The organism is Corynebacterium atrinae (assembly GCF_030408455.1).
In the GTDB taxonomy this organism is placed as follows: Bacteria; Actinomycetota; Actinomycetes; order Mycobacteriales; family Mycobacteriaceae; genus Corynebacterium; species Corynebacterium atrinae.
Genome location: NZ_CP046977.1, coordinates 1884165 through 1940963, shown reverse-complemented (window position 1 = coordinate 1940963; position 56799 = coordinate 1884165). Strand labels below are relative to the sequence as shown.

General features: G+C 62.6%; 55 protein-coding genes and 2 tRNA genes (2 of these 57 running past the window's edge). 34 read left to right on the top strand and 23 right to left on the bottom strand.

Going from position 1 to position 56799, the window contains the following annotated elements:
• The 5 genes in view from CATRI_RS09475 to CATRI_RS09455 are tightly spaced (at most 37 nt apart) and all read right to left on the bottom strand, a layout consistent with a single transcriptional unit that may run on beyond the window.
• Positions 1-1290, bottom strand: partial view of an ATP-binding cassette domain-containing protein gene (locus tag CATRI_RS09475; RefSeq protein ID WP_290216970.1) — the 5' portion only. 144 nt of this gene lie to the left of the window's left edge; only the first 1290 of its 1434 coding nucleotides appear in the window; the start codon lies at positions 1288-1290; its stop codon lies beyond the left edge, outside the window.
• Positions 1287-2102: an ABC transporter permease gene (locus tag CATRI_RS09470; RefSeq protein WP_290216968.1), complete on the bottom strand. Its 816-nt coding sequence runs from the start codon at positions 2100-2102 to the stop codon at positions 1287-1289. Before CATRI_RS09470 ends, CATRI_RS09475 begins: the two co-directional genes overlap by 4 nt.
• Positions 2099-3037, bottom strand: a complete 939-nt coding sequence (locus CATRI_RS09465) for an ABC transporter permease (RefSeq protein ID WP_290216966.1) — start codon at positions 3035-3037, stop codon at positions 2099-2101. The genes CATRI_RS09470 and CATRI_RS09465 overlap by 4 nt, the downstream gene beginning before the upstream one ends.
• Entirely contained in the window at positions 3034-4539 is a 1506-nt protein-coding gene (locus CATRI_RS09460; RefSeq protein WP_290216964.1) for an ABC transporter substrate-binding protein, read from the bottom strand. The genes CATRI_RS09465 and CATRI_RS09460 overlap by 4 nt, the downstream gene beginning before the upstream one ends.
• Positions 4540-4576: 37 nt before the next feature.
• Positions 4577-5344, bottom strand: coding sequence for a GntR family transcriptional regulator (locus tag CATRI_RS09455; protein WP_290216961.1), 768 nt, complete (start codon positions 5342-5344; stop codon positions 4577-4579).
• Positions 5345-5700: 356 nt separating this feature from the next.
• Between CATRI_RS09455 and CATRI_RS09450 the strand changes: the two genes are divergently transcribed.
• Complete coding sequence (locus CATRI_RS09450; RefSeq protein ID WP_290216960.1) at positions 5701-6192, top strand: hypothetical protein; 492 nt, start codon at positions 5701-5703, stop codon at positions 6190-6192.
• Positions 6193-6198: 6 nt separating this feature from the next.
• Here CATRI_RS09450 and CATRI_RS09445 read toward each other — a convergent pair whose 3' ends face one another.
• From CATRI_RS09445 to CATRI_RS09420, 6 genes are all read right to left on the bottom strand, one after another.
• Positions 6199-7227: an LLM class flavin-dependent oxidoreductase gene (locus tag CATRI_RS09445; RefSeq protein WP_290216957.1), complete on the bottom strand. Its 1029-nt coding sequence runs from the start codon at positions 7225-7227 to the stop codon at positions 6199-6201.
• A gap of 64 nt (positions 7228-7291) precedes the next feature.
• Positions 7292-8629 (bottom strand): branched-chain amino acid transport system II carrier protein, encoded by a 1338-nt coding sequence (gene brnQ, locus CATRI_RS09440; protein WP_290216954.1) that lies wholly within the window; start codon positions 8627-8629, stop codon positions 7292-7294.
• A 97-nt stretch (positions 8630-8726) separates the two neighbouring features.
• A complete protein-coding gene (locus tag CATRI_RS09435; protein ID WP_435384159.1) occupies positions 8727-9911 on the bottom strand; it encodes a phosphotransferase in 1185 nt (394 codons plus the stop codon).
• A complete protein-coding gene (gene treS, locus CATRI_RS09430) occupies positions 9911-11773 on the bottom strand; it encodes a maltose alpha-D-glucosyltransferase (protein WP_290216952.1) in 1863 nt (620 codons plus the stop codon). Before treS ends, CATRI_RS09435 begins: the two co-directional genes overlap by 1 nt.
• Before the next feature lie 76 nt (positions 11774-11849).
• Positions 11850-13007 carry a MalY/PatB family protein gene (locus tag CATRI_RS09425; protein WP_290216949.1) on the bottom strand — a complete coding sequence of 386 codons (1158 nt, stop codon included), beginning with the start codon at positions 13005-13007 and terminating at the stop codon, positions 11850-11852.
• 20 nt (positions 13008-13027) lie between these two features.
• The gene (locus CATRI_RS09420) at positions 13028-14917 is read right to left on the bottom strand and encodes an ABC transporter ATP-binding protein (RefSeq protein ID WP_290216947.1); all 1890 of its coding nucleotides are present in this window, start codon (positions 14915-14917) and stop codon (positions 13028-13030) included.
• Between the two features lie 144 nt (positions 14918-15061).
• Between CATRI_RS09420 and CATRI_RS09415 the strand changes: the two genes are divergently transcribed.
• The 4 genes from CATRI_RS09415 to idi all read left to right on the top strand — a co-directional run bounded on the left by CATRI_RS09415 (position 15062) and on the right by idi (position 18518).
• On the top strand, positions 15062-15577 hold the full coding sequence (locus CATRI_RS09415; protein WP_290216945.1) for a hypothetical protein: 516 nt from the start codon (positions 15062-15064) through the stop codon (positions 15575-15577).
• Positions 15578-15694: 117 nt separating this feature from the next.
• Positions 15695-16306: a DUF3558 domain-containing protein gene (locus tag CATRI_RS09410; protein WP_290216943.1), complete on the top strand. Its 612-nt coding sequence runs from the start codon at positions 15695-15697 to the stop codon at positions 16304-16306.
• A 55-nt stretch (positions 16307-16361) separates the two neighbouring features.
• Positions 16362-17951, top strand: a complete 1590-nt coding sequence (locus CATRI_RS09405) for a hypothetical protein (RefSeq protein WP_290216941.1) — start codon at positions 16362-16364, stop codon at positions 17949-17951.
• Positions 17952-17966: 15 nt separating this feature from the next.
• Positions 17967-18518 carry an isopentenyl-diphosphate Delta-isomerase gene (gene idi, locus CATRI_RS09400; RefSeq protein ID WP_290216939.1) on the top strand — a complete coding sequence of 184 codons (552 nt, stop codon included), beginning with the start codon at positions 17967-17969 and terminating at the stop codon, positions 18516-18518.
• Positions 18519-18525: 7 nt separating this feature from the next.
• Here the strand turns inward: idi and CATRI_RS09395 are convergent, their stop codons facing one another.
• Positions 18526-19788: a carboxylesterase family protein gene (locus tag CATRI_RS09395; RefSeq protein ID WP_290216937.1), complete on the bottom strand. Its 1263-nt coding sequence runs from the start codon at positions 19786-19788 to the stop codon at positions 18526-18528.
• Positions 19789-19830: 42 nt separating this feature from the next.
• Here CATRI_RS09395 and CATRI_RS09390 point away from each other — a divergent pair, with 42 nt between their 5' ends.
• From CATRI_RS09390 to CATRI_RS09380, 3 genes are read left to right on the top strand one after another with little or no spacing between them, the layout of a single operon-like run.
• The gene (locus CATRI_RS09390; protein WP_290216936.1) at positions 19831-21837 is read left to right on the top strand and encodes a M3 family metallopeptidase; all 2007 of its coding nucleotides are present in this window, start codon (positions 19831-19833) and stop codon (positions 21835-21837) included.
• 9 nt (positions 21838-21846) lie between these two features.
• Entirely contained in the window at positions 21847-22038 is a 192-nt protein-coding gene (locus CATRI_RS09385; RefSeq protein WP_290216934.1) for a hypothetical protein, read from the top strand.
• Positions 22039-22049: 11 nt separating this feature from the next.
• The gene (locus CATRI_RS09380; protein ID WP_290216932.1) at positions 22050-22190 is read left to right on the top strand and encodes a hypothetical protein; all 141 of its coding nucleotides are present in this window, start codon (positions 22050-22052) and stop codon (positions 22188-22190) included.
• Here CATRI_RS09380 and malQ read toward each other — a convergent pair.
• Positions 22187-24331 carry a 4-alpha-glucanotransferase gene (malQ, locus tag CATRI_RS09375; RefSeq protein WP_290216929.1) on the bottom strand — a complete coding sequence of 715 codons (2145 nt, stop codon included), beginning with the start codon at positions 24329-24331 and terminating at the stop codon, positions 22187-22189. The two genes, CATRI_RS09380 and malQ, sit on opposite strands and share 4 nt — an antisense overlap.
• 319 nt (positions 24332-24650) lie before the next feature.
• Here malQ and CATRI_RS09370 point away from each other — a divergent pair, with 319 nt between their 5' ends.
• Together CATRI_RS09370 and CATRI_RS09365 are read left to right on the top strand one after the other, a co-directional pair.
• On the top strand, positions 24651-26417 hold the full coding sequence (locus tag CATRI_RS09370) for an AMP-dependent synthetase/ligase (protein WP_435384203.1): 1767 nt from the start codon (positions 24651-24653) through the stop codon (positions 26415-26417).
• Positions 26418-26424: 7 nt separating this feature from the next.
• Positions 26425-27738 (top strand): hypothetical protein, encoded by a 1314-nt coding sequence (locus tag CATRI_RS09365; RefSeq protein ID WP_290216925.1) that lies wholly within the window; start codon positions 26425-26427, stop codon positions 27736-27738.
• Here the strand turns inward: CATRI_RS09365 and CATRI_RS09360 are convergent.
• From CATRI_RS09360 to CATRI_RS09350, 3 genes are read right to left on the bottom strand one after another with little or no spacing between them, the layout of a single operon-like run.
• Positions 27724-28374: a hypothetical protein gene (locus CATRI_RS09360; RefSeq protein ID WP_290216923.1), complete on the bottom strand. Its 651-nt coding sequence runs from the start codon at positions 28372-28374 to the stop codon at positions 27724-27726. The two genes, CATRI_RS09365 and CATRI_RS09360, sit on opposite strands and share 15 nt — an antisense overlap.
• 2 nt (positions 28375-28376) lie before the next feature.
• Positions 28377-28841 carry a hypothetical protein gene (locus tag CATRI_RS09355; RefSeq protein ID WP_290216922.1) on the bottom strand — a complete coding sequence of 155 codons (465 nt, stop codon included), beginning with the start codon at positions 28839-28841 and terminating at the stop codon, positions 28377-28379.
• Entirely contained in the window at positions 28838-29344 is a 507-nt protein-coding gene (locus CATRI_RS09350; RefSeq protein WP_290216920.1) for a hypothetical protein, read from the bottom strand. The genes CATRI_RS09355 and CATRI_RS09350 overlap by 4 nt, the downstream gene beginning before the upstream one ends.
• Before the next feature lie 116 nt (positions 29345-29460).
• Here CATRI_RS09350 and CATRI_RS09345 point away from each other — a divergent pair, with 116 nt between their 5' ends.
• The 13 genes from CATRI_RS09345 (at position 29461) to CATRI_RS09285 (ending at position 41742) form a co-directional block, all read left to right on the top strand.
• Positions 29461-30138: a hypothetical protein gene (locus tag CATRI_RS09345; protein ID WP_290216918.1), complete on the top strand. Its 678-nt coding sequence runs from the start codon at positions 29461-29463 to the stop codon at positions 30136-30138.
• Positions 30138-31253: a radical SAM family heme chaperone HemW gene (hemW, locus tag CATRI_RS09340; protein ID WP_290216916.1), complete on the top strand. Its 1116-nt coding sequence runs from the start codon at positions 30138-30140 to the stop codon at positions 31251-31253. Before CATRI_RS09345 ends, hemW begins: the two co-directional genes overlap by 1 nt.
• A gap of 168 nt (positions 31254-31421) precedes the next feature.
• Positions 31422-32432, top strand: coding sequence for a heat-inducible transcriptional repressor HrcA (hrcA, locus tag CATRI_RS09335; protein WP_290216913.1), 1011 nt, complete (start codon positions 31422-31424; stop codon positions 32430-32432).
• Positions 32433-32482: 50 nt separating this feature from the next.
• Positions 32483-33607 carry a molecular chaperone DnaJ gene (gene dnaJ / locus CATRI_RS09330; protein WP_290216912.1) on the top strand — a complete coding sequence of 375 codons (1125 nt, stop codon included), beginning with the start codon at positions 32483-32485 and terminating at the stop codon, positions 33605-33607.
• Positions 33604-34314: a 16S rRNA (uracil(1498)-N(3))-methyltransferase gene (locus tag CATRI_RS09325; RefSeq protein WP_290216910.1), complete on the top strand. Its 711-nt coding sequence runs from the start codon at positions 33604-33606 to the stop codon at positions 34312-34314. Before dnaJ ends, CATRI_RS09325 begins: the two co-directional genes overlap by 4 nt.
• A gap of 10 nt (positions 34315-34324) precedes the next feature.
• Entirely contained in the window at positions 34325-35290 is a 966-nt protein-coding gene (locus CATRI_RS09320; RefSeq protein ID WP_290216908.1) for a PhoH family protein, read from the top strand.
• Positions 35290-35913 carry an rRNA maturation RNase YbeY gene (gene ybeY / locus CATRI_RS09315; protein WP_290216905.1) on the top strand — a complete coding sequence of 208 codons (624 nt, stop codon included), beginning with the start codon at positions 35290-35292 and terminating at the stop codon, positions 35911-35913. The genes CATRI_RS09320 and ybeY overlap by 1 nt, the downstream gene beginning before the upstream one ends.
• Entirely contained in the window at positions 35914-37251 is a 1338-nt protein-coding gene (locus CATRI_RS09310) for a hemolysin family protein (protein WP_290216904.1), read from the top strand.
• A gap of 31 nt (positions 37252-37282) precedes the next feature.
• Entirely contained in the window at positions 37283-38134 is an 852-nt protein-coding gene (gene pdxY / locus CATRI_RS09305) for a pyridoxal kinase PdxY (RefSeq protein WP_290216902.1), read from the top strand.
• A gap of 33 nt (positions 38135-38167) precedes the next feature.
• Positions 38168-39088 (top strand): GTPase Era, encoded by a 921-nt coding sequence (gene era, locus CATRI_RS09300; RefSeq protein ID WP_290221085.1) that lies wholly within the window; start codon positions 38168-38170, stop codon positions 39086-39088.
• Positions 39089-39114: 26 nt separating this feature from the next.
• Positions 39115-39852 (top strand): DNA repair protein RecO, encoded by a 738-nt coding sequence (recO, locus tag CATRI_RS09295; protein ID WP_290216900.1) that lies wholly within the window; start codon positions 39115-39117, stop codon positions 39850-39852.
• Between the two features lie 37 nt (positions 39853-39889).
• On the top strand, positions 39890-40618 hold the full coding sequence (locus tag CATRI_RS09290) for an isoprenyl transferase (RefSeq protein ID WP_435384202.1): 729 nt from the start codon (positions 39890-39892) through the stop codon (positions 40616-40618).
• Positions 40619-40635: 17 nt separating this feature from the next.
• Entirely contained in the window at positions 40636-41742 is a 1107-nt protein-coding gene (locus CATRI_RS09285) for a VIT1/CCC1 transporter family protein (RefSeq protein ID WP_290216895.1), read from the top strand.
• Here the strand turns inward: CATRI_RS09285 and CATRI_RS09280 are convergent.
• Together CATRI_RS09280 and CATRI_RS09275 are read right to left on the bottom strand one after the other, a co-directional pair.
• Positions 41739-42167, bottom strand: a complete 429-nt coding sequence (locus CATRI_RS09280; RefSeq protein WP_290216893.1) for a Fur family transcriptional regulator — start codon at positions 42165-42167, stop codon at positions 41739-41741. The two genes, CATRI_RS09285 and CATRI_RS09280, sit on opposite strands and share 4 nt — an antisense overlap.
• Positions 42168-42240: 73 nt before the next feature.
• On the bottom strand, positions 42241-42708 hold the full coding sequence (locus CATRI_RS09275; protein ID WP_290216892.1) for an ArsR/SmtB family transcription factor: 468 nt from the start codon (positions 42706-42708) through the stop codon (positions 42241-42243).
• Positions 42709-42985: 277 nt separating this feature from the next.
• On the opposite strand from CATRI_RS09275, the gene CATRI_RS09270 reads away from it, so the two are divergent.
• From CATRI_RS09270 to CATRI_RS09260, 3 genes are read left to right on the top strand one after another with little or no spacing between them, the layout of a single operon-like run.
• Entirely contained in the window at positions 42986-44365 is a 1380-nt protein-coding gene (locus tag CATRI_RS09270) for a glycine--tRNA ligase (RefSeq protein ID WP_290216890.1), read from the top strand.
• A 2-nt stretch (positions 44366-44367) separates the two neighbouring features.
• Positions 44368-44874, top strand: a complete 507-nt coding sequence (locus CATRI_RS09265; RefSeq protein ID WP_290216888.1) for a hypothetical protein — start codon at positions 44368-44370, stop codon at positions 44872-44874.
• Between the two features lie 9 nt (positions 44875-44883).
• Entirely contained in the window at positions 44884-45357 is a 474-nt protein-coding gene (locus CATRI_RS09260) for a hypothetical protein (protein ID WP_290216886.1), read from the top strand.
• Positions 45358-45388: 31 nt separating this feature from the next.
• Here CATRI_RS09260 and CATRI_RS09255 read toward each other — a convergent pair whose 3' ends face one another.
• Positions 45389-47446: a TPM domain-containing protein gene (locus CATRI_RS09255; RefSeq protein ID WP_290216884.1), complete on the bottom strand. Its 2058-nt coding sequence runs from the start codon at positions 47444-47446 to the stop codon at positions 45389-45391.
• Between the two features lie 69 nt (positions 47447-47515).
• Here CATRI_RS09255 and CATRI_RS09250 point away from each other — a divergent pair, with 69 nt between their 5' ends.
• From CATRI_RS09250 to CATRI_RS09240, 3 genes are all read left to right on the top strand, one after another.
• Complete coding sequence (locus CATRI_RS09250; RefSeq protein ID WP_435384201.1) at positions 47516-48157, top strand: YdcF family protein; 642 nt, start codon at positions 47516-47518, stop codon at positions 48155-48157.
• A 45-nt stretch (positions 48158-48202) separates the two neighbouring features.
• Positions 48203-49483: a deoxyguanosinetriphosphate triphosphohydrolase gene (locus tag CATRI_RS09245; RefSeq protein ID WP_290216881.1), complete on the top strand. Its 1281-nt coding sequence runs from the start codon at positions 48203-48205 to the stop codon at positions 49481-49483.
• 259 nt (positions 49484-49742) lie between these two features.
• Positions 49743-51407: a hypothetical protein gene (locus CATRI_RS09240; RefSeq protein WP_290216878.1), complete on the top strand. Its 1665-nt coding sequence runs from the start codon at positions 49743-49745 to the stop codon at positions 51405-51407.
• Positions 51408-51430: 23 nt separating this feature from the next.
• Here the strand turns inward: CATRI_RS09240 and CATRI_RS09235 are convergent, their stop codons facing one another.
• A complete protein-coding gene (locus tag CATRI_RS09235; RefSeq protein WP_290216876.1) occupies positions 51431-51856 on the bottom strand; it encodes a guanyl-specific ribonuclease in 426 nt (141 codons plus the stop codon).
• Positions 51857-51908: 52 nt separating this feature from the next.
• Here CATRI_RS09235 and dnaG point away from each other — a divergent pair, with 52 nt between their 5' ends.
• Complete coding sequence (dnaG, locus tag CATRI_RS09230) at positions 51909-53822, top strand: DNA primase (protein WP_290216874.1); 1914 nt, start codon at positions 51909-51911, stop codon at positions 53820-53822.
• On the opposite strand, the gene CATRI_RS09225 is transcribed toward dnaG, so the two are convergent.
• On the bottom strand, positions 53819-54061 hold the full coding sequence (locus CATRI_RS09225; RefSeq protein ID WP_290216871.1) for a hypothetical protein: 243 nt from the start codon (positions 54059-54061) through the stop codon (positions 53819-53821). The genes dnaG and CATRI_RS09225 overlap by 4 nt on opposite strands.
• A gap of 162 nt (positions 54062-54223) precedes the next feature.
• On the opposite strand from CATRI_RS09225, the gene CATRI_RS09220 reads away from it, so the two are divergent.
• Together CATRI_RS09220 and CATRI_RS09215 are read left to right on the top strand one after the other, a co-directional pair.
• Positions 54224-54391: a hypothetical protein gene (locus tag CATRI_RS09220; RefSeq protein WP_290216870.1), complete on the top strand. Its 168-nt coding sequence runs from the start codon at positions 54224-54226 to the stop codon at positions 54389-54391.
• 142 nt (positions 54392-54533) lie between these two features.
• On the top strand, positions 54534-55346 hold the full coding sequence (locus CATRI_RS09215) for a YwiC-like family protein (RefSeq protein ID WP_290216868.1): 813 nt from the start codon (positions 54534-54536) through the stop codon (positions 55344-55346).
• Positions 55347-55395: 49 nt separating this feature from the next.
• Here the strand turns inward: CATRI_RS09215 and CATRI_RS09210 are convergent.
• Positions 55396-55468: transfer RNA gene (locus tag CATRI_RS09210), tRNA-Asn, on the bottom strand.
• A 169-nt stretch (positions 55469-55637) separates the two neighbouring features.
• Between CATRI_RS09210 and CATRI_RS09205 the strand changes: the two genes are divergently transcribed.
• Positions 55638-55711, top strand: a tRNA-Ile gene (locus tag CATRI_RS09205).
• A 51-nt stretch (positions 55712-55762) separates the two neighbouring features.
• Here the strand turns inward: CATRI_RS09205 and CATRI_RS09200 are convergent.
• Positions 55763-56218: a nuclear transport factor 2 family protein gene (locus tag CATRI_RS09200; RefSeq protein WP_290216866.1), complete on the bottom strand. Its 456-nt coding sequence runs from the start codon at positions 56216-56218 to the stop codon at positions 55763-55765.
• A gap of 229 nt (positions 56219-56447) precedes the next feature.
• Between CATRI_RS09200 and CATRI_RS09195 the strand changes: the two genes are divergently transcribed.
• On the top strand, positions 56448-56799 hold the start of the coding sequence (locus CATRI_RS09195) for a GNAT family N-acetyltransferase (RefSeq protein ID WP_290216864.1). Its footprint extends 440 nt past the window's final position; 352 of the gene's 792 nt are visible here — the first part of the coding sequence; its start codon is at positions 56448-56450; its stop codon lies beyond the right edge, outside the window.

Genomic DNA, 56799 nt, shown 5'->3' with positions numbered 1-56799 from the left:
CGATAGATCGTGGGAAATAAAGACGAGCGTGAGTCCGTATTCCTCGACCAGCCGGTCGAGCAGGGCGAGGACCTGGGCTCGGACGGAGACGTCGAGGGCGGAGACGGGCTCGTCGGCAAGCAATACTTCGGGCTTACCCGCGACAGCGCGGGCGATGGAGATGCGTTGGCGCTGCCCGCCGGAGAACTCGTGGGGGTAGCGGGTCGCGGCGTCGCCAGTCAGGCCGACTTCCTCGAGGACGGCGGTTACCCGTTCTGCGGACCGAAGCCGCATCCCCTCCGCTACCGAAGAGCCGATCTTCAGGCGCGGGTTGAGGGAACTGTGGGGGTCTTGGAAGACGACTTGGACATCGGCGTCAATGGTGACGGTGCCGCTGTCGGGGGTGTCCAGGCCGGCGAACTGGCGGAGGAGGGTGGTCTTTCCGGAGCCGGAACCACCGACGATGCCGAGGCGTTCGCCGCGGCGGACGACGAGGGAGACGTCGTCAAGCGCAAGGGTGCCGCTGTAAGACCTGGTCACACTCTGCAAGGACAACACCGGAGCCCCGACAGGGCGGGGAACGGCCGGCTGGCCGGGGAGAGAGGCGGCGACGAGCTTCTGTGTGTAGGGGTGCTCGGGACGACGGAGGATGTCGTCGGTGGTACCGGATTCGACGATGGTTCCTTGGGACATGACCAGCACTCGGCGGCACATGCGGTTGATCACGCCGAGGTCGTGGGTGATGAAGAGGAGGGCGACGCCTTTCTTCTCCACGAGCTCGTCCAGGAGGTCGAGAATCTGGTCTTGGACCGTGACGTCGAGAGCGGTGGTGGGCTCGTCGCAGATGAGTAACTCGGGGTCGTTGGCCAGTGCCATGGCGATGAGGACGCGTTGGCGCTGCCCGCCGGAGAGCTCGTGGGGGTAGGCGTTCATGCGGGAGGGGTCGAGGGCGACATCCTTAAACAACTGCGTGACATCTGACCGGCCAGCGGCCTCCGCAACTTGCTTACCCACCGTCATCAACGGGTCCAGGGCGGTCATGGGCTCTTGGAACACCATGGAGACCACGGAGCCTCGAAGGCGGCGCATCCGGCGATCATCGAGGCCAATGACCTCGGTGCCGGCGACGCGCACGGAACCAGTCGCGGATAGGGAAGAGGGGAGCAGCCCCATGATGGACAGGGCCGTCATGGACTTACCGGAGCCGGATTCGCCGATGATTCCTAGGCGCTCACCCGGCGCGATCTGGAAGTTGATATCGGTGAGGATGCTCTCGCCGACGTTTAAACCTGAGACTGCGAGAACACTCATCGTCGGCTCCTTCGCGGGTTGAGGGCATCGCTGAGTCCGTCCCCCAGCAGATTGAATCCCAGCACAGTCACGGCGATGGCCAGGCCCGGCCACAACGCCAACTGGGGGGCGGTGCCCAGGGAGGCTTGGGCGGCTTGGAGCATGCGCCCCCAGGATGGATCGGGGGGTGCGGTGCCGAGCCCGAGGAAGGACAACGCCGCCTCGGCTAACACGGCGAGCGCGAACGCGACGGAGGCCTGCACGACGATGAACCCGGCGATGTTCGGAAGCACGTGCCGGATGGCGATGACTAGCCCGGGCACCCGGGAAACGCGGGCGGAGGCGACGTAATCCTGGGTCATCACTTGGAGTGTCCCGGCGCGGGCGACGCGGGCGAACCCGGGGATGCCGGCGATGCCGATGGCCACCATCGCGGTGGTGGTCGAAGCTCCAAACACGGCTCCGGTGATAATAGCCAGCAATAGAGCCGGAAACGCCAGCATGATGTCGACACCGCGCATGATGAGGGCTTCGGTCCAGCCGCGTTTCATTCCCGCCCACATTCCCCACGGCACGCCGACGAGCGCGGAGATTCCCACAGCGACAAGCCCAACGAAGAGCGTGATTTGCGCCCCGGCCATGATGCGGGAGAACACGTCGCGGCCGTAGCGGTCGGTGCCCATCAGATGCTCGGCAGAGGAGGCGAGGAGACGGTCGGAGGGGACGGCATGGACAGGGTTATAAGGCGTCCACACCAGTGACACCAGAGCCAGAAGCACGACGGATACCACGATGATGAGCCCGATCCAGCCGGATACCGGAAGCCTTTTCATGAGGTCCTCCTGATCCGCGGATCGATGATCCGGTACGTCACATCAATAACAAGGTTGACGCTAAGCGTAAACACCACAAGGAGCATGACGATCGTCTGCACCACCGTCAGATCGCGCCGCGCGACCGAGTCCAACAGCATCGACCCAAGCCCGGGCACGAGAAATACCCGTTCAATCACCACAGCTCCGACCACCAGCGACGTCAGCTGCAGCCCCGTCACGGTGAGCACGGGTAGGGCGGCGTTGCGTAGTCCATGGCGCCACAGCGCCTCGCTTATCGACGCCCCCGTCGCCCGCGCCGTCCGCATAAAGTCACGGTCCATCACCTCGAGGATGGAGGAGCGCACGTAGCGGGTGAGGATCGAGGCCTGCACCGCCGTCAGCGCAATAACCGGGAGGATGAGGCGCTGGACGAAGCCGGAGAAATCAGCATTCGGGGGTACCCAGCCATTGGCGGGTACCCATCCCAAGTGCACCGAAAAGACCGTGACCAGCAGGATTCCGGCCAAGAATGAGGGGACCGCGATTCCCACCTGCGAGGCCCCGGTGACAAGGAGACCGTCGGCGCGGTCAGCGCGCCGGGCCGCCCACATCCCGAGGGGAACGGCGATGAGCAGGGAGAGCACCATGGCCACTCCACAGAGGATGAGCGAGACCTGCGCCCGGTCGATGATGAGCGCCGTGATGTCCTGGCGCGAGGAAAGCGATATTCCGAAATCGCCGGTGATAAGCCCGCCGACCCAGGAGAAATACTGGTGCCACAGGGGCTGGTCCGTGCCCAATTGAGCTGCGAGGGCGGCCACGGCCTCGTCGGTTGCGGTCACTCCCAGAGCGACGCGCGCGGGGTCCCCGGGGATGGCTCGCAGGAGCAGGAAGATGATGACGGAGGCCAGCACCAGCGAAACGAGGAAGCGGAGGAGGACTTTGAGGATCATCTCTTCTCCAACCGAGCTAGGGACAAGGCGTCGGTCACGATGGTGGGGGATACCCCGCTCACCTGCGGGGAGGTGACCACGATGTTGGGCTGATTGAAGACGGTGACCGCCCCGGCTTCCGACATAATGACGTCGACGGCCTTCTCCATCGCGGGGGTGGGGTCTTCGGCGGAGTCGGCTTCGAGGAGTAGCTCCCGTACCTCGGCATTGTCGTAGCCCAGGTAGTACTGCGGGTTGCCGAACAGTGCGGGGATGTCGCGGGCTTCGACGTGGCCCATGATGGACATGTCATAGTCGTGGGCGGTCATAACCTCGGAGATCCAGACGGCTGGAAACTCCACACTTTTCAGATGTACCCGGAAGCCCACGTCACTGAGTTGGGAATACAGCAGCTCGGAGATGTTTTGTGCATAGGGGAGCGAGGGGACGGCGATGGTGATGTCGGGGTGGGGGATGGCGGCGTCGATAAGCAATTGCCGCGCTTGCGCGGGATCGAAGGGGAAGTAGTCTTTTCCGCTGAACCAGGGATCGGTTGGCGGGACGGGCGCGCCGCCGGTATCGGTGGCTAGCCCTTCCCAGACCACCTCGTTGATCGCGTGCCGGTCGATCGCGAGCGCCACCGCCCGACGGATCCGCGGATCGTCGAAGGGAGCGCGCTTGTTGTTCATCGAGACGATGACCTCGCCGTTGGTGGTTCCGACGTCGACGGAAAACTCAGTCGGCAGCGTATCCAAAAGCTCGGGCGATTGCATCGACCAGACCACGTCAATATCGCCGGAGCGTAGGGCGTTGACGGCGGAGGTGGCGTCGGAAAAATAGCGGATCGCGGCGTCTTGTTGTGCCGGGTCGCCCCAGTAGTCGTCCCGGGCGCGTAGGGAGATGGACTCGCCCACGGCGAAGCGGTCGAGCTCAAAAGGGCCGGTCCCGATGGGGTTCGATGCTAGCGTCTCCACGCCCTCGGGGCTCATCATCGCTCCCGTCAGCGTGCCCATCGACCACAACCAGCGCTGAGAGGGCCGGGTGAGGCTGACGCGGAGGGTGTACTCGTCGAGGGGCTCGGCGCTGTTGACCACGTCCATTTGTGATTTCAGGCCATTGGTCCACGAGTTCTTGACGTAGTTAATGCTGAAGGCGGCCGTATCAGCGGTGAAGGGGGTGCCGTCGGAAAATTCCACGCCCTCGCGCAGGTGAAAAGTGTAGGAGGTGCGGTCTTCGGAGACCTCCCAGCTCTGGGCGAGCAGAGGAACGATCGTCCCGTCTGCGTCGATGCGCACCAGGCCTTCGTACACGTTGGACATGAGCGCTTGCGGGATAGCCGCGCCACCGGTCCTGGTGAAGTCGAGTGAGGCCGGGGTGCCAGTGGTGCCGACCACCAGGCTGTCGGTGCCCGCGATGCGTCCCACCTGGGTGGCGGTGTGTCCGGCGGAGCAGGCGCTCAGACACGCGGCCATGACCGCCACCAATGCCACCAACAAGGTGGGGGATCTCCGTCGTGAGAACATGTGCCCAAGGCTAGTGGGCGCTGGTCACATGAAACAATTAGGACTCGCGCGAAAACCACGCCGGGGTTGGCGTGCCGCGGACGTTGTTGACGTGGAGAACAAGGCCCTCGCCGATGACCCGGTACTCGGCATACTCCAAAGTTCGGCCCTGCTTGCTGGCGGCCAGCAGTTCGACCTGCATGATCGGCGACCCTTCGGGAATGCCCAGCAGCTCGGAATCCTCACCGTTGGATAAGGCGGCGGACATGGAGCGGTTGGCGCTTTCAAAGCCAACACCCAGGCGAGAGAGCTCGCGGTGAACGGAGCAGTTGTCGGTGTCGAAATCTAGGAGGGGGCGGCCGACGTCGAGGGGAAAGTTGAGGCGTTCGATGGCTAGCGGCTCGTCGTTGAGCAGGCGCAGACGTTTAATGGTGACGATCTGAGAGCCCACTTCGACATTAAGTTGGCAGGCGGTATGTGCGTCGGCGGAGGTGCGCCCGACCCACAGCGTCCGCTGGGAGATATCGGGTTCCATGTCCTCGGCCCATGCGGTCATGGAGAGCAGGGATTCAAAAGAATTAGAAGGCGCAGAAGTCAAGACAGTGCTGCGGCGGCCGCGGCCGGTGGAGATCAGCCCCTCGGCGCGCAGTAGGGCCATCGCCTGTCGGACCGGCCCGCGCGAAGAATCATATTGTTCGCATAACTCGGCTTCGGAGGGGAGCTCGTCTCCAGGGCTAAGGGTACCGTCCTCAATGGATTGTCGCAGATGGTTAGTGATGAGTTCGTAGCGCTGGGTCGACTTTGGAGACTTCTTGGATGAGCCCATGCGGTACCTCCTTTAAGCGAGTGCCGAGCAGGTTTCCCTGATTAATTTTATTAGGCTATTACACCGGTAAATATATGGTGACACCTAAGTGATTGTAAGGATTTTCTTAGACGGATTGTAGAGCATGGCGACACGAAAAGACATCCTGCGACACGCAAGTGTGAGGACATGTTTATCAAGAGGTTATGACCGGCACCTAAGTGGTACTGCCAATCTGGCAGTAGATTACATCCTCCCTGCCACAAAACCATTTAACTAAGACGTGTGACCTAGTGCGTGTCTAGGTGAGCTGAGGGTAGGCGGAGCATGTACTAAGATCACTGCCTATTAAAACGATTGCGCTTCGCCCCACCGCCGTGTCTCTGGCCTCCAGCAAGTTCTTCGTCATCTTCGTGGTGTTCGTCCTCGTCATGACGCCAATCTTCCTGGGCCTGTACTTTTCCGCGCGCAGTCACAGCGATAGCACACTGACGTGGCTCTATCTGCTGGCCTCCGCCGCGCCCGCAGCAGGCATGTTGATCGCCTTGCTCATGCTCGTCATCACACTCTGGAGGCGTACTCGTCCGGTGCTGCTTATCGACGCCGCCCAGGTCACCATCGTGCGCACCGGGGTCAGCTTCCCCCTCGACGAGCTGGCGCATGTTCAGCTCTATTCCCGTCCGAGGGAAGGGACCTTCCTCGTCTTGCTGCCTCAGCATGTCGGCGAACGAGTGCAACACGACCCTACGGCCGTAGCTCCCTACACCGTTCGGTTCCCTGACAAAGCTAGTCCCCGCCCCTTCGAACTCGTCGACATGCTGCGAGCCCGAGTGCCGGGCCTGAACGTGGACAAGCTGGGCAGCATCTGAGAATTCCTAATTCTGTTGCCCCGGGGCGCCAGCGACGTGGGCGGGATCCAGCTCCCACGCCTCAGCGAGGATCTCTAGACCGCGCGTGGCCTCAGCGTTCGACGTATTCTGCAATGAGATCATCAGCTCGTCGGCTTGAGCCAGCTCGGCGAAGGACTCCAAGTACGAGCGCACCTGCGCTGAATCCCCCACCGCGTTGTAGTGGAGCATCCCGGTAACCTGCTGACCCTGGTGGGAGGCAACGAGGGCATCGAGCTGAGTGTCGGACAACTGCCGCCCCTTGGCGATCTGTGCGCGCACACGGTTGCGATACACGCCCTGCAGCTGCCGCTCCGCCTCGTCTGTCGTTTCGGCGGCAGTGACGTTCACCGCGGCGATGACATAGGGCTCGCTGAGTTCCTCCGAAGGCTGGAAGTGCTCTCGGTAGTAGGCCACGGCCTGCGTGAGGTGTTGCGGCGCAAAATGCGATGCAAAGGAATAGGGCAGGCCGAAGTTGGCAGCCAACGACGCGCCGAACATCGACGAGCCCAGGATGTAGAGCGGGACAAACGTATTGGCACCCGGGGTAGCGGCAACGCCGGGAATGCGGGATTCGCCGCGCAGATAACCACTGAGTTCCAGGACGTCCTGGGGGAAGTTCTCCGCAGCCTTCGGATCGCGGCGAAGCGCCCGGCCCAGTGTGGTCATGTCGGTACCGGGGGCGCGGCCCAAACCGAGATCAATGCGGTTAGGGTAGAGCTCGGCCAGGGTGCCAAACTGTTCCGCGATGACATACGGGGAGTGGTTGGGCAACATCACTCCACCCGCGCCGAGGCGGATCTTTTCCGTCTTGGCGCCGATGTGGGAAATGAGTACGGCCGGTGCCGCCGAAGCGATCTGCGGCATGTTGTGATGCTCTGAGTACCAGATGCGGGAGTAGCCCAATTGCTCGGCTCGCTGCGCCAAATCCACGGAACGGGCCATGGACGACGCTGCGGTCTCGCCCTCATAGATGAGGCAAAAGTCAATGAGTGAGAGGGGTAGGGGGGTTGACATGGGGAACCTTCCTTTTAACGCTGCGTTCCTACCTCCCTGCAACGTCGGGGAAGGTGCCGATATTTCAGGCTGCGGCGACCGCGCGGCGTCGGTGGCGCTGGACTGCATCGACGCCCACGCCAACGACGAAGGCGAGGAGGGTGGGCAGCACCCAACCGAGGGCGACGTCGTGAAGCGGCGTCCAAGAGATGAGCGGAACGATGATCGAACTTCCCCAGCCGAGACTGTCGAAGGTGACCAACGCGGACCACACGACGGCGACCCAAATAGCCAGCCGGAAAGTCCAATGGAAAGTGACCCAGGGGCGGGCGAGAGGCTCGATGAGCGTGATGAAGATGAGGGTGATCGCCGGTGGGTAGATAAAGCCGATGATCGGGGCGGCGATCGCGAGGACGGTATCCAATCCCATGGTTGCCATGGCGAAAGACATGAGGGCGAAAACCACGGCCCACATCTTGTACGTCACACGCGGCATGAGCGAAGAGAAGAACTCGCTGGTAGCGGCGATGAGGCCGACGGCTGTGCTCAGGCAGGCGAGGAGGACGATGAGCCCGAAGACGATCTGGCCGGGATAGCCCATCGCGAGGTTGGCGGCGTCGGACAGCAAGCCAGCGCCGTTGACGTAGCGGCTGGGGTCCGGGATGATCTGCCCGATGTAGCCGAGGGCGACGTAGATGATGCCCAAGATCACGCCGGCGCCAATGCCCGCCAGAATCGTGCCGCGCACGAGGGCTGAACCGTTGGGGAAACTATTGTGCTTGAGCGCGGAGATCACGATGATGCCGAACGCCAAGGAGGCGATGGAGTCCATGGTGAGATAGCCCTCGAGAAGGCCGGCCGCCAGGGGCGCCTCGGCATATTTTTCGGAGGGGACACCGGCGATGCCATCGAACTTGCTTAGCGCGATGACCACCAACACCAGCAGCAGGACCAGTAAGACCGGGGTGAGGAACTTACCCAAATTGTCGACGATCGCGCTCGGGTTCCACGCCAGCAGCAATGCCACACCGAAAAAACAAAAGTTAAACGCCGCCGACGCGGCAAGCGAGTCCCATCCGGTCAACGGCTGAAAAGCTGTCTCATAAGACACCGCACCCGTGCGGGGCAGCGCGTAAAACGCGCCGATGGAAAGGTAAGCCACGACGGAAAAAACCACGCCGAAAAACACGCCGCCGCGGGAGGCCAGGTCTCGCATGTCGTTGCCGGAAATGGCGATGGCGACGATGGCCAAGATTGGTAGAAGAACACCCGTGCCCAGGAAACCGACGATCGCCGGGGTGAAGCTTGTGCCTGCCTCCACGCCGAGCATCGGCGGGAAGATGAGGTTGCCCGCTCCGAAGAACATGGAAAACAGCATGAGGGCTGTGACGGTGATGGTCAGGAGGGGGTTCTTCTTCGACATCGTTATGCGGGTCCTAGCGCGGTGTGGTCAGACAACAGAACAGGCAAGCGTTTTCCCACGTTACCCGCAGTTTCCACGCGAAGCACAAACCGCGAGACTAAGAACCCAACAAGCGTCGCACCGCATCCAAGGGGATATCCACCCAATCCGGGCGGTTATTCGACTCATAAACCACCTCGTACAGCGCCTTGTCCAAGACATAAGCATCAAGCAGCGTCGAAGGCTCCAACTGGTAGCCCTGCAGGAAAGCTTCCGCCGCCTCAGCCGCCCACGCGATGGGATCTGCCGGGCCCGCACCCTGCCCGCTCCGGGCCGGGAAATGAGCCGCATAGTCGAGGGAACGAATGACCCCGGCGACGTCGCGCAGGGGCGAATCGGGTCGGCGGCGATCCGCCAACGGTCGGGCTGGTTCCCCCTCGAAGTCGATGAGCACGTAAGTGTCCTGGTTGCGTAAGACCTGGCCCAAATGAAGATCGCCATGGATACGCTGAATGGTCTCGTCCGCCCCGCCGCTTTCCGCGAGGCGACGATACACCTCGCGGACGGAGGCCTCATGCTCGGCGAGCACCGGAGCGCGGCTCAGCATCTGGTCAAGGTGATCCTCGAGGGCGGAAATCAAGCTCGACAGAGGGACAGTTTCGGTAGGTAACGCCTGAGCGAGGGCCTCGTGCACCGCGCTGGTGGCCTCTCCCAGGAGGGATGCCTCGGGTCCGAAGTGGGCATCAAGGGAGGAAAAACCGAGGGCATAGCGCCAGCCATCGTCGGCATCGGGGATGAAATCCTGAATCATCGCCAGCGTGTGGTCTTCACCGTCGATGTTTTCCGTCACCCAACCGCGCACCGCTGCGACATGCGGCGATTCGGGGATCTGTGAGAGCAACTCCACGTCTGGATTCTGCCCCGCCTCCAGGTGTCGAAAGACCTTGACCATGGCGTTGTTGCCGAAGATGAGCGAGGTATTGGACTGCTCGCCACTGATGGCGCGGCCCCCGCCAGCGAGGCCCTCGGCCGTGCCATGAAGGACGCCAAAGCCGGCGGGGCTGCCGCCCGTGAGGGCGGCGCCATAGGCGCCAATGACTTCCGGAAGGTGGAAGACGTCGCTATCGGCGGCGTCGATAAGCACCTGATACAGATCGCTCGTGCCACCGTGATGAACGCGCAGGACCTGCAGCCGCCAGCCGTCGGCAATCGTTGCCTCGCGAACCACCTCAATGGAGTCGATCGGCTCGGACTTGGCGCCATAGAAGCGGGCGCCCTCCAGCATCCGGATGAGATTTTCCACTATTCCTCCTCGGACAGGTCAAACCAGAAGAAGCCGTGCGGAGGCAACGTCACCACCCACGGGTGCTCAGTGATTTCCGGGAACATTTCGCCGCCGGACAGCTCCCGCGGCGTGACCCCGGAGTACCGCGCCAGGTCCAGTGAGACGGCCTGCGGGCGATCGGACAAGTTGTTAACGCACAGAATGCGCTCACCGCGGTACTCACGAATGAAGGTCAGCACCGCATCGTTAGGGCAATCGACCTCGGTGTAGGAACCGCGGCCAAAAGCGTGGTACTGCTGCCGGATGTGAATCTGTGCGCGTGTCCACTGCAGGAGAGAGTTATCCCTCTTCATCTGCGTTTCCACATTCACCGTGGCATAGCCGTACTGATCGTTTTGGATCGCTGGCAGGTAGAGGCGCTCCGGGTCAGCCTTGGAAAAACCACCATTGCGGTCGCTCGACCACTGCATCGGAGTGCGCACCCCGTCGCGATCGTAGAGCCAAATGTTGTCACCCATGCCGATCTCATCGCCGTAGTAGAGCACCGGCGAACCCGGCAGGGACAGAAGCAGGGCGGTGAACAGCTCCAGCTTGTTGCGATCACCATTGAGCAAGGGGGTGAGGCGGCGACGAATACCCACGTTCGCCTTCATCCGCGGGTCCTTAGCAAAGTGCTTGTACATGTAGGCGCGCTCTTCATCGGTGACCATCTCGAGGGTCAACTCGTCGTGGTTGCGCAGGAAGATACCCCATTGGGCGGTCTTCGGGATGGCGGGGGTATCGGCGAGAATCTCCGAGATCGGGGTGCGCGACTGCTGGTGCACGCCCATGAAGATGCGTGGCATGACGGGGAAATGAAAGGCCATGTGGCACTCGTCGCCGTACTCCGGTTCACCAAAGTACTCGACGACATCATTGGGCAGCTGGTTCGCTTCGGCGAGGAGCACCCGGCCCGGGTACTCATCATCGATGACCCCGCGGACCTGCTTCAAAAACTCATGGGTTTCGGGGAGGTTTTCGCAGTTCGTCCCCTCCCGCTCGAAGAGGTAGGGCACCGCGTCAAGGCGGAAACCGTCCAGACCCAGATCCAACCAGAAGCGCATGACATCGAGCATGGCGGCCCGCACCGGCGGGTGATCGTAGTTCAAGTCAGGCTGATGGGAGAAGAAACGATGCCAGAAGTACTGCTTGCGCACCGGATCGTACGTCCAGTTGGATTCCTCAGTGTCGATGAAGATGATGCGGGCATCAGAGTACTCGGTCGGATCATCCGACCAGACGTAGAAGTCTCCATAGGGCCCCGCGGGATCGCGGCGGGACTCCTGGAACCACGCATGCTGGTCGGAGGTGTGGTTCATCACTAGATCAGTGATGACGCGGATGCCGCGCTTGTGGGCATGATCGATGAGCTCAACGAAATCATCCACCGTGCCGAACTCCGGCAGCACCTCGCGGAAATTGCGAATGTCATAGCCGCCATCCCGCAGAGGGGAGTCGTAGAAAGGCGGCAGCCAGATGCAGTCGATGCCCAGCCACTGCAAGTAGTCCAGTTTCTCCGTCACACCGCGCAGGGAACCCGAGCCGGTGTTCTCCGGATCGTAGAAGGCACGGACCAAAACCTCATAGAACACCGCATCCTTGAACCACTCGTGGTCTGGCCGCTCCCAAGGGTTGTCGCCGGGGGCGGGCGCCGGAGTTTCGAAGTCTTGTGACTTCGACTCCACAATGTAGCCCTGGGCATTCGTTTCTGGCCTGGTGGCGGAGGGGGCGGTGTCCGTATCTGCTAGCGGACCGGTAGCCAAACCGGGTTGCGAGGACTCCGTCGCATCCGAGGCGCCGGTGAAGCCAGTCTGGACATCAGTGGTGGTGTCTTCACTCATAGATTCAAGCGTAGGTAGTTTGAATGAAGAGTGCATACCCGCCCCCTTTCGGCAGGTATCCGGGCACGTGACCTGGCTATTCCTCAGTCGGTGCGCTCGCGAAAGCCTGCTCCATGCGGCTGACGGCTTCCTCCAAGATCTCCCGGGAGGTGCCGAAGTTCAGCCGGGCGTGGTGCAGACCGCCTTCCCCGAAGTAGTAGCCATCGTTGAAAGCGACGCGCGCGTGCTCGCGCAGCCAGATGGCGGGGCGCTCGTGGTGGCCGATCGCTGTGCCGGAAAAGTCCAGCCACATGAGGTAGGTCGCGTCGGGGTTGGTCACCTTGAGGCCGTCGATCCGCCGCGGCAGTTCAGCTACCAGCCAGTCACGGTTGCCGCGGAGGTATTCCATCTCCTGGTCGAGGAAATCCAATCCCAGTTGATAGCAAGCGGTGGCGGCGAAGATGCCGAGGGTGGAAGTGCCATCCTTGGCCACGCCAGTCATCGAATCCCAAACCTTTAAATCTTCGGGATTGGTGAAGATAATCTGCGCGCACTTCAACCCAGCAATATTCCAGGCCTTGGAAGTAGCGGTAACGGTGATGCAGACCTTGGCCGCGATCTCGCTCACACTAGCCGCGCAGACGTGGCCGTTGCCTTCGCCGTCGCCATAGACCAGGGGCGCATGAATCTCGTCCACCAGCACGCGGGCATCGTAGCGATCCGCCAGCTCACACAATTCGATGAGGAATTCGCGGGACAGGGTATATCCCAGGGGGTTATTAGGGGAGCAGAGCAGAATGGAACCAGCTCCGGCGGCGAACTCGCGCTCGATATCGTCGAGGTCGAGACCGCCGTAAGCATCAATGGTGTGCATCGCGCGGCGAGCAGTTTCAGGCACCTCGAGGAAGGGCGGGTAGGCCGGGACCGGGACGATGACGCCCGAATCCGGACGCGTCATGTACTCGACCGCTAAGAGAAGACCACGAACCACATCGGGCACCGCGACAACCATCGCCGGATCAATGCGCCAGCCGTAGCGCTGCGCATAGAAATCACTTAAGGCGGCTGGAAGATCTGACTCGGCGGGGGTATAGCCGAAGGACTCATTCTCCACCGCCTCCAAAATGGCTTTCTTTACCTCCGAGCAGGTGAAAAAGTCGCTTTCGGCGATCCACAACGGCAGGACATCATCGTCGTAGACGGTCCACTTGCGGGTCTGGCGGGTCTTCAGTTCATCGAGGCTGGGAAACTGCATGCCACTAGGGTAGCGCCAGGTTACTCAGCGGCGTCGTGCACCTCATCGTCTACGTCCACCCCGTCGGCGACGAAGCCGTACTTCTTCAACCGGGCACGGTCGGCGGCAGAGGAGGAGGCAGTGAGTTGGAGAAGCTCCGCGTAGATGCCGCCGGAGGCGGCGAGCTGATCGGGGGACCCGATCTCGTCCACGACGCCATCGCGCAAGGTGACGATGGTGTCGACCGACGCGATCGTCGATAAGCGGTGAGCGATGATCAGCGTCGTGCGGTCCTTCATCAACTCATCCAGACCGGCCTGGACTGCGCGCTCGGACTTCGTGTCGAGCGCGGACGTGGCCTCGTCGAGGACGAGGACCGGAGCATCCTTGAGCATCGCTCGGGCGACAGCCACGCGCTGCTTCTGGCCGCCGGACAAGCGCAAGCCTCGCTCGCCGATGATGGTGTCGTAGCCAGCTGGGAAACGGGAAATGAAATCGTGGGCGTTGGCGCGCTTGGCCACCTCAATGATCTCTTCTTCGGTGGCATCGGGACGACCATAAGCAATGTTCTCTCGGACCGTGCCTGAGAACAACGCGGCCTCCTGGAAAACCACACCGACGCTCGCGCGTAGTTGCGCAGCGGTGAGGTCAGCCGTATCACGCCCGCACACTTTCAGCGCGCCACTCGACAGGGGATACAAGCCCAGCATCAGGTTGACCAGCGTGGACTTACCGCCGCCTGACTCGCCCACCAGGGCAATTTTCTCACCCTCGCGGGCAGAGAAGCTGACGTGGCTGATGACGTCCTGGCCTTCCTCGTAGGCAAAGGTGACGTCATTGAAATCCACCACCGGCTCATTGGCGACGGGCTGGAGAGGAGCGATCGGTGTGAGATCAAGCTCAGGAACACCGGAGGCCTCGGTAGCGGCGATGAGCTCAGCATTGGCCGTCGGCTCAAACTCCTCCTGCATCACCCGGAAGTAATCTTTTGACCCGGCGATCGCCTTCTGTGCCGTATCGACAATCCAACTCATCATGAACACGGGCTGCTTCGCCATGTTGACCAGCTGAATGAGCATCACCATGTCGCCGAGCGTGAAATTGCCGTGCAAGGTCTGGAAGAACAGGACCAGGTAGATGCCAAAGAAAATGAAGTTGAGCGCTGCCCCGCGCAGCGTATCCATCTGGTGCCACCAGCGCGACTGCGGGCGCGTGATATCGACGGTCCGGCCATAGCGCTGCCCGAAGTGGTCCAGCTCGCGGACCTCAGAAGCGAATGACTTCACCACCTTGACCTGGCCAATGACCTCCGCAAAACGGCCATTAGCGGCATCAATCTGCTCGTTCTTCTGCCCCTCCAGCTTCTGCCAGCGCTTCGACGACAACGCGGTCAGCCACATGTACAGCGGAAACAGCAAGGCCAAGAGGATAGTCAACGGCCAGTAGTACCACGCAGTGATAGCCAACACGGCCACCACCTGAATGACCATGGGGAGGAAATTATTGGCAAACGACTGCAGAAACTGAGTTAGCGAAGCAATCGAACGATCTAGCCGCGCGATGACCGTGCCCGTGACCTGACTATCAAAATAGCGCTGCGGAAGCGCCAACAATTTCGCGTAATAGCGCGTGGATAGAATCTGCCGCATCCGCATCGCCATGACGTCACCGACGTACCCGCCGACGTTGGACATCAGCTGACTACCAAGGTCAGCCAGCAGCAAAGCGACTGTCAACCACAGGAGCGTCCGCGTCACCTGCTCGACAGTCGTCTCACCCTGCAGTGTGCCGACGATCGTGTCCGTCGCCTCGCGGAAAATAAACGGTGACACGAGCCCCAGGGCAGCGGCAGCAGTCGAGATCAGCACGACGCCCAGGTAGTACGGCCACAATGCCGACGCACTCCGCGCTATTCGGGCCAAAGAATTCACTTGAGAACAACTCCACTTCGCTGTCAGATCATCCGAGGTTCAGACCGGCGATTATGCCACGATTCGCGGGGTACAGCCTAAGTCTGGCCGAATCCCTGGCTACACTGTTCAAAGACCACTTTGTAGAAAGGCTGCCACGTGAAAATGACCCGCCCTGTCGTCGGCACACTCGTCGTCTCCGCGCTGCTCCTCAGTGCCTGCGGATCCGGCAACGACGCCACCGCCCCGACTCCCACGGAGTCCATCGCGGTCACCACGGCCGAGACTCCCACGTTTGAGGCGAAGGAAGTCCAGCCCGTCACTGCCAGCCCTAGCGAAAAGACCCTCGATCCCGGCCTCAACGTGGAATTCACCTACCAAGGTAGTTCCTACGCCAACTCTGGCGGCACCATGATCACCATTCTCGCGCACAACCTCAACGAAGCACCCGTGCCCACCGACGCCATTGGCACCCCCACCCTGACCTACAACTCTGGTAGCAGCCGCGTCCAAGCCGAACCGCAGTCCGCCTCCGCCAGCGACGGAATCATCGGACTGGACGAACCCCTCGGAGCTGGCGCTTCCACCAACCTGCGCTACGTCTACAACGTCTCCTCCGGCAACCTCTGGGACGCTGAACTAAAGATCGGCAACGTTATTTTCAAGGGCAGCTTGAACTAGTTTTTTCTCTCCGGGAACCGAGCCGTGGATCCCGGAGTCTAAGAGTGGCGAGCACACTCGTGCTCCGGCTCCCCACCGAAGGGAGTCGTCCCGGACCCACAAGGGGACAGCCCACTCATGCCTGCCCGCCGCATACTCATCCTTGCTGCTGCACTTCTGCTCAGCGCCTGCACCCCGCTTATCGACGAAGCTTCGTCCCCGACGTCCGCCGTCCCTTCCGGGCCGGCCCCAACGTCAGCGCCACCGCAGCCGTTGGAACTAGAGATCGGGGAATTCGATCCGGAGGGGGACTTCAAGGTCATTGACCCGTGCACGGAGATTCCGGAGGAGGTGTACGCGGCAGCGGGGTTGGAACAGATGATGGATGGGCCGTACTACGACCGGCAGCTTTCGGCAAAGTGTTCTTTCAATGCTGAACACGTGAACTCTAATGGTCTCTTCATCATGACGGGGGATCGGGTACCGAAGTCTCGGGTCATCGAACTGGAGTATTTGCTCGAACCTCCAGTGCAATCTGACTTGGACGGGGTCTATTTCCACCACATGGGGATTGACAACAGCACCGCCTGTAGTGCCGTAATCCACACCACCCGGGGGAGGTTGGTCGTGAACTACGGGGAGTCACTCACGGACACCACTCAGCTGGCCAACTGCGGCACTGCGCTCGAACACTTGGAAAGAATCATTCATTACTTGGGGGAAAACAATGGAAATGCTCATCGTTCCTGAATCACTACATTCAGGCGTAAAAAAGATTTCGGCAATTTCGAGCCGCGCAGGGCTCTTGGCAGATCGAGCTTCACAAGCGACACTCAATGGCAGCTTCTCCGGGGTATCTGGACTTGATCAACTCGGTGGTGGCCACGGGGGAGTCATCAACGGCGGAGCGGGTTCCGCCGCTAAGATCCTCCGGAGCTACGCCGACCAGGTCAATTGGCTCAGCAGTGCGATGGCCGCCAGCATCGAAGCGTTGACCGGCCAGAACGCCTTTGTTGGTCGCGGCATAGATCTTGCTGATGAAGGCGGATCCGTGGGAACCGAGGGGATGCCGTTCCCGGAGCGTCCGAGGCCGCAGTTCGAGAACTTCGATTTCCAGGCGCCGCTGGTTACCCCAGCCCTGTCGCTGGAGCAGTTGTCGGCGGAGTTTTCGGCAACGAAGATCAACGAGGCCGTTGATGCGGCCGCAAAGTGGCGCGAACTGTCAGCAGAGGCAGCCAGCATCGCGGAAGACCTCCATGCGGTGGCCCAGGAAGTCGCCAGCAGCAACAGTGGCGACGTGATCGACGCGGCGATCGACAAGATCGAAGGCGTTGCGAAGGCGGGGGAAACCTTTGCTCAGAATGCCTCCATCATGCAGACCTCAGTTGAGCGGCTGGCGGCGATTAAGTCGCAGGGGGCGCACCGCGTGAATGTGGCGAAGATGAAGATCTATCCCATCCCGGACCCAGTCCAGCGCCTGGCGGCTGAGCAGGCCTTCCTTCAAACCTTCCCGGCGACGTTTAGCCCGTTCGTGACCACGGGCATACCGCCGATCCGCAACCTCATGGTCATGGATGGCTCCGGGGATGGCGGCGGAGAGATCGCGCTGGGGATGGAAGATATCGAGGGGAAGGGGTCCAAGCATGACGCCACGGGGATGCGTCCGGACGGTATGACGCAGATGCTGAACGCCGCGACCCAGGCCATGGGTGGGGGCTCCTTCGGAACGGTTGAGCAAGGGGTGGATGATCTGGCCGGTGTCGGCGCTGATGGGGTCACCACCGCTGCTGCCAACGCGGGCACGTCAGCCTTGGCAGCACCACCAATGCCGATGAGCGGTGGACTCGGCTTGGGCGCCGGGGCGCCCGGGATGCAGGCCTTTGGCGGCGGAATCCCCGCGGGTGCACTCCCCATGGGTGGGCAGCGGCCGTCATTGGGCAACCTGGGGACGACGGCGGCGTCGGCAAGCCTGCCCCCGCTGCGTCCTGGAATGGGGGAGAGCGGAATGGGTACTCCCCTAGGAGCGCTTGGAATGGGCCGGGCAGGTGCAGCTGGTAGTCGCAGTGGATCGGGGGCGATCATCGGTGGCGCCGGTGGCGCGGGGGTGCTGCCGGGCGTCGACGGTGCAGCAAGCCGGCCAGCGGTGCCTGGTACTGCGGCGAGCCCGATGGTGGCGGGGACGGCAGCATCGACCCGCTCTCCCGGCGCGGGCGCGGGGCGTGGAATGATGCCGATGATGGGTGCCCCGATGGCTGGTGGGGCGCAACAATCAAAGGCCAGCGGGAAAGTACGAACCGTGACATCGGCAGTGGAGGAGGATGAGAACCTGGCTGCTTTGCTTGGAGAGCGTGCGCCGGTGGTCCCGGGCGTGATCGGGGCGTGGGTGCGCGGATAACCTACAGTTGGGTGCATGACTGACGCCGTGGAACTGGTTGTTCTTGCCGATCCTTCCGGAAAACCGGTCGGTACTGCGCCCAAAGCGACCGTGCACACCAGAAACACCCCGCTGCATTTCGCGTTTTCTTGCTTCCTGCTCAATCACGAGGGGAAGCTGTTGATGACGCGCCGGGCGCTGGGCAAGCGGACGTGGCCCGGCATCTGGACCAATAGCTTCTGCGGCCACCCCGGTCCCGGGGAAACGGCCGCCGAGGCAGTGGCGCGGCGCAGTGTAGAGGAACTCGGACTGAGGGAAGGCGCGGTCGAGGAGATCACTGAGGTGCTGCCTGACTTCAGCTATCGGGCCGTTGACTCCAGCGGAATTGTGGAGTGGGAGATCTGCCCCGTCTTCGTGGCTCGGCTGGTGGAGGGGGAGGAGCCGGCTCCCTCGCCTGACGAGGTTGATTCGATGGAATGGGTTGATCCCGCCGCGCTAATTCAGGCGGTGGAGATCACCCCCTTCGCCTTTAGCCCCTGGTTGGCGGAGGAGTTGGCTCACCAGCGCCTGCGTGAGGCGCTGCTGTGATGGTTTTCTAGCCGCTAAACGCCTCTCGCACCATCAGCAGGGGATCACTGATCACCTCGGCGTCACCGTTGTCGAGGTTGAAGCGAAGCGCCTGCCTGCTGTCATCGGGGGAGAAGGCTGGCCAGGGGAGATCCTCGCCGCGCGCAAACGCGAGGAGCAGATCGTGCAGGGGGCCGTGTTCCAGCCCGAAAGCGGCCGGAATCTCAGAACAGTGAATGGCGGGGCCGCGGGTGCGGACGAACTCGGTCATCCATACTTTTCCTGGTGCCTCTTCGGCGGCTTGGGAAACCCAGCGGCGGTTGGAGGCGTCGCCGATGAGGCGTCCGACGATCCGTTGGGGATCCATCATGCGCGCGTGCTCCAGCCAGGTATTAAAGGAACCGGACATGCCCATGCGGCGGCTCATCCGGCGGGCGATGCCCTCTCGCCATCGCAGGGAATCTGCCTTCTGCCCGGCGGGCATGTGATAGAACTCTTCGCGGGTCGAGGTGATCCACAGGGGGATATCGGCTTGCTCTTGGGGCTCTAACGGTGAGGGGCCGAGGGCCATGTCCATGCCGTGAATCGTGCGGAAGCGGTTATAGCCGCGATCCAGCGTTTTCGGGGATACGCGCGCTAGGGCGTCGCGGGTGACGGGTTTGCCTATGGCCATTCGCAGCGACGCTTTTCGCTCCCCGAAGGAGGCGCGCGGGAAGCACGGAGACATGGCCAAGATTCGGCGGAAGCCCCCGCGGTAGTGGTCGCGCCGGGCCAGCCACAGCGCCGTGGTGGCCCCGGCAGATTGACCCACGAGCGTGACATTGGTGGGGTCGCCGCCGAAGGACTCGATGTTGCGTTGGACCCATTCGAGGCCGAGTTGGCAGTCGTCTATGCCGCGGTAGCGGTTGGGCTCGTCGTCGTGAAAACGCGCGAAACCTGCGAGTTTCACTCGGTAGCCAATGTGCACGGTCACGACGTCGGCCAGGGCGTTCGGGGTGCCGTCTGCTCGCCGATCGCCGTGGGTGCCGTACTCGAAGCGTCCACCGTGGATGTAGACGACGACCGGGAGGTCGGCGAGGGGGCGTGCTCCTGTCGGCGTGAAGACGGTGAGGGCGATGGTCTCGGGGCGGTAGGTGGTGGCGTCGATAAGCTCTTGGGGCGCAAGGCGCGTGGCGTTGGCGAAGTCTCCGGGGATGTCGGAGTAGGGGATGGAGTGGAATCGGGTGACGTCGCCGTCGCTGAGCCCGACGACGGTGCCGGCGGGGCAGCTGACGCGCACGGTGGTGGACATGGTGCTAACGCTACCAACCGCGCGCCGCTACCATCGGGCCCCATGACTGTGAATCCCCTGTTGCAACCATCTTCCCTTCCCTACCAGCTACCGCCTTTCGCCGAGATCACGTTGGATCATGCCGCCGAGGCCTTCGAGATTGGACTCGCGGAACAACGCGAGGAAGTCGCCGAGATCCTGGCAGCGGATGGTTCCTGGGCAAGCACGGTCGAGGCGCTGGAGAAGTCCGGTCGTACTCTCGAGCGCACGGCCGCGTGGTTTTTTAACCTGCAGGGCACCGATTCCACGGACGAGATGGATGCCGTGGCCGCGGATATCGTTCCTAAGCTCTCGGCCCATTCCGATGCGATTTACCAGAATCCGGCCCTCTACCAGCTGCTTTACGACGTCACCGTCCCCGACGATGCCGAATCTCAGCGTCTGCACGAATTGCTGTTGCGTCGCTTTACGCGCCGCGGTGCGGCTCTCGACGAGGCGGGTAAGCAGCGATTGGCTGACATCAACCAGCGCCTGAGCGTGCTCTCGGAGGAGTTTGGGCGCTCCCTCCTGGCCGATACGAAGCGCCTCGCCGTGCGGTTTTCCGACGCCGAGCAGTTGGCGGGTCTGAGCGAATCTCGAATCGATTCCGCCCACGCCGATGCGGGCGGTGAGGGATACCTGCTGCCCCTCGATCTGCCGTCGGTGCAGGCTGACCAGGCATTGCTCACCGATCCCGCCTCGCGCGCTGCACTCTACGAGGCGTCGCAGCAGCGGGGGGAAACCGCCAACGCCGCCAACCTCCTTGAGCAGGTCCAATTGCGGGCCGAGCGGGCGCAGCTGTTGGGGTATGACACTCACGCTGATTACGTCATCGCCGAGGAGACCGCCCGCACCGCCCAGGCCGCCCGCGACCTGCTCTTCGATCTAGCCCCGGCCGCCGCAGCTAACGCTGATGCTGAACGCAAGCTCGCCTCTGAACTGGCCGGTGAGCCCGTCACGGGCGCCGATTGGCCCTTCTGGCAGGCCAAGGTCCGCGAGCGAGACTTCTCCCTCGATGACGAAGAAGTCTCGCGCTACTTCCCGCTGCGCCGGGTCCTGGAGAAGGGCGTGTTTTTCGCCGCTGAGCGACTCTACGGAATCACGGTGCATAAGCGCGACGACTTGCAGGGTTACGCCGACGGCGTTGACGTGTGGGAGGTCAAGGACGGCGACGAAGGTATCGGCCTGTTGCTCACCGACTACCGCTCTCGGCCGTCCAAGCGCGGCGGCGCCTGGATGAGCTCCTTCGTCGACCAGTCAGACCTGCTGGGCACCAAGCCCGTCGTGGTCAACGTCATGAGCATTACCCACCCGACCGACGGCTCCGAGCCGTTGCTCACCATCGACCAGGTGACCACCCTCTTCCACGAGTTTGGGCACGCGCTCCATGGCCTCCTCTCGAAGGTCCGCTACCCCACGCTGTCCGGCACCAACGTCCCCCGCGACTGGGTCGAGTTCCCCTCGCAGATCAACGAGAACTGGGGCTTCGACCCCGAGGTCCTGCGCCACTACGCTCACCATGTCGACACGGGCGAGATCATCCCCGACGAGCTGGTCGACGCTATCATCGCCGCCCGCCAGTTCGGTCAAGGCTTTGCGACGTCCGAGTACCTCGCCGCCGCCATCATCGACCTGGCATGGCATTCGCTGACGCCGCCAGAGGCGGCGAAGGTGGGGGAGACGGGGACGTCGATAAGCGACTTCGAGCAGGCCGCACTGGAAGAAGCTGGCCTCATCGTCGACGAGCTGGCACCCCGTTATCGATCGACCTACTTCAACCACATCTTCGGCGGCGGCTACTCCGCCGGCTACTACTCCTACCTGTGGGCGGAGGCGCTCGACGCCGACGGCTTCGACTGGTTCAGTGCCCAGCCCGACGTCCGCGCCGCAGGGCAGGCATTCCGCGAGCGCATCCTCTCCCGCGGAGCCACCCTCGACTACACCGATGCCTTCCGCAGCCTCCGCGGCCGCGACAAAGACGTCGCCCCCCTCCTGCGCCGCCGCGGGCTGGCCGGATCCGACGTGCGCTAGATTGGTCCCATGCTTGATCAAGCCCTCGACCGCATCGCCGAAGTGGTGGTCACTGCGCCCCTGTGGCTCCAGATCCCACTGGTCATGGTCATTGTCGTCCCGCTGGCGGTCGCTGGAGCAATCCTCCTGCTACGGGTGATAGATCAAGGTGCGGTGTGGACTAGACGGGCGCGACAGTCGCTTCATCGACGCGGCGAGTAGACTGACCAACCATGGCCAACCCCGAAGAACTCCGTAAGCAGGATCAGAAGCTGCCCAAAGCCAAGCGCAAGTACCCGCAGTCGCGGGTCACGCAGTCGTTGTGGATCCTGCTGGCGATTGTTCTGGTGGCTTGGTTGATCAGCCTCATTTAGTCTTCGCGGCGGGCAGATTTCGCGATGACCTTAAACATTGCATTGTCCGCCAGATCCTCAATGAGCACGGGGGTGCCATTGAAATCGCACAGGGGGATGCACCAATTCGGGTATTGGTCGCGGGTTGTACCCGGCTGGTTTTGAGCCCGGACATCGCCAACCATGTCCACCAAGGACACGCAGGTAAGTGCGGATGGGGTGCCCGCCATGAAGCGGTGCAGACCAGCGATGAGTTCGGCGACGTCGCCACGCTTGTTGCGTTCGAGACCTGCGAACTCCACCTCAGCCAGCTCAGTTCCCTCGAAGGAACCCGTCTCGCGGACTCGATCGAGGACTTCCGCTTGCCACTCGAGGTCGTCTTTATCCTCCTCGGCGGCATCTCGGGTGAAGAGCCCGAGCTCCTCTCGCAGCGTGATGTGCTCGCCGGCCAGGTAGCCGGCAGTGGGCGGGAGGTCGTGGGTAGTGACGGAACTCAGGGCTAGCTGGCGGTATTCGTTTTGGAGGCGGGGGCCTTTGACGGTGGGGGAGCCTTCAAACCACAGCACGGAAGTTCCCATGACACCCTTGGCGGCCAGCACATCCTGAACCCACGGCTCGAAGGTGCCCAGGTCTTCTCCGATGACGACCGCTCCGGCGCGCTCTGCCTCCAAAGCGAGGATGCCGACGAGGGCTTCGTGGTCGAAACGGACATAGGTTCCCGTGGTGGGGGACTGCATGCGCGGGATCCAGTAGAGGCGGAAAAGGCCGAGGATGTGATCAACGCGGATGCCGCCGGAGTGGCGCAGGACGGTCTGTAGGAGATCTCTCCACGGTTGGTAGCCGGCTTCGGCGAGCTTACGGGGGTGCCAGGGTGGTTGGGACCAGTCCTGGCCGTGTTGGTTGTAGCCGTCCGGCGGAGCTCCTACGGAGGCGTCCGGGGCGAGGTAGTCAGCGAGGTTGTGGGCATCGGCTCCGCCGGGGTGTACACCGACGGCGAGGTCAGCCATGATGCCGATCTTCATGCCGGCGGCTTTTGCCCGAGCCTGGGCAGCAGCCAGCTGTTCGTCACACAGGAACTGCAGCCACATGTAGAAGCTGACTAGGTCGTCTTCGGCTGGGGCAATGGAATGCGCGGCAGCTTCGTGGATGAGGTCGAATTCGCGCTGCGCACACCAAGAGGCGAAGTCGATCAGGCCGCCGCCCTCGCGGTCAACGTAGGCGAGGAACTTCTCGGTGCGTTCCTGAGTGCGGGGGAGGTGGTGGACTTCCCGCAGGACATCGAGCTTGGCCTGGAACACGGGGTTGCGGTCGATGACCTCGCCCGAGCGGTTGTCGGCGCGGAGTTCGGCTGCGAGCTCGGTGATGTCTGCGCGGGTCTCCTCGTCTAGTTGTTCCAGCTCGGGGACGTCTTCGATACGGAGATAGATGGGGTTGATGAAGCGACGAGTGGTCGGCAAGTAGGGGGAGTCCTCCACTGGGGGGAAGGGCTCTCCCGCGTGCATCGGGTTGATCAGGAGGTAGTCGGCTCCAGCTTCGGTGGCCAGGATTTCGGCGAGTTCACCCAAGTCGTGGAAGTCGCCGATGCCCCAGGATTCTCGGGAGCGCACCGAGTACATCTGGGCCATGACGCCTGTCGTGGGCTCCTCGACGTAGAGGTCCGTGGTGGACAGGCGCGGTGGGGTGATGACGAGGGCGCACTCTTTGAAGAGGTCATTTGACTTGAGCTGCAGGCGATGCCAACCCAGCGGAAGGTCGGCGGGCAGCCGGAAGGTCGCTTCTCCCCAGGTGGCACCGTCGTTATCGGTGGTAGGCGGGTTCCAGTTTTCTTCCTGGGAGACCTCGCGGGTCGAACCGTCTTCGAGAATGATGAGGACCTCAGCCGGGGCGCCATCATGGACGTGAACGGGGAAGGCCAGTGCGTTTCCTTCCGTGGTCACGATGCTCGGCGGCAACGGCCGGGTGGCTTCAGCGAGCCGGAAGTCATCCAGGGCCCGAAGTAATTCCGCGTCGTCGGGTTGTTGCGATAGATCGACGTCGAGGGCGCGGAGCGTCTTGAGCAAGGTGTCGTCCGAGACCGTGATCTCTTCACCGTTGCTGGCGGTGTAGTGCGTGGCGACGCCGTGGGCGTCGGCAAGTTCTCTCAACACTTCCTGGTTAGTCACACCTGCATATCCTGCCACCTTGCGCGCTGTTTTGCTGAAATTTGGGACCCGGATGGTCCCCGGTGGACAGCGTGGAGGTGACTATGGGTGCTGTTTTACACCCCAGAGGTGTCCCGGACTGGAGCGAGAAAGGGTAGCGTAATGAGGAAAATGTCACGTTTTGTCGTGGCATGCCAGGACACAAGAATCCACCTAATTAGTCGTGAACCGCCCTGTGAACGAATCGCGAATGACAATGATCGAGAGGACCATTTAAGTGCAGGAGTACAGCACCCCGGCCGAATTTGAGATTGCCCCCGGCGAAACCTGCCTCACCGCCATGTTGGATATGGCAAAGGCCCGTCCCCACGGCGTGATGTTCACCCGCCCCGCCAACTACGAGTGGGTGAACGTCACCAGCCGCGAGTTCGTCGATGAGGTCTACGAGGTCGCGAAGGGACTCATCGCCGCGGGTGTCGAACACGGTGATCGGGTGGCCTTGGTGTCCGCGACGCGCTACGAATGGTCGTTGCTCGATTTCGCTATTTGGGCCGCTGGCGCGGTGTCGGTTCCGGTGTATCCGTCCTCGTCGCTGTCGCAGATGCAGTGGATCATCGAGGATTCCGGTGCCGTCCTGGCTATCACAGAGACGCGGGATCACTCGGAGCTTATCGGGCACTTGGTGCTCCAGGAAGATGGCACCCCGAGCTTGCAGGGTTCGCCTTCGCAGCTGCGCAGGGTCCTGGAGATCAATTCCTCGGCGATTGCCACCCTCAAGTTCGAAGGCCGCGGTATCGAGGACGCGGAAGTGAACTCCCGGATCGCCGACACCTCCACTGATGATCTGGCTTCCCTCGTCTACACCTCGGGAACGACGGGCCGACCGAAGGGTTGTCGCCTGTCGCACCGCAATTGGCTTTCGGAGGTTCGTGCGCTGCTGACCCATCCCATCGGTGGCATCGCCGTCCCCGGCACCCGCGTTCTCACCTTCCTGCCCTTGGCGCATGTGCTGGCCCGGGCCGTCTCGTTGTCGGTTGCCATCGGCGGGGCGACCCAGAACCACTGGTCAGATTTTTCTACGCTGTCGGTCGAATTCGCCCGTTCCCGCCCCAACCTCATCCTCGGTGTCCCGCGCGTGTTTGAAAAGGTCCGCAACTCCGCGGCCGCGAATGCCGCCGATGGCGGTGCCCTCAAGTCCAGCATCTTCGCGGGCGCTGAGAAGACGGCGATCGAATACTCCCGGGCACTGGACACTCCCGAAGGTCCCTCGCGGGTGCTTGTCGCCCGGCACAAGGTCTTTGACCGGTTGGTGTACTCCAAGATCCGGGCGGCTATCGGCGACTCGGTGAAGTACTGCATCACGGGTGGGTCCGCCATGAGCCACGACCTGCTTCACTTCTTCCGCGGCCTGGGTGTCACCATCTATGAGGGCTATGGGCTCACTGAGACCGCCGCGGCCGCTGCCGTCGACTTCGATGATCAGAAGATCGGCACCGTTGGTCGCCCCGTTGGTGGCACGACGATCCGCATCAACGAGGACGGCGAGATCCTCATCAATGGCGACATCGTCTTTGACGGCTATTGGAACAACGACGAAGCCACTGCGGAATCCATGGAGGATGGTTGGTACAACACCGGCGATCTGGGTGAGTTGCTGGAGTCGGGCCACCTCGTCGTCACCGGGCGGAAGAAAGATCTCATCGTCACCGCTGGTGGCAAGAATGTGTCGCCCGGCCCGATGGAGGATTCCCTCCGTTCGCACCCGTTGGTTTCACAGGCAATGGTTGTCGGCGATGGCAAGCCGTTCATCGGTTTGCTGGTCACCCTCGACGAGGACGCCTTGACGCGTTGGAAGCTCAATCACAACATTCCGGAGAACAAGTCGGTGTCTGATCTGGCGATGAACCCGAATCTGCGCGCCGAGATCCAGGATGCCGTCAACAGCGTGAACAACACTGTCTCGCATGCTGAGGGCATCAAGAAGTTCTACATCCTCGATCGCGATCTCACCGAGGAGGAGAACGAGCTCACTCCGACGCTGAAGGTCAAGCGCAACATTGTGGCTCAGCGCTACGCCGACGCGATCAATCACCTGTACAAGAGGTAAGACAAAGGTGGGCAGCTATGTAGGTTCAGCACTGCGACGAGCCGTCGCCGTGCCTATCGACGCCCTCCTCATCCTCGCCCGCCACTGGCCGGCACTGCTCACGGTGATGGCGTTGGGTTTGGGTTTACGTCAGCTAGTGATTTGGCTGGCTGTCATTGTGTCGGACTATTCGCCGCTCGCCGCCGCGCTAATCGTGCCCCTGGCCCCCATCGTCGTGATGACTTCTCTCATCTCGGCTCTGTGGCTGGTCAAGCCTTCGCTGCCTTATGTCTCTAAGGCGCTGGCCAGCCCGGCGGGCGGGGTCCAGGGCCGCATGCTCACCATCGGCGGCCTCCTCATCCCCTTCCTCACCGTCTATGCCTCCAATGGCCTTCTCAAGGAGGACACCCGCGAGTACATCTACAACGCCACGCTGGCGGAAGCCTCGTCGCGTTTTCTCACGGCCGATTTTGGGCGGGTGAACTTCGAATTCGGCTGGCTTCTCATCTCGTTGGTGTTGGTGTCCCTCGTCGTGCGAAAGCTCATCGGTGTCTTCGCATTAGGAGAAAAGTCAGTCGGATGGGCCGGCCTCTCTGCCTACCTGGAAGTGCTGTGGATGGTCACCTTTTCCACGGTGCTCACCACCTGGGTGGCCAACGGACGCGAGTGGTTGGCTAGCCGAGCTGTCATCGCCCCCGTTGTCGATACCGCCACCAACCTCCGGGAATGGAGCCTCGAGCTTGCTGGGCCAGTCGGTGCGATCCTTAGCTGGATCGTTACGTTGCTCGCGCGCGCCGACGACGTCATCATCATCCCCGTCGCCTGGCTCACGCTCGGGGCGACGATCTACGGCACGTCCTTGGTCGTTCCCAGCGCCACCAAGAAGAAGAAAGGCGGGGCCCACGCCAAAGACGGCCCACGCCAATTCAGCGAGCTCGCGGTCATGCAAGCCCGTTCGACCATCGACACCGCCGCCAAACCCATCATCGGGCCCCTCAAAGTCACTTGGTCAGGCCTGACCAAGGTGGCGGCCGCGGGTCTGGCACCGATGGTGACTTTCTGCGTGCTATTCATCATGGCCAAGGCCGCGGAGGTGGGCGTGCTCTACGGTGGGCGGATGCTGCTTGGTCCCCGCCCGATGACGGAGGCCGCTGCCATCCATCCCTACATCGAAATTGTGGGCCGAATGGTCTACTTCATGGTCGCCATCGTGCTCATTGCGCCAGCTATCGACCGTTTGCTGGCAGCTACCGCACCGGAAGAGGGACCGACGCAGGCCCCGGTCCAGGGCCCGGTGGAGCTCGATGACCTAGCCCTTACCGAGGAATCAGCCGAAGGATAGCCCCGGCAACTCCACTTCACCGGCCGCTTTAAGGTCGGTGAATTCCGCGTACTCCGGCTCTACCCACCGCACCTGCATCCGCGAAGGCTCAGCGCCGTCGGGGACAATGAAGTACACCGTGGTGCTCCACGACTCCGGGCGGGGAGCCTCCTCTTCAAACAGGCCGAAGGCCTCGTCGATAACTCCGTAGCCCGGTCCGGGCGCATCAGATGGCGTGCAGGAGTAAAGCTGCGCCAAGGCGGGGGAGGGGCTGGAAAAAGTACTGGTTGCCTGCTGCGAGGACACATACTCAAATCCCTCCTCCGTGATCAGGCGCATTGAGCACGACTTGAGCGGAACGTCCGGGGCTGCTTCCCAGTCCAGGTCGATGGCGATGACGTCGATGGCGGTGCCTTCCACCATCGTCGGTTCATCGGCGTCGCGCAGGCGATGGACTCCGTTCACGGTGATCGCAGCGTCGATGGGGTAGCTTTCCCCCTCGACCTTCGCCACCTGGGAGAAGTTGAGCGTCTCTCCGGCCACAGCGCTCTGGGCCCGGTGATACTGCGTCGGCAGATACACATCGACCATGCGGAACGAGGACGCGGCCAACGCGAATCCCACCGCCGGGACAACCGCTACGTACCACCAGTTCATCTTCACTTTAGGTCCTCCAGTGGCAGGATGAGCACGGCTCCGGACATCTCCGTCATGGCGTTTCGGACCCGCAGGTGGGAGCCGGCGAGCTGGGCCGGGTCGACCTCGAAGGTGAAGGTGCACGGGGCGGGCAGCCCCGGCTGATGGACCCCGCAGCCGGTGCCCATGGACGCATTGCTGCGTCCGGCGGCGTCGATAAGCGTCGCGTCAAGCGATTCGACCTCCGGGATGTCGCTGACCTGCGCGTCAACGAATAGGTACGTGCCCTGGGTGCCCACCCCATCGACATTGTCGGCGGTGCGGGTGCCCGTGATGTTGACCGTGCCCAGCGTCGGGGCGTGCGCACCGGTGTACTCGTAGGGCTTGGTTAAGACCTCGCTGGGGAAGAGGCCATTGACCCAGGTGCCCAGCGAGATGGCGGTGAGCACGAAGATTGCCAGGGCGGTGCGCTGGGTGATGGCATTCACATCGATACCTCCATGACGGGAGTCGGGTCGAACCACTGCATCGACCCATCGAGGCGCGACTGGCGCCAGGTCATCGAGTTGATGGCGAGGGATTCGCCCGCCACCGGAATGACAATATCCACGGGAACTCCCGGGTTCAGCGTGCGCACCGGGTAGCCATCGGCGCGGGTCATCGAGGCATACGTGGAGTTCTCCGCCCCAGGGAACTCAATGATGTTTCCCAAGGTCAGCGCCTGGACAGGACGCTGCGCCGTGTTCAACGCGCGCACCCGCAGCACACCTTCCTCCGCGCCCAGGACGGTCACTTCGACCGGGCTGGCCGCGACTGGCTCTCCGATGATCGACGACAACTCCGCGCGCTCCACCTCCGGCTCAGCCGCCGCGAATCCGCCAAAGATCCCCAAAACCCCCACCGTCGCGGCAGCACCGAGGAGCAGAAAGTTCTCGCGGGTGAACAAATCACCTTTGAGCGCTTGAGCCACCTTCATCGCGGAGTTGGTCATGCGACCTAGGATACCCCGGCGAGTCTCACACACTCGCCCATATTCGTGGCCTAAAGTCAGCACCGGTCCAGGAAACTCTCAACCTGAACTTGAAACCGATGTTGAAGGGGTAGCCGATGCACAAGATCGCTGCTGAGCTGCGCCACCGCGAACTGACCCAGGAAATCTACAACATTGGCGATGAGGTAGCCGAGTACATCGAGCACCTCGCCGAAGCCATCCGTGACTGGGACGCCGAACTCGTCGAAGACTGCCTCGCCGAGTTCTCCGAAATACTTGACGACGCCCGCCGAGACTCCCGCACCATCGTCGGCGAACTCCTCGGCCTGCGCCAAGCGCTCATCTCCGGCGTCCGCGCCGGCACTCTCTCCGCCTCCGCTGCCACCGCAGTGCGCCTCCCGGAGCCTCAGCTTATCGACGCCCTCTCCCTCACCACCGCACACCCCGTCACCGGTACACCGGTGACCGTCGCAGTGCTGTCGGAGGCCCTGGACGGGCGGACCGCGGACGTCGCCAAGCGACTCGACGATGCAGTCGAATGGGTCCTCACCCAGACCGACCTCGTCGCCACCGACCTCAACGCCGTCAGCCTCCCGCACTTCTACGGGCGAGTAGGCACTCTCGTGCGCGGCGTCGTCGACGCCTGGCTGAGCTGCGTCGCCGAGGAACACCCCGCGTATACCCGCACCATGCGCGGCGCGAACCCTCCGGCCTTCCTCGTCGAACGTGCGCGTATCGACGCCGTCGTCGCCCGCGTCGCCGCCAAGCGCGCCTCGCGGAACGCCGCCTCCTAATGTTCGGCCTCTACATCCACGTACCCTTCTGCGCCACCCGCTGCGGTTACTGCGACTTCAACACCTACACGCCCGGCGAACTCGACATGTCGCCCGGCTCCTACCTCGACTCCCTCAGCCGTGAACTAGCGATGACCGTCGTCGATCGCCCCGTCGACACCATCTTCATTGGCGGCGGCACCCCCTCCCTTCTCGGCGCTGACGGCCTGGGGCGAGTCCTCGACACGGTGCGCGACAACTTCACGCTGGCGCCTGACGCCGAAATCACCACCGAATCCAACCCCGAATCCACCTCGCCCGCCTTCTTCGCCGGGCTTCTCGATGCCGGTTTCACCCGCATCTCCCTCGGCATGCAGTCCGCCTCCGCCTCCGTCCTCCGCGTCCTCGACCGCACCCACACCCCCGGCCGTGCCGTCGCCGCCGCCCAGGAAGCCCTCGCCGCAGGTTTCGCCCACGTCAACCTCGACATGATTTACGGCACCCCTACCGAAACCGACGACGACGTCGCCCGCACCCTCGACGCCATCCTCTCCACCGGCGTCGACCACGTCTCCGCCTACTCCCTCATCGTCGAAGACGGCACCGCCATGGCCCGCAAAGTCCGCCGCGGCGAACTCCCCGCCCCCTCCGACGACGTCTTTGCCGACCGCTACGAGATGATCGCCGCCCGCCTCGAAAGCGCCGGCCTCGCCTGGTACGAGGTCTCCAACTGGGCCCTCCCCGGCGGCGAGTGCCGACACAACGAGATCTACTGGCAAGACGGCGACTGGTGGGGTGCCGGCCCCGGAGCCCACTCCCACCTGGGCAACCGCCGCTTCTTCAACGTCAAACACCCCGCCCGCTACGCCGCGATGCTCGCCGAGGGCACTCTGCCCATCGCCGGCTCCGAAACGCTTTCCGACGCCGACCGGCACACCGAAGCCCTCATGCTCGGCCTTCGCCTCCGCGCAGGCGTCCCCCTCGCCTCGATTGCCCCCGCCGGCCAGGCCGTCGTCTCCGGCTTCGTCAAGCGCGGCCTGCTGCGGCTCGTCGGCGATCGGGTGGCGCTTACCGACGCCGGCCGCCTCCTCGCCGATGGCATCATCACCGACATCCTCGTCGCCGAGGAGCGCTAACGCGCCCCGTTGGGGCCCAAAACCCGCACTTCCTAACAACTCTGGGCTTCAACCCCCGCCCGAACCCCCGAAGTTGTTAGCGAACGCCGCTTTCAACGGACGATCTCAGGGACATCCGAGCCGGGGATCGGTAGGGTGGTTCTAGCAATCAAGGGAGGTGAGTGCCAGATGGCTGGTTCAACAGATAGGCGCCGGCAAGAGGTTCTGCAGGCGATCGTGGCTGATTACATCGCCTCCCAGGAGCCGGTGGGGTCAAAGTCCCTGCTTGAGCGGCATAAGTTGAATGTGTCGAGCGCGACGATTCGCAACGATATGGCGGTGCTCGAGGCGGAGGGGCTCATCGCGCAGCAGCATGCGAGCTCGGGGCGGATTCCTACGGAGAAGGGGTATCGGCAGTTTGTTGATCTCATTCACGGGGTGAAGCCGCTCTCGGTACCGGAACGCAGGGCGATTCTCAGCTTCTTGGAAGGTGGGGTCGACCTGGAGGATGTGCTGCGCAGGTCGGTGCAGTTGCTGGCCCAGCTGACGCGGCAGGCTGCGGTGGTGCAGCTGCCGAACCTGCAGGTGTCACGAGTGAAGCACTGCGAGGTGGTGGCGCTGAGCCCCGTCAGGTTGTTGCTGGTGTTGATCACGGACACGGGTCGGGTCGAGCAACGCAACGTGGAGCTCGATGAGGCGGTGGACGCGGATGCCGTGAGGCGTCTGCGGGACGCGCTCAACGGTGCTTTGGAGGCAAAGACGTTGACGGAGGCGTCGTCAAGCTTGGTGCAGTTGGCGGCGGATGCCCCGGAGGATATCCGGCATCCGTTGGTGAAGTCGGCGACGCGGTTGATTGAGACGCTGGTGGAGCAGCCGCGTGACCGGCTGATTCTGGCGGGGACGTCAAACCTGACGCGGCCGGGCCTGCCCAGTGTTATTGAGGCGCTGGAGGAGCAGGTCACGGTGCTGAAGTTGCTGGCGAGCGTGCCGGACCTGGGCAGTGTGCATGTCCTCATCGGGGAAGAGAATGAGGACGAGGACCTGCACGAGGCGTCGATTGTGGCGACGGGGTATGGCTCGGAAGGCCACACGCTGGGCGGATTGGGAGTGGTCGGGCCCACATTCATGGACTACTCGGGAACAATTTCGAAGGTCTCAGCCGTTGCACGGTATGTTAGCCGTGTCCTCGCAGGCGAATAGCGGGCGAATAGCCCTGACAAACATGAAGAGTAAAGGAAGTCTAATTAACCGTGGCTCGTGATTATTACGGAATTCTGGGTGTAGCGAAGTCGGCCTCCGATGCGGAGATCAAGAAGGCTTATCGCAAGTTGGCGCGTGAATACCACCCGGATATCAACCCGTCTGAGGAGGCGGCGGAGAAGTTCCGTGAGGCGTCGGTGGCGCACGAGGTGCTCACTGATCCGGAAAAGCGGCGGATTGTTGATATGGGTGGGGACCCGATGGAGCAGGCCGGGGGGATGCCCGGTGGGGGCGGCGGTTTCGGCGATATCTTCGAGGCCTTTTTCGGCGGCGGCATGGGCGGCGGGTCGCGGGGCCCGCGGAGCCGGGTGCAGCCGGGCAATGATGCGTTGCTGCGGGTGTCGATCACCTTGGAGGAGGCGTTCGCGGGTGTGAAGAAGGACATCACCGTGGACACGGCGGTGGTGTGTGATCACTGTGAGGGGACGGGGTCGGAGTCGAAGTCCAAGCCGGTGACCTGTGGCAATTGCCATGGTCAGGGCGAGGTACAAGAGGTGCAGCGTTCCTTCCTGGGCAACATCATGACGTCGCGGACGTGTCCGGTGTGTAGTGGTTTCGGAGAGATCATCGAGGACCCGTGCACGCGCTGTGGCGGCGATGGTCGGATGAAGAAGCGCCGTGATCTGGTGTGCAACATTCCGGCGGGTATCGCCAATGGGATGCGTATTCGCATGGCCGGTCAGGGCGAGGTCGGGCATGGCGGTGGCCCGGCGGGCGATCTCTATGTCGAGGTGGCCACGCGCCCGCACCCGGTCTTCGAGCGGGAGGGTGATTCGCTGCACGTGGCGGTCGTCGTTCCGGCTATCAACGCGGCCCTGGGCGCTGAGGTGAGCCTCGAGGATCTGCAAGGGGAGAAACTGACCATCAAGATCCCGCAGGGCACCCAGCCGCTGGAGCAGATTCACTTGGCCGGCCAAGGCATGCCGCGCCTGCGCCGAGAGGGCCGTGGTGATCTGATTGCCCAGGTCAACGTGGTGGTGCCGACGGATCTCGACGAGAAGACGCGGAAGCTTTTAGAGCAGGTCCGCGACCATCGCGGGGAATCCACGCACGTGCAGCGCGACGACGAGGACAGCTCGTTCTTCTCACGCCTGCGGGGCAAGTTCCGCCGATGAGCCTACCGGTCTTCGTCCACCCCGGCCCCTTCGCGGGCACGGTCACCCTCGACGGCCCGGAGGGCCGGCATGCGGTTGCGGTCAAGCGGATTGCACCCGGTGAGCGCATCATGCTTATCGACGGCCGCGGTACCCGCGCCGTCGTCACCGTCACCGCCACCACGGGCAAGTCGGAGTTGGTGGGGGTGGTGGACGAAGTGGGCGCGGACAAGCAACCGTCACCTTCGGTGACGATCGTGCAGGCCTTGCCCAAGGCGGAGCGCTCGGAGTTGGCGATCGATTTGGCGACGCAGGCGGGCGCCGATGCGTTCGTGCCGTGGCAGGCACAGCGCTGCGTGGCCAAGTGGGCAGAGAAGAAGCAGCAAAAATGGGAGGCGGCGGCGCTGGCGGCAGCAAAGCAGTCGAGGCGCACGCGGATCCCGGAAATCCACCCGGCGGTGAACACCAAGCAGCTGGCCGAGCTCGTGCGCGGGAAGACCGCCTATGTCCTCCACGAAGAGGCGGCGACACCGTTGCGCGATGTCGATCTCAGTGCCGAGGAGATCTTCCTCATCGTCGGACCCGAGGGCGGGATCGGCGAGGAAGAGTTGGCGCAGTTGAACGAGGCCGGTGTGCGCAGCGTGAAGCTGGGGCCGGAAGTATTGCGGACGGCGAGCGCGGCGATGGTGGCCCTATCTGCCATCGGAGTGCTGACTTCGCGCTGGTAGAGTCCAACGCATGGCCACACAGGTGATCACGAACACGGTGGAGCTTGACTCCGCGTACGCGCAGACGGTGCTGGGCATCAATGATGAAAACCTGCGGGTGCTCAATAACCAGATTGATGCCGACATTTTCGCGCGCGGGCACGTCGTGCGGGTGACAGGCCCCGATCATGAGGTTGCGCGCGCCGTCAAGGTGCTGGACGAGTTGGAGTCCATCGCGCGGCGCGGGCACGTCATCTCGGCTGATGCGGTCAAGCACGCGGTGTCGATTGTCACGGTCGAGGCGCCGCAGTCGGTGGCGGAGGTCCTGGCCAGCGACATTGTGAGTCGACGGGGCAGGACGGTCAGACCGAAGACGTTGGGGCAAAAAACCTACGTCGATGCGATCGACGAGAACACTATTGTTTTCGGCCTCGGGCCTGCGGGCTCCGGCAAGACGTACCTGGCCGTGGCGAAGGCCGTGCAGGCGCTGCAGTCGAAGCAGGTCAGCCGCATCATTCTCACGCGCCCCGCGGTCGAGGCCGGCGAGAAGTTGGGCTTTTTGCCCGGCACTCTCAATGACAAGATCGACCCGTATCTGCGGCCGCTCTACGATGCGCTGCGGGACATGCTCGATCCAGAGATGATCCCCAAGCTCATGGAGGCCGGCGTGATCGAGGTGGCGCCGCTGGCGTACATGCGCGGGCGCACGCTCAACGACGCCTTCGTTATTTTGGACGAGGCGCAGAACACCACCCCGGCGCAGATGAAGATGTTCCTCACCCGCCTGGGCTTCGGCTCGCGGATGGTGGTGACGGGGGACATCACCCAGGTCGATCTGCCGACGGGGCAGAAGTCCGGGCTGCGCTTGGTCCGCCACATCCTGCGTGGTGTGGAGGACATTCACTTTTCGGAGCTGACCAGCCAGGACGTGGTCCGCCACGCGCTGGTGGGCCGCATCGTCGACGCTTATGACACCTATGAGGAGAAGCAGCACTAATGAGCATCGAAGTCTTCAATGAGTCCGGTTATGAGGGCGTCAATGAGGAGATGCTTATCGACGTCGCCTCCTTCGCCCTCGGCGAGATGGACATCCATCCGGATGCCGAAGCATCCCTCCACATCGTCGACCTAGCGACCATTGAGGATCTCCACGTCCGCTGGCTCGATCTCGACGGCCCCACGGACGTGATGACGTTCCCGATGGATGAGCTCACCCCCGGCAGCGGCAGCGTCACTGGCGGACGCCCCGACGCTCCCGAACCCGGTCCGGCGATGCTCGGCGACATCGTGCTGTGCCCCGAGTTCGCGGCGAAGCAGGCGCTGGCCGCCGGTCACGGGCTCGACCACGAGCTGGCGTTGCTCACCGTCCACGGCTGCCTGCACCTGCTGGGCTACGATCACGCCACGGCGCCGGAGGAGCGCGAGATGTTCGCCCTGCAGAATGAGTTGCTGGCCGACTGGTATGACGACGTGAAAAAGCGCGGCGTGACCTACCAGCCGAAGCCGACCGGCCCGCAGGCGTTTCCCTCGGCGGCGGATCGTGAAGCGCTGGATGGGAAGCTCCCGGGGATCCCGGCCATCGGCGAGCCGGCTAAGCCGGCCGAACCCAAGGACGCCTAAATGGATGAGGGTTTAGTCTGGCTGGCTGTACTAACTCTGTTGTCGCTGGCCTTCTCCGGCCTGTTGGGCACGGTCGAATCCGCCGTGAGTTCGATTTCCCGGGCGCGCGTGGAGGGCATGGTCAAAGATGATGTGCGCGGGGCGCGGACGCTGTTGCAGGTGGTCAACCGCCGCGCGGATCACATCAACCTGCTCATTCTGTTAAAGACGCTTCTCGATGTCTCGGCGGCCGTCTTCGCCGCCATACTCGCCCGGGAGTATTTCGAGTCGGACGTCTGGGCAATTTCCATCGCCATCGTCTCCGTCGCGCTGATCAGTTATGCCGTGGTGGGCGTGTTCGGCCGGACGATGGGCCGCAAGAACCCTTATTCGGTGTCCTTGCGTTCGGCGATGGTGCTGCAGGCGATGGCAATAGTGCTCGGCCCGGTGTCCAAACTGCTCATCTGGGTGGGCAACCTCATCGCCCCGGGCAACGGCTTCCGCGATGGCCCGTATGCGACAGAGGTCGAGCTGCGGGAGATGGTCGACATCGCCCAGGAGCACGGCATCGTCGAGGTGGCGGAGCGGCGGATGATCCAGTCGGTCTTCGACCTGGCCTCCACGACGGCGCGTCAGGTGATGTCGCCGCGCCCGGAGATGGTGTGGATCGAGTCCGAAAAGCACGCCGGACAGGCCACGACCCTGTGCGTGCGTTCGGGTTACTCGCGCATCCCGGTGATCGGGGAGAACCTCGACGATATCGTCGGGATCGTCTACCTCAAGGATTTGGTGCGGCGGACGTACCACTTGACGGATGGCGGGGCGTCGGTAAGCGTGACGGACGTGATGCGCCCGGCCACGTTGGTGCCGGACTCGAAGAACCTGGACGAGCTGCTGCATGAAATGCAGCGCGACCACATTCACATGGCGGTGTTGGTGGATGAGTATGGCGGCATCGCGGGGCTGATTACCCTCGAGGACATCCTGGAGGAAATCGTGGGTGAGATCACCGATGAGTATGACACCCGCGAGGTCGCGCCGATTGAGCCGATTGGCCGGGGGCGCTATCGCGTGGTGTCGCGGCTGACGCTGGAGGACCTGGCGGAGCGGATTGGGGACGACTGGGACGTCGACATTGAATTCAGCGAGGAGATTAGTGAGCAGGTAGACACCGTCGCCGGTCTCCTGGCGTATGAGTTGGGGCGCGTTCCGCTGCCCGACTCGGTCGTGGAAACCTCTGGCCTGCGGCTGACCGCCGAGGGCGGGCGTGACCGCCGCGGGCGGGTGCGGGTGGGCTCCGTGGTGGTTGATGTGCTGGAGGAACCGGCAGGTGTGGCTGACGGGGACGTCGATAAGTAGTTGGACCGTAGAACGTGGAAGAATTGGGCGGGTGAATATCCTCTCCATTCAGTCCCACGTCGCCTACGGGCACGTCGGTAATTCCGCATCCGTGTTCCCGCTGCAGCGCCTCGGCCACGAGGTGTGGCCGGTGTCCACCGTCAACTTCTCCAACCACACCGGTTACGGCGCGTGGCGCGGGCCGATGATCCCGGCTGCCGACGTCGCCGACGTCATCGCCGGCATTGAGGATCGGGGAGTGTTCGAGCGTTGCGACGCCGTCCTTTCCGGCTACCAGGGTGGCTCCGACATTGCGGATGTCATCATCGAAGCCGTAGCCAAGGTCAAGGCAGCCAACCCCGATGCGCTCTATGCCTGCGACCCGGTCATGGGCAACGCCAAGTCCGGGTGCCACGTCTCGGACCTCATCCCGCCGCTGCTGCGCGACCGCGTCGTGCCGGTTGCCGACATCATCACCCCCAACCAGTTCGAGCTGGGCTACCTCACCGGCCTCGAAGTTGGGGATCTGGAGTCCACGCTGGCGGCCGTCGACGCGGCGCGCGACATGGGCCCGTCGACCGTGCTGGTCACCTCCGTCGAGCGCCCCGACCGCCCGGAAGGCACCATCGAGATGCTCGCCGTCAACGACGAGGGCGCCTGGATCGTGCAGACCCCCTACCTGCCGTTTAAGCGCAACGGCTCCGGCGATGTCACCGCCGCGCTGTTCACCGGGCACTACGTGGCCAGCCGCAACGCCGCCGATGCTTTGGCCAAGACGGCCTCGAGCGTCTTCGATCTGGTGGAGAAAACCTACGAGGCTGATTCCCGCGAACTCCTGCTCATTGATGCGCAGGAGGCCTACGCCCACCCGCGGATGCAGTTCGAGGTCACGCAGGTCCGCTAACCTGTAGTTAAACCTCGGACCTAGGAGTCACTCATCAGCAGTTTCATCGATACCCCGGACGGCTTCCGCTCCGGCTTCGTCAGCTTCGTCGGCCGGCCCAATACGGGCAAGTCGACCCTCACCAATGCGTTGGTGGGGGAGAAGATCGCGATCACCGCGGATCAGCCGGAAACCACCCGCCATCCCATCCGCGGGTTGGTGCATCGCGAGGATGCGCAGATCATCGTCGTTGACACGCCCGGCCTGCACCGTCCGCGCACGCTGCTGGGCGAGCGTCTCAACGAGGTTGTCAAAGAAACCTACGCTGACGTCGATCTCATCGGCCTCACCATCCCCGCCGATGAGAAGATCGGCCCCGGTGACCGTTGGATCTTGGACAACGTCCGGAAGGTGGCACCCAATACGCCGATCGTGGGCATCGTGACCAAGATCGACAAGGTATCCAAGGACCAGGTTGGGGCCCAGCTCATGGCGCTGCACGAGCTGCTCGGCGGCGACAGTGAGGTCGTGCCCGTCTCCGCGGAGGATGGCACGCAGGTGGATGTCCTCGCCGAGGTCATCGCCAGCCTCCTCCCGGAGGGGCCGAAGCTCTACCCGGATGATCACCTCACCGATGAGGGCCAGGAAATGCGGATCGCCGAGCTCATCCGCGAGGCCGCGCTGGACGGCCTCAAAGATGAACTGCCGCACTCGGTGGCCGTCGAGGTCGATGAAATTCTGCCCAACGAGGAACGCCCGGATGTCCTGGACATCCACGCGATCCTGTACCTCGAGCGGGAGGGCCAAAAAGACATCATCAAGGGCAAGAATGGGCGTCGCTTCGGCCGGATCATTCACAACTCCCGCCAGGGCATCATCAAACTGCTCGGCCAGAATGTCTACCTGGACCTGCGCATCAAGGTGCTGAAGAACTGGCAGTCCGATCCCAAGTCCTTGGGTCGGCTTGGGTTCTAGGCGCTCCTAGCTGTGGGGTTGAGCTCATGAGGCGTGAGTCTTACCGCGACCGGGCACTGGTCATCCGGACCTATGATTTCGGCGAGGCCGACCGCATCATCGTGCTGCTCACCCGCCACCACGGCATCGTTCGCGGTGTGGCCAAGGGGGTGAGGCGGTCGAAGTCGCGCTTCGGTTCCCGGCTGCAACCCTTCGTGGACAACAGCGTCACGCTCTACCCCGGGCGCAACCTCGCCACGATCACCGAGGCCGACACGGTGGCGTTCTACGGGTCCGGCATCATCGACGAGTACCCGCGCTACACAGCCGCCTGCGCCGCCCTGGAATCAGCAGAGCGGCTCGCGGTGCTCGATGGCGACGATGATCCTTGGTTGTTTGATCACCTCACCGAGACCCTTGCCCGCATGCAGGAGACGGAGCACCCGTCGATGGTGCTGGATTCCTTCCTTCTCCAGGCGATGGCGCACGCCGGGTGGGCCCCCAGCCTGTTCGACTGCGCCCAGTGCGGCAGCCCTGGGCCGCACCACGCCTTCCACCCGGCCGTCGGTGGGGCGGCGTGCGTCACCTGCCGCCCCCCAGGCTCGGCGGAGGTCGCGGAGGAAGCCCTGCACCTCATGTGGTTGCTGGCGCATTCGCACTGGCCCGCCGCCCTGGAGCGGGCCCAGCCAGAGCTTATCGACGCCGCGCACCGCCTCACCCGCGCCCACCTCCAGTGGCACCTGGAACAAAAGGTCACCAGCTTGACGGTGATGGATCAGGTCTAGCCGGGGTAGTGGCAGAATGGAACAGGTGACTGAGTCAATGCCACCTGTGCCCGCCATCCCCGCCGAACGTCTGCCGCGTCATATTGCCTTGGTGATGGACGGCAATGGCCGTTGGGCGCAGGAGCGCGGCCTCAAACGCACCGAGGGGCACAAACGCGGCGAGGCCGTCCTCATGGATGTCGTCGATGCCTGCCTGGAGTTGGGCGTGCCGTACCTCTCCGCCTACGCCTTCTCCACTGAGAACTGGCGCCGCTCGGCCGAGGAAGTCCGCTTCCTCATGGGCTTCAACCGCGATGTGCTGCGCCGCCAGCGCGACGAATTGGATGCCAAGGGGGTGCGGGTGCGCTGGGTGGGCCGCCGACCGCGCCTCTGGCGCTCCGTCATCCGCGAATTCGAAATCGCCGAGGAACAAACTAAAGTCAACGACCGCCTCACCCTGGCCATGTGCGTCAACTACGGTGGCCGAGCCGAGATTATCGACGCCGCCCGGGACATCGCCCGCGCCGCCGCAGCGGGCCAGCTGCGTCCCGAGGACATCACCGAAAAGAACTTCTCCCAGTGGCTGGATGAGCCGGACATGCCGGACGTCGATCTTTTCCTTCGGCCCTCCGGCGAGAAGCGCACGTCCAACTTCCTGCCGTGGCAATCGGCGTATGCCGAGTTGGTGTTCCAGGAGAAGCTCTTCCCCGACTTCACGCCGGAGGATTTGTACGCGGCAGTAGTAGAGTATGCATCTCGTGACCGACGCTTCGGCGGCACGAAGTAGAACTGGGAGGCAGGCACATGGAATCCCACGTCGATGAGCCGACGAAAGCGCAGATTGCTCGGTGGCGTCGCTACCTGGCCAATGAACGCGCCGAAGCGGCCGTCTACCGGGAGCTCGCTCGCCGCAAGACGGGGGAGGAACGGGACATCCTTCTCGCATTGGCCGATTCGGAAGCCCGCCATGAGGAGTACTGGCGGTCCAAACTTGGCAACTACGTGGGCTTTCCCCGCCAGCCTGACCTGCAGACTCGCTTCATGGGAGTACTGGCTAAGCGTTTCGGGTCAGTGTTTACCCTCGCGCTCATGCAGACCGCCGAGTCGCGGAACCCCTACCTCAAGGACGAGGATGCCTCCCCGCAGATTGCCGCCGACGAGCGCATCCACGCCGAGGTGGTCCGGGGCTTAGCCACGCGCGGCCGTGAAAAGATGTCCGGTGGCTTCCGTGCGGCCGTCTTCGGTGCCAACGACGGCCTGGTGTCCAACCTTGCCCTCGTCGTCGGTGTCATGGGCTCCGGCGTGAGCTCCAACATGATTTTGCTGACCGGCTTGTCTGGTCTGCTCGCCGGAGCGCTATCCATGGCGGCGGGCGAGTGGGTGTCGGTGAAATCTCAGGGGGAGTTGTTGGAGGCATCCACTCCGCACCCCAAGGCGCACACGCTGCTGCCTCAACTTGACGTCAACGCCAACGAACTCAAGCTGGTCTACCGTGCCCGCGGCCTCAGCGAGTACGAGGCTCAAGCCAAGGCCAACTCGGAGTTCGCCCGCATGGCCCTGGAGCAGGCCATTGGCCTCGATAGGGAAGACCACCCAGAGGGTGTTGAGCAGCCGGCTCGCCCGGAAGAGGTGGTGGGGTCGGCCTGGACGGCGGCGGCGTCGAGTTTCCTCTTCTTCGCCACCGGAGCATTCATTCCCATTATCCCGTTCCTCTTTGGTGCGTCTCCCGTGACCGGGGCCCTTATCGCCGTCGTGCTGGTTTCCGGCGCGCTGATGATCACCGGCGGAGTCGTGGGAGTGCTATCAGGCAAGGCCCCGCTGTCTCGGGCCCTGCGCCAATTGGCCATCGGCCTCGGGGCGGCGGGAGTGACCTACCTTCTGGGCCTAGCTTTTGGAACGGTGCTGAGCTAGCCAGCGGCCTTGAGCTGGCACTCTGTACAGGTGCCGTAAATCTCGGCGTCGTGTCCGGAGAGAGAATAGCCGTGTTCCTCGGCGACGCGCTTGGCCCACGTCTCCACGGGCCCGCCGTCAATCTCCTCGGTGCGCCCGCACTGGGTGCACACCAGGTGATGGTGGTGGGATTCGTTGACGCACTGCCGGTAGAGGGTTTCCCCGTTGCTCATGTGGAGCACGTCGACGGCATTGATGTCGGCCAGGGACTGCAAGGTGCGATAAACGGTGGTGAGCCCCACTTTGAGATCGCGGGAATCCAGCTCTCGGTAGATTTCTTTGGCAGAGGCGAAGGTATCGATCTCGGAAAGAACCTGCACCACCGCGGTGCGTTGGCGAGTATTGCGGGCACCCAACTTCGGGGTAGCGGTCGGCAGGGGAGTCATGAGCAAGTGCTTTCTTTGGAAGGTGATCGTTCGATCATCCTATTATCCATACTTACGCAAGCTCTTGTTCTGATTAGGAGAAACTCTGCGGAGTGGGAGGCACCGGTGCCGGGTCGGGAATGGGATCGAGCGTTGGTTCCCCGGGCAAGGCGGCGGCGGGAGCGTGGGCGATCTGGCCAGTACCCGCATCCCCTTCGGGTTCGGTCCCGCGGTGGATATTGATGACCTGCCCGGCAGCAACCTCAGTCGGGGCCTCGTTGTGAAGCTCAATGGCCGCCATGATGAGGTCGTCGGCCCCGGGAGCCGCGAGGCGGTAAATGACTTCCCGTCCACGTCGCTCCGAGTTGACGATGCCGGAGCGTTTCAGCACGCGCAGGTGCTGGCTGATCAATGGTTGGGACTTACCCAGCCCGGCGACGAGTTCGTGGACGAAGTGTTCGCGCTCTGACAACCGCTGGATGATCTGCAGGCGCAAGCGTGAATCAAGAGCTCCGATGACGAGCTCGGCAGCAGCGAGATCACTGTCCGAGAGAGGATTCATGGCTACCACACCTAACTCTTCACGCAGGCTCAAGGCAGAAGGATGACGATCCGCTGAAGCCTTCATATTGGTACTCGGACAGTAGTCCTGCCCACATTGATGACAATTCACAGTATAGAAAATAAATGCTTAACTCTAGACATTTCACCCCCGTCTGGTTTCTTGCGCTTAAGTGAACAGCACAGCTCGCCCCGATACGGACTCGTAAACGCCGGGGGCGCTACACTCGGTGTACTGCAATCGACTTTGATCCCCTACCAGAGGAGTCTGAAACCGCATGGCGTCCGTCATCGATACCGTCGTTAACCTGTGCAAGCGCCGCGGCCTTGTGTATCAGGCCGGTGAAATCTACGGCGGTTCCCGATCCGCATGGGACTACGGTCCGTTGGGCGTGGAGCTCAAAGAAAACATCAAGCGCCAGTGGTGGCGCCACATGGTCACCTCTCGAGCTGATGTCGTCGGCGTGGACACCTCCATCATCCAGCCCCGCCAGGTGTGGGTCAGCTCCGGCCACGTGGAGGTCTTCACCGACCCGCTGGTGGAGTCCCTGCACACGCACAAGCGATACCGCGCAGATCACCTGCTCGAGGCCTACGAGGAGAAGCACGGCCACCCGCCGGCAAATGGCCTCGCAGACATCAATGACCCGGAGACCGGGCAGCCCGGCAACTGGACCGAACCACGTGCCTTCTCTGGCCTGCTTAAGACCTTCCTCGGCCCGGTCGATGATGAAGAGGGCCTGCACTACCTGCGCCCGGAGACCGCCCAGGGCATCTTCGTTAACTTCAAAAACGTCATGACCTCGGCGCGGATGAAGCCCCCGTTTGGCATCGCCAACATCGGCAAGTCTTTCCGCAATGAGATCACCCCGGGCAACTTCATCTTCCGCACCCGCGAATTCGAGCAGATGGAGATGGAGTTCTTCGTCAAGCCGGGCGAGGACGAAGAATGGCACCAGACTTGGATCGACGATCGTTACCAGTGGTACATCGACCTTGGAATTCGTCCCGAGAACCTGCGCCTGTACGAACACCCGCAGGAAAAGCTCTCGCACTATTCCAAGCGCACGGTCGACGTCGAGTACGCCTACAATTTCGCTGGCTCCAAGTGGGGCGAGCTGGAAGGTGTGGCCAACCGCACTGACTACGATCTCCGCGTCCACTCCGAGGGCTCCGGCGAGGACCTGTCCTACTTCGATCAGGAGACCAACGAGCGTTGGATCCCTTACGTCATCGAGCCGGCGGCCGGCCTTGGCCGGGCCATGATGGCTTTCCTGTGTGACGCATACCATGAGGATGAAGCTCCGAACAGCAAGGGCGGCGTCGATAAGCGAGTTGTGCTGAAGCTGGATTATCGCCTCGCCCCGGTGAAGGTGGCGGTGCTGCCGCTGTCGAAGAAGGAGCCGCTGACCGAGCAGGCGCAGGCCGTGGCCGCGCAGCTGCGCGGACTGTGGAACGTGGACTACGACACGTCCGGTGCAATCGGTCGCCGCTACCGCCGTCAAGATGAGATCGGCACGCCGTTCTGCGTCACCGTCGACTTTGACACGTTGGAGGACCAGGCGGTGACCGTTCGCGAGCGTGACACCATGGCTCAGGAGCGCGTGAAGCTGGATGACCTGCAGAATTACCTGGCAACTCGCCTGGCGGGATGCTAGCAATGCATTACACCAGTTGGGATCGCAGTGAGACCGACGCCCCCGTCCTCCTCGTCGAGGACGGACCGCAGGAGCTCGGCCGCTTCACCGCCGAGACTGCTGCCGTCAACGGCTCCACGTGGAAGCTGGACTTCGATAAGAATGCGGGGGCTACCGCCACGCTTCTCGACGGCCGCGTCTTCCGCGCCGTCGGCAACTTCCGCAAGGACAAAACCATCGAGGTCGTCCTGGGGGACAGGCAGTTCACTTTTGTCAATGAGAATAGTAACAACTGGATCGTTGACGATGCCGCCTCTGAGAAAGTGGCGCAGTTTTCCGGCGCCAACCACGGCGTGCGCAAGGCCATCCTCGAGTTCGAGGGTGAGGCGGCCCTGCCGGTCGAAGAAGTCGCCGCCTTGTCCTGGTTCGCGCGGCTGATCCTGGAAAGCCGGTTATCCAAATCCTCCACGGCGGTGATCGGCACCCTGGCGATCATGACCGTCGTTGCGATCCTGGCGTTCATTTTCTAAGGCTGCGGCATGGCGGACACGGCGGGGTTCTTCGGATCGGCCCCCGAGGGGCTATGGGAGTGGATTGGCAACGAGCTGATCGACCCGGAGGGAGACACCATCGCCCGCGTCCGCTCCGATGTCCTCTACTGCGATTCCGAGCGCCTCCTCGTCGAGTCCGTACCGGGCCCCCGTAAATTCCGGGCCCGCGCCACCACCGGCGACGGCCGCGTGTTCACCCTCGCCCAAGCCGGCTTCACCGTCGGCGTCCTCCATGCGCTCTGCGACGGCCGAGCCTACGAACTCCGTCGCACCAGCATCTGGCGCAAAGAACGCTACATCGTCGGTGAGCAGGGCGTTGTTGCCTACGTCAGCCCGCTGATTAGCGGAAAGGTCCAGTTCCGACCCGGACCCGTCTACGCCTCACTGCCCACCGTCGACGCGGTGTTCCTCAGCTGGGGATGCGTCCTGGTGGATTCCCCGGTCCGCCGACCGCGGGTGTAGGTTCCATCTGGTGCCGTCAGTGGTGGTCGGACTAGAAAGACCCGCCGCGGAAGCCGCCGCCTCCACCGCCACCGAAGCCTCCGCCGCCAAAGCCGCCACCGAAGCCGCCACCAAATCCTCCGCCGCGGCCACCGCCGGAAAGAATCTCGTTGATCACCATGCCGGTGACGATGCCGCCCATGTTGGAGCCTCCACCGCGGTTGGAGTACTGGCGGCGCTGGTAGTCATCGACGTCGGATTGGGCCTGCTTAGAAGCGTGTTGCGCCGCGGCGGTTGATTGGCGGGCTGCTTCAATGGCGCCACGAGTGTTGGTTGTGCGCTGCTGAATCGCCTGGGCTTGAAGGCGTTTGGCGTCCGCGAGGTACGTGCGGGCCTGGGCTTTGACCACGCGGCCGCGGGAGGCGATGAGGTCCTCCGCGCCTTGGATAGTGGCGGCTGCGGAGTTGAGCTGCTTGGCCAGGATCTGGAGCTGACGTTCCTGGTTGGCGGTGGTTTCGCGGACGGTATCCAATTGCTCGTCGAGTTCAGCGTCGATGGCAGTCAGGGCAGTGTAGGTACCCAGCGGATCGGAGGCCGCGGTCGTACGGGCCTGGTCGAGGGCGGCGATGGCTCGGCCGACGACGCTATCAAGTTTGTTCCAATCGGCGGGTGCACCCTGGGAGGTGCCGCGGCGCTTGAGATCGCCCGCCTCCCCGATTTCCTGCTCGACTTCCTCAATGAGGGCGCCGACGTTGGCGCGGGCGGTGTTGATGTTCTCATCGGCGTGTTCGATGCCATTGAGCAGACGATCGGCAACCTCGATTGCGTGCTCGGAGTGGCGGATGGCCTCGACCAACCCTCCCTGCTCGCCGGCTGGCTTGGCTTCCAGGTCTCGGGCGGAGCCCAAGGCTCCCTCGGCTTCGTCGAGGGAGGCGGAGGCCATCTCGAGATTGTCGTTGACGCTGGCCAGCACCTCAGGGGTGTATCGTTCGCGCAGCTGAGCCATGGTGTCGGTAGCCAGCGGGAGGCGAGCGCGGAGGTCGATGGTGCGCTGCGTGAGCTCGCCAATTTTGACGTCGGCGGTGGCCAAGAGGTTACGCATCTCGGCGAAGGCGTCAGCTTCGGCGTCGAGCGCGCGATCGGCCTGTCCGCAGGAGGAGATGATGTCTACGAGCATCGCGCGCCGCTCGGCAGGAGTCTCCGGGATGGAATCATTGAGTCGTTGCTGCAGGGCAAAAGCTTTCTGCATCGTCGTCGTCGAGTGGTTCATAGCGCGGGTAAAGGAACGGGTGCGCTCGGGCCCGAACTCGGAAATAGCCAGGTCAAGTTCCTCGCGGCCGCGACGGATCGATTCGTCGGTGGAGACAAGTTCTTCCTGCGCGCGGTGCTCGAGGGTTTCCATCGGCAGCTCGAGCATGCGGCGAGTATCGGAGGGGTCGATGGTGCGGGAATCCTCCAGCACGGCCGCATCGGTAGCCTTCCGCTTGCGGCGGGTATACGCCCAAACGCCTCCGCCGGCAGCGACGGCAGCTCCCGCTCCACCGGCGAGCCACGCAGCGGATTCGCCGGACATCTCGCCCGAGGAGGATGCGCCGCCGATGGCTGCCGCGGCGGCCTCATACCAATTGCTGTTCACCAGCTCGGGGTAAGCGGCTTGGTAAACGTCATCGAGCTCAGCCTCCGTCCATTGGGAGCCGCCGTTGATACCGAATTGCCGGGTCTCGGTGGCGATGGCCAACACACCAGTGTTTCCGCCACCATTGGCCTCGACGGCAGCCTTGGTCCACTCTTCGGGAGACATGTCACCGAAGCTAGGTAGGTACACGACGAAGATGGTCTTTTTTCCGTCGATCTTGTACTGCTGGATCTTCGATTCCAGGTCCGCGCTCTGCGAGGCATCCAGCACCCCTGACACGTCCGTCACCGGTGCCGACAGATGTCCTGGTGCGAGCGTATCCGCGGCCACTGCTTGCGCCAGCACCGTCGTCGGACTCAACGCCAGCGCGAGAGGAGCGCCACCTAAAAATGCAGCGGCAGAAATGGCTGCGGCGGCGGCCAGGATCTTCGGGCGAGGCATCGAGGGTTTCATGCGCACCAGACTACCGCCCATCCTGGCAGACTGTCCGATGTGAAAGCTCTTTATTTCCTGGCAGTTGCGGCAGCGGCGGGTCCCGCGCGCATCCTCGTTCATGCTTATCGACGCCGCCGTTTCCCCCTCCCGCACGCCCGCTCCGCGGTCGTGCTCGGTACGGCCCAATATGATGGTCGTCCCTCAAGGCAATTCGCTGCCCGCCTCGACCACGCCGTCCTGCTGTGGGAGGCCGGCCAGGTTGAGCATTTCTATCCCGTCGGCGGGAATCTCCCCGGCGATCGCTTTACTGAAGCCGAGGTCGGGCGTTCGTACCTGATTGATCACGGCGTGCCCGCCGAGCGGGTGAGCGCGGTGGGGCGGGGCAATGACACCCGGGGGTCGTTTTGCGCATTGCTTGACGTATGCCCCGATATCGGCCCGACCTTGGTAGTCACCGATCCCCACCACAGCCTGCGGGCGGAGAGGATTGCCCGGGAGCTGGGCATCGATGCTTATGCTTCGCCGACGCAGACGAGCCCGTCGCGCTTTCCGCGTCCGTCGTGGTGGTTAACTCTCTCGCATGAGCTGGGAGGATTGGCCGTCGTCGATGCCTCCCTCCTCGTCGGACGCGACAAGGCAGAGGAACTGGAAGGTGCGCTTCGGCGGATTCAGTCTGCCCTGCGCCCCTCACGGAAGGCCCGTCACGATCAACTCGATGCCGAGAAGGCGGCGGGGGAGAATCCTTGCTGAGGTCCGCGGCAAATAAGCTGGTTGCACGAGATTTAAAGGAGACTGATGTACCTCTATAATGCCGCCGACACCGCCCGCCGGTTCGCCGAGGCCCCCAAGGGCAGCGATTTAGCGAACGGCACTCCGGACCACCGCGGTGCCTTTGGGCGCGACCGGGCCCGGGTGCTGCATTCTGCGGCCCTGCGTCGGCTAGCCGATAAAACCCAGGTCGTCGGCCCCCGCGACGGGGACACCCCGCGCACCCGCTTGACGCATTCGCTGGAGGTCGCGCAAATTTCCCGCGGGATTGGCACCGGTCTCGGTTTGGATCCCGATCTCTGTGAAATGGCCGGGCTCACCCACGACATTGGACACCCGCCGTACGGTCACAACGGCGAGGTCGCACTCAACGAGGTCGCCGGCGATTGCGGCGGCTTCGAGGGAAATGCCCAGACCCTGCGCATCCTCACTCGCCTCGAGCCGAAAATCGTCTCCCCCTCCGGCGAAAGTTTTGGTCTCAACCTCACTCGAGCCGCCCTCGATGCAGCTTGTAAGTATCCGCGCACCCGCACCAACTCCGACGGCAGCATCAACCGCAAATACGGCTGCTACGACGAGGACGCCGAGATCCTCGCTTGGCTGCGCGAAGGCCACACCGACGAGCGTCCTGCGATGGAAGCCCAGGCCATGGACTGGTCAGACGATATCGCCTATTCCGTTCACGACGTCGAAGACGGCATCGTCTCCGGCCGCATCAACCTCCACGTCCTCTGGGATCTCGTCGAGCTCGCCGCCCTCGCGGAAAAGGGTGCCCGCGCCTTCGGCGGCACCCCCGAAGAGCTTCTCGACGCCGCCGATTCCCTCCGCCAGCTCTCCGTCGTCGCTTCGGCCGCCGACTTCGACGAAACCCTGCGCGGCTACGCAGGCCTAAAAAAGATGACCTCGGAGCTGGTGGGACGCTATGTCGGGGCGACGGTGCAGGCAACACTAGAGGGGGCGTCGATAGGCGGAACGACTCTCGGCCGCTACCACGGTGAACTGATTGTGCCACCCCAAGCCCTCGCCGAAGTGACACTGCTGAAGACCATCGCCGTGCTCTACGTCATGGACAAACCCGCGCACCTGGCCCGCCAGGACCGCCAACGCGAGCGCATCTATCGTGTCTTCGACTACCTCACTGCCGGTGCCCCTGGATCTCTCGACCCCATGTTCCGCCAATGGTGGGAAGAAGCCGAAACCGATGCCGCTCGCCAACGAGTCGTCATCGACCAGATTGCCTCCATGACCGAATCGCGGCTGGAACGGATGGCAAAGCGATCGGCTGATCTGGCTGCGTTTATGGATTAAAAGCTCCATTTGACTGAGCGCTCTAGGTTTCACGAATGATGCCGCGCACCTTTTGAATTGATTCTAAAACAATTCACCGCGTGGTGCGGTAGTATCTGCGGAATTGCCAGTATCGATGAGGGGATGAGCACGGCCAGCCGGCGGCAACCCCGTTTTCTTAGTGGAGACCCGAATGGATAGTCGTACCGATGTGCCGTCGGATCAGGATCTGACAACTGTTAGCCTCCGGAGCCACATAGAGCGTTGGATAAAGAACCACGTGGCAGCCACAAAAGTACTAGTTGCTGCCGCAATCGTGGTGACGGTTCTAGCAGTCAGTGCGATTATTCCGAGCTTTCGTCCCAACGCACCTGAAGTAGCTTCTCCTGAGGTAGCCGCACCCATCCAGCTAGAGCCTGCCGATCCAAACCTTGACACAGACGGTGACGGTATCCCCGATGTTGTGGAGGAAGAGGGGTGGACGACACTTGCCGGTTACACCTATGTCACCGATCCTAAAAATCCCGACACCGATGGAGATAGTCTGACCGACGGCGTCGAGGCTGGTCAGCGTGCTGAGAATCTTGCAGAAACGTCGCTTTACACTGGTGTCTCCGACCCTTTGAAAGCTGACTCAGACGACGACGGCCTTAATGACAAAGTAGAGGTCCTCGGATGGTCAACACAACGGGGAGAAACGTTCATCACCAACCCGATTAATCCGGATACCGACGACGACGGCCTTTCTGATGGAGACGAAGCCGGCGAAGTAGGCGACGACCAGGCGGATGAAACAGTCTATGCCGGATTCTCGATCCCTACTCTCGGCGACACTGATAGTGATGGGGTAGGGGATGCGGAGGAAGCCAACTCGGGAACCGATCCTCATTCCCAAGACACCGATGGAGATGGTCTTTCTGATTTCTTAGAGCTCAACCTGGTTGGTTCTGATCCCACCAATGAAGACACCGATGGCGATGGATTCACCGACAAGTACGAAGAAGAAAACCGCCACTCCGATGGTTTAGATCCACTATTTGAAGATGTGAAAGTCCCGCGGTGGGACTACGCCACGGACTTCGCCAAGGGTGCGTTTGCGGGCGATGCCATGCCGGTGGACTCTATCGCCTGGCTTGCCGGAAACCTGGCAGTCGGTGGGGCGAGCTTTCTTCCGGTGGTCGGTTGGATTATTGGCGGGATGTCGGACATTCGTGATGCGGTTGTCGCAGCGATCAACAAAGACTGGGTCGGCCTTGGGGTTAATGTTGTCGGAATCGTCCCGATAGTCGGTGACGTTACCGCGATCTCGAGAAAAGTAGAGAAGTTTCTTTCGACTAGCCCCCACTTAGCTCCGCAGGTTGCGCGCATTGTCTCACAGCTCAATCATGTTCCAGACCCCGATCGGATCAGGGTTGTGAAATCCATTTCGCCTGACAGCTGGGATTCGCTGAAGAAGGCAGGGGCTGATGATGAGAGCTTGTATCGCCTAGCCACGAGTGGCCGCATGAATCTCGACCGATTGGAGAATCTGCTGGATCGACCTGGTCATGTATCAGGCAGATCCGTTCAGTTTATGTCTGACGGTAAAGCAGGAGAAGACTTTTTAGAAAGAAATCGAAGTAGGTTCTTCGCTAAGGCGGAAACTCAATTCTCTGAATCAACCAAAGGGTGCGTTACCGTTTGTAATCCTCAAATCAGGAGATTTGATGTCGTAGCTAGAGGAATTGCACATGAGGCAAAAGTAGGGTCTAAGATCCTTGACTCTGCTACCAGGAGGCAGATCGAATCAGACGCGTATCTGATCTCAACCGGAAAGATCAAAGGCGCCCACTGGCATTTCTATCCCAGTGCCCACACGAGCCAATTAGGTGCTAGTGATCCCTTGCTCGACCTCCTCGAGGAGAAGGGAATCCGATACACCATCTACCTTCCGAAAACTCAATGACGCAACATCCTGCACGGACGCTGCTAGTTCTCTGCGTCCGGGATCTCGCAGAATGATCCGTAATGGTCGTCGCTGTAGTACCAGACATCCGGGTCTGACTTCGAGCCTCCGCCGACGACGATGCGGCGTTCGCCCCGGTGCCGCAGGCCAGGGGTGTCTACGGTGAAGCTGCGGTAGTAGGAGCTGCGTTCGTCGGGAAGCACGCCTTCGTAATTGCCGAAGTGACCGCCGTCCTCGCCGGGATACTCGTAGGGCCCGCCGGCGAGGATGTCATCGATGACGGGCGGGGCCTGGTCCGGGAGGCTGTCCACCGGACAGGTGGAGAGCCCGCTGGTGCTGGCGGGGGCGTCGATACGCTGGGGTGATGTGGTGAGATCGACGCCGAACCAGGCGGCGCCGACGGCGAGCACGATGGCGCCTGCGACGGCGAGGGTGGAGTTCTTCTTCACGGGTCGATCCTAACGAAGGCACTAGTTTGACCTGCGCGGTACCCTGTTCGTTATGGCTAAGGGACGCATTCCGGAGAGTGATATTCAGGCGATCCGTGAGCGCGCTGCGATCGAGGAGATTGTTGGCGAGTACGTCCAGCTCAAGCCCGGTGGTGCCGATTCCCTGAAGGGTTTGAGTCCGTTCAAGGACGAGAAGACGCCGTCCTTCCACGTGCGGCCTAACCGTGGCTATTTTCACTGCTTTTCCACTGGTAAGGGCGGTGATGTGTTCACGTTCCTCATGGAGATGGAGCACATTTCCTTTCCCGAGGCGGTGGAGCAGGTCGCCCAGGAAATCGGGTACACCATTAACTACCAAGGGGGTACGACGGGGGCGCGTCGTGAGGAGCCGGGTACCCGTAAGCGGCTCATTGATGCCAACCGCGCAGCCCATCAGTTCTACCGCGAGCAGTTGGAAACCCCGGGGGCGCAGAAGGCGCGCGAGTTTCTGCTCGATCGCGGGTTCTCGCAGGAGCACATTTACGCCTTCGAATGCGGCTATGCCCCCGAAGGCTGGGACACGTTAACCAAGCACCTGCTGCGCAAGGGCTTCGAGTTCAAGGAACTGGAAGCGGCGGGCCTGTCTAAGATGGGCCAGCGCGGGCCGATCGACCGTTTCCATCGGCGCCTGCTGTGGCCGATCAAGGACCTCTCGGGCAACGTCATCGGCTTTGGGGCTCGCAAGCTTTTTGATGATGACAACATGGGCAAGTACATGAACACCTCGGACACGATGCTCTATCACAAGTCCAAGGTGCTCTTCGGCCTGGACGTGGCAAAAAAGCACATCGCGGCGGGGCACCAGGCGGTAGTGGTCGAGGGATACACCGACGTCATGGCCATGCACGCCGCTGGCGTCACCACTGCCGTCGCCGCGTGTGGCACTGCCTTCGGCGAGGAGCACCTGCAGATCCTGCGGCGCCTCATGCTTGACGATAACTACTTCCGCGGCGAGCTCATCTACACCTTCGACGGCGATGAGGCCGGCCAGAAGGCGGCCATGCGTGCCTTCGAGGGGGACCAGAAGTTCACCGGCCAGTCCTTCGTGGCGGTTGCCCCCGACGGTATGGACCCCTGTGACCTGCGCCTGGAGAAGGGCGAGGCCGCCGTCCGCGATCTCGTCGCCGACCGCATCCCCATGTTCCAATTCGTCGTCGAGTCCATGTTGCGGGAGCACAATCTCGACACCGTCGAAGGGCGCCTCCAAGCTTTGCGACGCACCGTCCCCGTCGTCGCAGGCATCAAAGACTCCGTCCTGCAGACGGAATACGCCCGCCAACTGGCGGGCTGGATCGGTTGGTCCAACACCGACGAGGTACTGCAACAAGTCCGGGAGGAGGCGCGCCGCCCCAAGCCGGAGATGAAGCAGCGCCGCGCTACTCGATTTGATAGCGATCAGTCCGCGCCGGTGCAGACCACTCCGACGATGCCGCTGCCCAACCCCCGTGATTCGTTCTTGTGGCCCGAGCGGGAATCTCTGAAATTAGCGCTGCAGTATCCGGAGCTCGCAGGTTCGTACTACGACGGGATCAGCCGGGATGCGTACACCCACCCGGCGTATCGCATGGTTCGTCAGGCCATTGAGAACAACGGCGGGTGCGCAGCTGCGCACACCGGCGTGGACTGGATCGCCACCGTAGCGGGCGACATGGCCGATCTCGCGGGCCGTCAGTTGGTGTCCGAGCTGGCCGTCGAGGACATCCTGGTCGAAGACGAGGCGCGGGCGGAATACACCGACTCAGTGTTGTCCCGACTGCAGGAGGCCCAGGTGGGCAACCACATTGCTCAGTTGAAGTCACGTTTGCAGCGCATGCGGCCCTCCGATGACCCGGAGGCCTACAACACCCTGTTTGCCGACCTGGTGGCGTTGGAGCAGGCGCGCCGGGAACTCCACGAGCGAGCCTTCCGCGGCCGAACCCCGGCCTAGTCCGAATCGGGCTCGAGGACCTGGGAGCCGTCCGCCTGGCGGACGTTTTTCACCTCACGCATGCGCGGTTGCGGGTCAAGCTTGTTGGCCACGGCCTTGCGAGTAGCCGTCACCGCCGACTTAGCCACCGGTGAGTTCACCGCGGCCGAGTAGCCCTTCTTGATCTGCTCGAATCGACGTCGGCCGGCTTTTGTTCCGAGGACGTAGCCAGCGGCGGCTCCGATGACGAACTGGATCATGGGGTGAGTGCTCCTCAACGTGGTGCGGACGGGAATGGGGACAAGCCTACCTGCGTGCCGAAGCAAGAGCATGGATGAAAGGGGAGACAAATGCCTCCCGATCAGCTAGTTTCATATCCATAACAACTTCTTAGTGAGAACTCAACCAGGGATTGGGCATCGATGTTTGGCGAATTCGGTGGTGCAAGCCAGCTCTCGGCGCATGCGTCGGCGACACTCGCGCTGACTGCTTTGCTGTACGCCCACGTCGGCGATGACCGATCTGCTCTCACCTCGGTCGCCTCGGCGGTGGCCCATCCGCATTCCGCTGTGAGTGAGACTAAGCCCTGACCTTTCGGTTTGGCTGGTTACTACATCAAGTATCCAACTTTTGGATGATGTTAGAGTTGGCCCCATGGAAGCAAGTGCCAGCACCACCCCTCGCCGACCTGCGGCCCCGGGGAAGAGACGTCGCAAAGGAATTTCCCCCTGGGTGCCCAACCAGCACGGCGCCTGGGCGATGCTCATTAGCCCCGCCATCCTTGGGTTGATTGCAGGGATTGTGACCTGGGTGCGGGAACCTGTGCCGGGATGGCAGCCGGTGTTCGTACTTCCCGCCGTCCTCATCGCCTGGTTCTTTGGCTACTTCGCGTTCTTCGCTTTCGGCCTCGTGGCTAAGGCCCGCACCCCCGAAAGGCGGGCCCAGTACATCACGCCGGTCTACGTCTATGGCGGGGTTTCCTTGGTGGGCATCGCTGTAGCTCTTCTACTGCAGCCAGTATTGCTCTGGTGGGCGATCCCTTTCGCCCCGATGGTCGCAATCGCGGTGTGGGAGACGCTGCAAGGGCGTCCTCGGTCGACCGTCTCCGGAGTTTCCACGACGGTCGCTTCCGCGCTGCTCTTTCCCGCCTTAGTGATGGTAGGGCAGGGGATAGGGGCAACAACCCCGATTGCTCTACCCTCATTCTCCTGGTTGTCGATGGCCTTTCTGGCTCTCTACTTCACGGGCACCATTCCGTTCGTTAAGACCATGATCCGCGAGAAGAACAACACCCGATACCTGATCGGATCGATCGCCTATCACGTCGGGGCAGCAATGGCGATGAGCGTCTTGGTGATGATGTGGCGCCCCGGCCTCGTGGTAGCAGGGCTGATGCTTGCCACCATGCTCGTGGCTCTTGCCCGGGCTTGCTTCATCCCGTGGTCAGCCAAGAAAGGGGAGGCGTGGTCCGCGCGCCGCGTGGGCATGGCCGAAGTCCCGATCCTGTTGCTCGCGTGCGCGGCAGTCTTGGTGACGGTGACTTAACCTTGACATGCGGAAAGGCCCCGGAATCTCTTCCGGGGCCTTTCCTTTGCTCCTCCAACTGGGCTCGAACCAGTGACCCTTCGATTAACAGTCGAATGCTCTGCCAACTGAGCTATGGAGGATTAAGTTGTCCGCTGCTCAGTCCTTATCGGTGCTGTGCAACGAGACATAACTATAACGGGATAGCGTTGATGGTGGCAAATCGCCTGGCCACGGGCATATTCCCGCCGATGAAGGTGGGGGATTGTCTGAAGGCTCACAGGGGTAGATATACTGATCACGTTGTTACTGGGGGCTGTAGCTCAGTCGGTTAGAGCCGCGGACTCATAATCCGTAGGTCGCGGGTTCGAGCCCCGCCGGCCCCACTTTGGGTTTCCCCTTCCAAGTCGCGGAAGTTGGGTGGGAGGTTTGTCGTCTCACAAGTCTGAAATCGGGGCGGCGAGAGCGTCTGTATTTCCAGCATCCGCCACTATGGCGAGTGCTCTTTTAAGAAGTTGGATGTCTTCGACAGTTTCCACTTCGATCACTTTGCCCCACGAGAGTGTCAAGAACTCGAAAACTGTATTCTCATATCGCTCACCATTGGGCAGATCAGCGTAGAAAAGGGCTCGCACGGCGATCCGCGTGCGCCACGGCCAACCATTAACAAGGATGTCGTGGATCTCATACTGTGCGCCGGGGAAAAGATCGAAGACGCGGTTCCACCATGTGATCATCGATGCCCGGGTCGTCCGACGGCCTCCCAACGCGTGGTCGCCGTGTAGACGGTAGTTGAAGGATGGGGCCAGCTTGTCCACCATCGATTGAAAGTTGCCTGAGTTGATCTGGTCGAACATTTCCCGGACCTTTGACCTGACGATCAGCTTGTACATGTCCGTCCTCCTTCGGCTTCGCAATGGAATCCTGTCTGCTCTAACAAGAACTATCGTTGGTCTCCAATGCCAACGCAAGAGATCGAACGTAGGAAGGATCAACCTCTTAGATGCCGAATGTCCCGCCCAAACTTAGAGATTTCTGCTGGCGATGATCGTAGAGCTGGCCATTGGGTTAACGGGTGGTGCTATTGACCGCCCTTCGTTCGTAGTGTGAAGATGACGCTCGATGAATAACGCACTCTTTCGCGACCTCTATGACCTGCAGCTGCGCACGTCCGCAGAGGTGGATTCGGCCTCCAGTTACATCCGTCTGGGGCCGCTGTGGCTGGCTAAGTACCCCGGCCAGGGCTTCATTACTTATCGATCCATCGCGCCCGAGGTTGACCTGGAAGCGCTCATCGGGGAGGCGCTGGCCTACTTCTCGGCGGATCCGAGCATTGAGGAAGTTGAGTGGAAAACTCGCCAGCACGATGATCTCCCGGATATTTCCCGCTTACTGGTCAAATACGGCTTCGTTTTCGATGAGCCGGAAACGGTGATGATCGGCACGGTGGAGTCGGCGCTCAGGGCGGGCGCCG

What these genes read in the sequence shown, in the direction of transcription:
- CATRI_RS09270 (WP_290216890.1), top strand. Translation starts at nt 42,986, where the DNA reads ATGGCGTCCGTCATCGATACCGTCGTTAACCTGTGCAAGCGCCGCGGC.
- CATRI_RS09200 (WP_290216866.1), bottom strand. Translation starts at nt 56,218, where the DNA reads ATGTACAAGCTGATCGTCAGGTCAAAGGTCCGGGAAATGTTCGACCAG.
- CATRI_RS09455 (WP_290216961.1), bottom strand. Translation starts at nt 5,344, where the DNA reads ATGGGCTCATCCAAGAAGTCTCCAAAGTCGACCCAGCGCTACGAACTC.
- CATRI_RS09345 (WP_290216918.1), top strand. Translation starts at nt 29,461, where the DNA reads ATGCACAAGATCGCTGCTGAGCTGCGCCACCGCGAACTGACCCAGGAA.
- ybeY (WP_290216905.1), top strand. Translation starts at nt 35,290, where the DNA reads ATGAGCATCGAAGTCTTCAATGAGTCCGGTTATGAGGGCGTCAATGAG.
- CATRI_RS09320 (WP_290216908.1), top strand. Translation starts at nt 34,325, where the DNA reads ATGGCCACACAGGTGATCACGAACACGGTGGAGCTTGACTCCGCGTAC.
- hemW (WP_290216916.1), top strand. Translation starts at nt 30,138, where the DNA reads ATGTTCGGCCTCTACATCCACGTACCCTTCTGCGCCACCCGCTGCGGT.
- treS (WP_290216952.1), bottom strand. Translation starts at nt 11,773, where the DNA reads ATGAGTGAAGACACCACCACTGATGTCCAGACTGGCTTCACCGGCGCC.
- CATRI_RS09410 (WP_290216943.1), top strand. Translation starts at nt 15,695, where the DNA reads ATGCCTGCCCGCCGCATACTCATCCTTGCTGCTGCACTTCTGCTCAGC.
- dnaG (WP_290216874.1), top strand. Translation starts at nt 51,909, where the DNA reads ATGGCTAAGGGACGCATTCCGGAGAGTGATATTCAGGCGATCCGTGAG.
- CATRI_RS09310 (WP_290216904.1), top strand. Translation starts at nt 35,914, where the DNA reads ATGGATGAGGGTTTAGTCTGGCTGGCTGTACTAACTCTGTTGTCGCTG.
- CATRI_RS09425 (WP_290216949.1), bottom strand. Translation starts at nt 13,007, where the DNA reads ATGCAGTTTCCCAGCCTCGATGAACTGAAGACCCGCCAGACCCGCAAG.
- brnQ (WP_290216954.1), bottom strand. Translation starts at nt 8,629, where the DNA reads ATGTCGAAGAAGAACCCCCTCCTGACCATCACCGTCACAGCCCTCATG.
- CATRI_RS09280 (WP_290216893.1), bottom strand. Translation starts at nt 42,167, where the DNA reads ATGACTCCCCTGCCGACCGCTACCCCGAAGTTGGGTGCCCGCAATACT.
- CATRI_RS09380 (WP_290216932.1), top strand. Translation starts at nt 22,050, where the DNA reads ATGGCCAACCCCGAAGAACTCCGTAAGCAGGATCAGAAGCTGCCCAAA.
- CATRI_RS09360 (WP_290216923.1), bottom strand. Translation starts at nt 28,374, where the DNA reads ATGAACTGGTGGTACGTAGCGGTTGTCCCGGCGGTGGGATTCGCGTTG.
- CATRI_RS09370 (WP_435384203.1), top strand. Translation starts at nt 24,651, where the DNA reads ATGTTGGATATGGCAAAGGCCCGTCCCCACGGCGTGATGTTCACCCGC.
- CATRI_RS09460 (WP_290216964.1), bottom strand. Translation starts at nt 4,539, where the DNA reads ATGTTCTCACGACGGAGATCCCCCACCTTGTTGGTGGCATTGGTGGCG.
- CATRI_RS09290 (WP_435384202.1), top strand. Translation starts at nt 39,890, where the DNA reads ATGCCACCTGTGCCCGCCATCCCCGCCGAACGTCTGCCGCGTCATATT.
- CATRI_RS09325 (WP_290216910.1), top strand. Translation starts at nt 33,604, where the DNA reads ATGAGCCTACCGGTCTTCGTCCACCCCGGCCCCTTCGCGGGCACGGTC.
- CATRI_RS09220 (WP_290216870.1), top strand. Translation starts at nt 54,224, where the DNA reads ATGTTTGGCGAATTCGGTGGTGCAAGCCAGCTCTCGGCGCATGCGTCG.
- CATRI_RS09275 (WP_290216892.1), bottom strand. Translation starts at nt 42,708, where the DNA reads ATGAATCCTCTCTCGGACAGTGATCTCGCTGCTGCCGAGCTCGTCATC.
- CATRI_RS09390 (WP_290216936.1), top strand. Translation starts at nt 19,831, where the DNA reads ATGACTGTGAATCCCCTGTTGCAACCATCTTCCCTTCCCTACCAGCTA.
- hrcA (WP_290216913.1), top strand. Translation starts at nt 31,422, where the DNA reads ATGGCTGGTTCAACAGATAGGCGCCGGCAAGAGGTTCTGCAGGCGATC.
- CATRI_RS09465 (WP_290216966.1), bottom strand. Translation starts at nt 3,037, where the DNA reads ATGATCCTCAAAGTCCTCCTCCGCTTCCTCGTTTCGCTGGTGCTGGCC.
- CATRI_RS09265 (WP_290216888.1), top strand. Translation starts at nt 44,368, where the DNA reads ATGCATTACACCAGTTGGGATCGCAGTGAGACCGACGCCCCCGTCCTC.
- recO (WP_290216900.1), top strand. Translation starts at nt 39,115, where the DNA reads ATGAGGCGTGAGTCTTACCGCGACCGGGCACTGGTCATCCGGACCTAT.
- CATRI_RS09350 (WP_290216920.1), bottom strand. Translation starts at nt 29,344, where the DNA reads ATGACCAACTCCGCGATGAAGGTGGCTCAAGCGCTCAAAGGTGATTTG.
- CATRI_RS09470 (WP_290216968.1), bottom strand. Translation starts at nt 2,102, where the DNA reads ATGAAAAGGCTTCCGGTATCCGGCTGGATCGGGCTCATCATCGTGGTA.
- CATRI_RS09395 (WP_290216937.1), bottom strand. Translation starts at nt 19,788, where the DNA reads ATGTCCACCACCGTGCGCGTCAGCTGCCCCGCCGGCACCGTCGTCGGG.
- CATRI_RS09225 (WP_290216871.1), bottom strand. Translation starts at nt 54,061, where the DNA reads ATGATCCAGTTCGTCATCGGAGCCGCCGCTGGCTACGTCCTCGGAACA.
- CATRI_RS09245 (WP_290216881.1), top strand. Translation starts at nt 48,203, where the DNA reads ATGTACCTCTATAATGCCGCCGACACCGCCCGCCGGTTCGCCGAGGCC.
- CATRI_RS09415 (WP_290216945.1), top strand. Translation starts at nt 15,062, where the DNA reads ATGACCCGCCCTGTCGTCGGCACACTCGTCGTCTCCGCGCTGCTCCTC.
- CATRI_RS09260 (WP_290216886.1), top strand. Translation starts at nt 44,884, where the DNA reads ATGGCGGACACGGCGGGGTTCTTCGGATCGGCCCCCGAGGGGCTATGG.
- idi (WP_290216939.1), top strand. Translation starts at nt 17,967, where the DNA reads ATGACTGACGCCGTGGAACTGGTTGTTCTTGCCGATCCTTCCGGAAAA.
- CATRI_RS09385 (WP_290216934.1), top strand. Translation starts at nt 21,847, where the DNA reads ATGCTTGATCAAGCCCTCGACCGCATCGCCGAAGTGGTGGTCACTGCG.
- CATRI_RS09285 (WP_290216895.1), top strand. Translation starts at nt 40,636, where the DNA reads ATGGAATCCCACGTCGATGAGCCGACGAAAGCGCAGATTGCTCGGTGG.
- CATRI_RS09445 (WP_290216957.1), bottom strand. Translation starts at nt 7,227, where the DNA reads ATGTCAACCCCCCTACCCCTCTCACTCATTGACTTTTGCCTCATCTAT.
- CATRI_RS09255 (WP_290216884.1), bottom strand. Translation starts at nt 47,446, where the DNA reads ATGGGCGGTAGTCTGGTGCGCATGAAACCCTCGATGCCTCGCCCGAAG.